This is a genomic window from Pannonibacter anstelovis (assembly GCF_036881715.1).
Classification (GTDB): Bacteria; Pseudomonadota; Alphaproteobacteria; order Rhizobiales; family Stappiaceae; genus Pannonibacter; species Pannonibacter anstelovis.
The window spans coordinates 83,125-140,795 of the sequence record NZ_JBAKBF010000004.1 but is presented as its reverse complement, the minus strand read 5'-3'; the positions used below and the strand labels follow the sequence as shown (position 1 = coordinate 140,795).

43 protein-coding genes and 1 pseudogene (1 of these 44 running past the window's edge) are annotated in these 57,671 nt (G+C 63.3%); 28 read left to right on the top strand and 16 right to left on the bottom strand.

The annotated features are described in order from the left end of the window. The 7 genes from chvE to V6L75_RS08185 all read left to right on the top strand — a co-directional run. On the top strand, positions 1-843 hold the 3' portion of the coding sequence (gene chvE, locus V6L75_RS08215; protein ID WP_425498713.1) for a multiple monosaccharide ABC transporter substrate-binding protein. The gene continues 243 nt to the left of window position 1, outside the view; the window shows 843 of its 1,086 coding nt (coding positions 244-1,086); its start codon lies off the left edge, out of view; it ends in the stop codon at positions 841-843. Between the two features lie 94 nt (positions 844-937). Further along, positions 938-2,473: a multiple monosaccharide ABC transporter ATP-binding protein gene (gene mmsA / locus V6L75_RS08210; RefSeq protein ID WP_334251021.1), complete on the top strand. Its 1,536-nt coding sequence runs from the start codon at positions 938-940 to the stop codon at positions 2,471-2,473. Beyond that, positions 2,473-3,669: a multiple monosaccharide ABC transporter permease gene (gene mmsB, locus V6L75_RS08205; protein WP_334251020.1), complete on the top strand. Its 1,197-nt coding sequence runs from the start codon at positions 2,473-2,475 to the stop codon at positions 3,667-3,669. The genes mmsA and mmsB overlap by 1 nt, the downstream gene beginning before the upstream one ends. A 7-nt stretch (positions 3,670-3,676) precedes the next feature. Then, the gene (araD1, locus tag V6L75_RS08200) at positions 3,677-4,669 is read left to right on the top strand and encodes an AraD1 family protein (RefSeq protein WP_334251019.1); all 993 of its coding nucleotides are present in this window, start codon (positions 3,677-3,679) and stop codon (positions 4,667-4,669) included. A 7-nt stretch (positions 4,670-4,676) separates the two neighbouring features. Beyond that, positions 4,677-6,419, top strand: coding sequence for an L-arabinonate dehydratase (gene araD / locus V6L75_RS08195; protein WP_334251018.1), 1,743 nt, complete (start codon positions 4,677-4,679; stop codon positions 6,417-6,419). Continuing rightward, on the top strand, positions 6,419-7,336 hold the full coding sequence (locus tag V6L75_RS08190; RefSeq protein WP_334251017.1) for a Gfo/Idh/MocA family protein: 918 nt from the start codon (positions 6,419-6,421) through the stop codon (positions 7,334-7,336). Before araD ends, V6L75_RS08190 begins: the two co-directional genes overlap by 1 nt. Before the next feature lie 15 nt (positions 7,337-7,351). After that, complete coding sequence (locus V6L75_RS08185; protein ID WP_334251016.1) at positions 7,352-8,857, top strand: aldehyde dehydrogenase (NADP(+)); 1,506 nt, start codon at positions 7,352-7,354, stop codon at positions 8,855-8,857. A gap of 550 nt (positions 8,858-9,407) precedes the next feature. Here the strand turns inward: V6L75_RS08185 and V6L75_RS08180 are convergent. The 5 genes and pseudogenes from V6L75_RS08180 to V6L75_RS08155 form a co-directional block, all read right to left on the bottom strand. Continuing rightward, entirely contained in the window at positions 9,408-10,694 is a 1,287-nt protein-coding gene (locus tag V6L75_RS08180) for an amidohydrolase family protein (protein ID WP_334251243.1), read from the bottom strand. Further along, positions 10,691-11,638 carry an ABC transporter permease gene (locus tag V6L75_RS08175; RefSeq protein WP_334251015.1) on the bottom strand — a complete coding sequence of 316 codons (948 nt, stop codon included), beginning with the start codon at positions 11,636-11,638 and terminating at the stop codon, positions 10,691-10,693. Before V6L75_RS08175 ends, V6L75_RS08180 begins: the two co-directional genes overlap by 4 nt. Beyond that, the gene (locus V6L75_RS08170; RefSeq protein WP_334251014.1) at positions 11,635-12,684 is read right to left on the bottom strand and encodes an ABC transporter permease; all 1,050 of its coding nucleotides are present in this window, start codon (positions 12,682-12,684) and stop codon (positions 11,635-11,637) included. Before V6L75_RS08170 ends, V6L75_RS08175 begins: the two co-directional genes overlap by 4 nt. Further along, a pseudogene (locus tag V6L75_RS08160) lies at positions 12,674-14,214 on the bottom strand (ABC transporter ATP-binding protein). The gene V6L75_RS08170 and the pseudogene V6L75_RS08160 overlap by 11 nt, the downstream one beginning before the upstream one ends. Continuing rightward, on the bottom strand, positions 14,211-15,230 hold the full coding sequence (locus tag V6L75_RS08155; protein WP_334251011.1) for a BMP family protein: 1,020 nt from the start codon (positions 15,228-15,230) through the stop codon (positions 14,211-14,213). Before V6L75_RS08155 ends, V6L75_RS08160 begins: the two are co-directional and overlap by 4 nt. 284 nt (positions 15,231-15,514) lie before the next feature. Between V6L75_RS08155 and V6L75_RS08150 the strand changes: the two genes are divergently transcribed. Beyond that, a complete protein-coding gene (locus tag V6L75_RS08150; protein WP_425498714.1) occupies positions 15,515-17,791 on the top strand; it encodes a heavy metal translocating P-type ATPase in 2,277 nt (758 codons plus the stop codon). Between the two features lie 107 nt (positions 17,792-17,898). On the opposite strand, the gene V6L75_RS08145 is transcribed toward V6L75_RS08150, so the two are convergent. Next, a complete protein-coding gene (locus V6L75_RS08145) occupies positions 17,899-18,144 on the bottom strand; it encodes a hypothetical protein (RefSeq protein ID WP_334251009.1) in 246 nt (81 codons plus the stop codon). A 392-nt stretch (positions 18,145-18,536) separates the two neighbouring features. On the opposite strand from V6L75_RS08145, the gene V6L75_RS08140 reads away from it, so the two are divergent. Next, on the top strand, positions 18,537-19,067 hold the full coding sequence (locus tag V6L75_RS08140) for an invasion associated locus B family protein (protein WP_334251008.1): 531 nt from the start codon (positions 18,537-18,539) through the stop codon (positions 19,065-19,067). Between the two features lie 69 nt (positions 19,068-19,136). On the opposite strand, the gene V6L75_RS08135 is transcribed toward V6L75_RS08140, so the two are convergent. From V6L75_RS08135 to V6L75_RS08095, 9 genes are all read right to left on the bottom strand, one after another. Further along, on the bottom strand, positions 19,137-21,173 hold the full coding sequence (locus V6L75_RS08135; RefSeq protein ID WP_334251007.1) for a TRAP transporter permease: 2,037 nt from the start codon (positions 21,171-21,173) through the stop codon (positions 19,137-19,139). Between the two features lie 169 nt (positions 21,174-21,342). Continuing rightward, positions 21,343-22,347, bottom strand: a complete 1,005-nt coding sequence (locus V6L75_RS08130; protein WP_334251006.1) for a TAXI family TRAP transporter solute-binding subunit — start codon at positions 22,345-22,347, stop codon at positions 21,343-21,345. Between the two features lie 233 nt (positions 22,348-22,580). Beyond that, positions 22,581-23,501 carry a homocysteine S-methyltransferase family protein gene (locus V6L75_RS08125; RefSeq protein ID WP_334251005.1) on the bottom strand — a complete coding sequence of 307 codons (921 nt, stop codon included), beginning with the start codon at positions 23,499-23,501 and terminating at the stop codon, positions 22,581-22,583. A gap of 41 nt (positions 23,502-23,542) precedes the next feature. Further along, positions 23,543-24,232: an ABC transporter permease gene (locus tag V6L75_RS08120; RefSeq protein WP_334251004.1), complete on the bottom strand. Its 690-nt coding sequence runs from the start codon at positions 24,230-24,232 to the stop codon at positions 23,543-23,545. Positions 24,233-24,241: 9 nt separating this feature from the next. Beyond that, entirely contained in the window at positions 24,242-24,967 is a 726-nt protein-coding gene (locus V6L75_RS08115; RefSeq protein ID WP_334251003.1) for an ABC transporter permease, read from the bottom strand. Between the two features lie 330 nt (positions 24,968-25,297). Further along, positions 25,298-26,071, bottom strand: coding sequence for a transporter substrate-binding domain-containing protein (locus V6L75_RS08110; protein WP_334251002.1), 774 nt, complete (start codon positions 26,069-26,071; stop codon positions 25,298-25,300). 32 nt (positions 26,072-26,103) lie between these two features. Next, entirely contained in the window at positions 26,104-26,883 is a 780-nt protein-coding gene (locus tag V6L75_RS08105) for an ABC transporter ATP-binding protein (RefSeq protein ID WP_334251001.1), read from the bottom strand. A gap of 234 nt (positions 26,884-27,117) precedes the next feature. After that, entirely contained in the window at positions 27,118-28,407 is a 1,290-nt protein-coding gene (gene rhaI, locus V6L75_RS08100) for an L-rhamnose catabolism isomerase (protein ID WP_334251000.1), read from the bottom strand. 12 nt (positions 28,408-28,419) lie between these two features. Further along, entirely contained in the window at positions 28,420-30,522 is a 2,103-nt protein-coding gene (locus V6L75_RS08095) for a bifunctional rhamnulose-1-phosphate aldolase/short-chain dehydrogenase (protein WP_334250999.1), read from the bottom strand. Positions 30,523-30,710: 188 nt separating this feature from the next. Here V6L75_RS08095 and V6L75_RS08090 point away from each other — a divergent pair, with 188 nt between their 5' ends. The 7 genes from V6L75_RS08090 to V6L75_RS08060 all read left to right on the top strand — a co-directional run bounded on the left by V6L75_RS08090 (position 30,711) and on the right by V6L75_RS08060 (position 37,985). Beyond that, complete coding sequence (locus tag V6L75_RS08090; RefSeq protein WP_019965538.1) at positions 30,711-31,517, top strand: DeoR/GlpR family DNA-binding transcription regulator; 807 nt, start codon at positions 30,711-30,713, stop codon at positions 31,515-31,517. A gap of 60 nt (positions 31,518-31,577) precedes the next feature. Further along, on the top strand, positions 31,578-32,570 hold the full coding sequence (gene rhaS / locus V6L75_RS08085) for a rhamnose ABC transporter substrate-binding protein (RefSeq protein ID WP_334250998.1): 993 nt from the start codon (positions 31,578-31,580) through the stop codon (positions 32,568-32,570). A gap of 103 nt (positions 32,571-32,673) precedes the next feature. Continuing rightward, a complete protein-coding gene (locus V6L75_RS08080; RefSeq protein ID WP_334250997.1) occupies positions 32,674-34,257 on the top strand; it encodes a sugar ABC transporter ATP-binding protein in 1,584 nt (527 codons plus the stop codon). After that, positions 34,254-35,237: an ABC transporter permease gene (locus V6L75_RS08075; RefSeq protein ID WP_334250996.1), complete on the top strand. Its 984-nt coding sequence runs from the start codon at positions 34,254-34,256 to the stop codon at positions 35,235-35,237. The genes V6L75_RS08080 and V6L75_RS08075 overlap by 4 nt, the downstream gene beginning before the upstream one ends. After that, positions 35,234-36,274: an ABC transporter permease gene (locus V6L75_RS08070; RefSeq protein WP_334250995.1), complete on the top strand. Its 1,041-nt coding sequence runs from the start codon at positions 35,234-35,236 to the stop codon at positions 36,272-36,274. The genes V6L75_RS08075 and V6L75_RS08070 overlap by 4 nt, the downstream gene beginning before the upstream one ends. Position 36,275: 1 nt before the next feature. Then, positions 36,276-36,590: an L-rhamnose mutarotase gene (gene rhaM, locus V6L75_RS08065; protein WP_019965533.1), complete on the top strand. Its 315-nt coding sequence runs from the start codon at positions 36,276-36,278 to the stop codon at positions 36,588-36,590. A gap of 6 nt (positions 36,591-36,596) precedes the next feature. Further along, entirely contained in the window at positions 36,597-37,985 is a 1,389-nt protein-coding gene (locus tag V6L75_RS08060; RefSeq protein ID WP_334250994.1) for an FGGY-family carbohydrate kinase, read from the top strand. Positions 37,986-37,992: 7 nt separating this feature from the next. On the opposite strand, the gene kdgR is transcribed toward V6L75_RS08060, so the two are convergent. Next, on the bottom strand, positions 37,993-38,814 hold the full coding sequence (gene kdgR, locus V6L75_RS08055; protein ID WP_334250993.1) for a DNA-binding transcriptional regulator KdgR: 822 nt from the start codon (positions 38,812-38,814) through the stop codon (positions 37,993-37,995). 217 nt (positions 38,815-39,031) lie between these two features. Between kdgR and bglB the strand changes: the two genes are divergently transcribed. The 12 genes from bglB (at position 39,032) to V6L75_RS07995 (ending at position 57,424) form a co-directional block, all read left to right on the top strand. Then, a complete protein-coding gene (bglB, locus tag V6L75_RS08050) occupies positions 39,032-40,150 on the top strand; it encodes a beta-galactosidase BglB (protein ID WP_334250992.1) in 1,119 nt (372 codons plus the stop codon). Positions 40,151-40,244: 94 nt separating this feature from the next. Beyond that, on the top strand, positions 40,245-41,525 hold the full coding sequence (locus tag V6L75_RS08045) for an ABC transporter substrate-binding protein (RefSeq protein ID WP_334250991.1): 1,281 nt from the start codon (positions 40,245-40,247) through the stop codon (positions 41,523-41,525). Positions 41,526-41,596: 71 nt separating this feature from the next. Continuing rightward, entirely contained in the window at positions 41,597-42,490 is an 894-nt protein-coding gene (locus V6L75_RS08040; RefSeq protein ID WP_334250990.1) for a carbohydrate ABC transporter permease, read from the top strand. 109 nt (positions 42,491-42,599) lie between these two features. Further along, entirely contained in the window at positions 42,600-43,388 is a 789-nt protein-coding gene (locus V6L75_RS08035) for a carbohydrate ABC transporter permease (protein WP_334251242.1), read from the top strand. A 26-nt stretch (positions 43,389-43,414) separates the two neighbouring features. Then, complete coding sequence (locus tag V6L75_RS08030) at positions 43,415-44,503, top strand: ABC transporter ATP-binding protein (RefSeq protein WP_334250989.1); 1,089 nt, start codon at positions 43,415-43,417, stop codon at positions 44,501-44,503. A gap of 102 nt (positions 44,504-44,605) precedes the next feature. After that, on the top strand, positions 44,606-45,895 hold the full coding sequence (locus tag V6L75_RS08025) for a Gfo/Idh/MocA family protein (protein ID WP_334250988.1): 1,290 nt from the start codon (positions 44,606-44,608) through the stop codon (positions 45,893-45,895). A gap of 27 nt (positions 45,896-45,922) precedes the next feature. Next, the gene (locus tag V6L75_RS08020) at positions 45,923-46,948 is read left to right on the top strand and encodes a Gfo/Idh/MocA family protein (protein WP_334250987.1); all 1,026 of its coding nucleotides are present in this window, start codon (positions 45,923-45,925) and stop codon (positions 46,946-46,948) included. A gap of 4 nt (positions 46,949-46,952) precedes the next feature. Next, a complete protein-coding gene (locus tag V6L75_RS08015) occupies positions 46,953-48,020 on the top strand; it encodes a Gfo/Idh/MocA family protein (RefSeq protein ID WP_334250986.1) in 1,068 nt (355 codons plus the stop codon). Between the two features lie 277 nt (positions 48,021-48,297). Further along, positions 48,298-48,987 (top strand): invasion associated locus B family protein, encoded by a 690-nt coding sequence (locus tag V6L75_RS08010; RefSeq protein ID WP_334250985.1) that lies wholly within the window; start codon positions 48,298-48,300, stop codon positions 48,985-48,987. Continuing rightward, positions 48,984-50,747: a ShlB/FhaC/HecB family hemolysin secretion/activation protein gene (locus tag V6L75_RS08005; protein WP_334250984.1), complete on the top strand. Its 1,764-nt coding sequence runs from the start codon at positions 48,984-48,986 to the stop codon at positions 50,745-50,747. The genes V6L75_RS08010 and V6L75_RS08005 overlap by 4 nt, the downstream gene beginning before the upstream one ends. A 60-nt stretch (positions 50,748-50,807) precedes the next feature. After that, on the top strand, positions 50,808-57,017 hold the full coding sequence (locus V6L75_RS08000) for a two-partner secretion domain-containing protein (RefSeq protein WP_334250983.1): 6,210 nt from the start codon (positions 50,808-50,810) through the stop codon (positions 57,015-57,017). Beyond that, the gene (locus V6L75_RS07995) at positions 57,014-57,424 is read left to right on the top strand and encodes a hypothetical protein (RefSeq protein WP_334250982.1); all 411 of its coding nucleotides are present in this window, start codon (positions 57,014-57,016) and stop codon (positions 57,422-57,424) included. Before V6L75_RS08000 ends, V6L75_RS07995 begins: the two co-directional genes overlap by 4 nt. Positions 57,425-57,671 lie beyond the last annotated feature (247 nt).

The window sequence follows — 57,671 nt, the reverse complement described above, 5'->3', positions numbered from 1 at the left end:
ATCGAGAACATGATCACCAAAGGGGTGGATGTGCTCGTGATTGCTGCCATCGACGGCACCACCCTGTCGAACGCGCTGGAAAACGCCAATGCAGCCGGCATCAAGGTCATCGCTTATGACCGCCTGATCCGCGACAGCGGCAATGTCGACTATTATGCCACCTTCGACAACTTCAAGGTTGGTGTGCAGCAGGCCGAAAGCCTGGTGAAGGGCCTGAAGGAGCGGTTCCCGGATACCAAGCCCTGGAATGTTGAGCTGTTCGGCGGCTCGCCCGACGATAACAACGCCTACTTCTTCTACAACGGCGCCATGTCCGTTCTGCAGCCGCTGATCGATTCCGGTGAGGTTGCCATTCCGTCCGGCCAGATGGGCATGGATGTTGTCGGCACCCTGCGCTGGGACGGCGCTGTGGCTCAGGCCCGCATGGACAACCTGCTCTCGGCCAACTACGGCGGCAAGCAGGTCAATGGCGTTCTGTCTCCCTATGATGGCCTGTCCATTGGCATCCTGTCCTCGCTCAAGGGCGTGGGATACGGTTCCGGCGACATGAAGATGCCGGTCGTCACCGGTCAGGACGCTGAGGTTCCGTCCGTCAAGTCGATGATCGCCGGTGAGCAGTATTCGACGGTGTTCAAGGACACCCGCGAGCTGGCCCGCGTCACCGTTGGCATGGCCGAAGCCCTGCTGGGCGGCAAGGAGCCGGAAATCAACGACACCAAGACCTATGACAATGGCGTCAAGGTGGTGCCGTCCTACCTGCTCGAGCCCGTCTCGGTCGATGCGACCAACTATGAAGAGATCCTCGTGGGCTCCGGTTACTACACCGCTGACCAGCTGAAGTGATCTGACATCCGCATGCAAGGCCCGCTCTGGCTCAGACCGGGGCGGGCCTCCTGCATCCTGCAAGGTTCCCCGAGAGGTTACCCTGAGAGGTTCAATGGCAACCCTTCTGGAAATGCGCGGCATCTCCAAGGTTTTCCCCGGCGTCAAGGCGCTCGACAGGGTGAACCTGACCGTGGAAGAGGGCGAGATTCACGCCATCTGCGGCGAAAACGGCGCGGGCAAGAGCACTCTGATGAAGGTGCTGTCCGGCGTCTATGGTTACGGCTCCTATGAGGGCGACATCATCTATGCCGGCGAAACGCTGCAGATGCGCTCCATCAAGGACAGCGAGGCCAAGGGCATCATCATCATTCACCAGGAGCTGGCGCTGGTGCCGCTTCTGTCCATCGCCGAGAACCTGTTCCTTGGCAACGAGGTTGCCACCAACGGCGTGATCAACTGGCCGCAGACCTTTGCGCGCACCGCCGAATATCTGAAGAAGGTGGGCCTCAACGAAGCCCCGGCCACCAAGGTGGAGAAGCTGGGTGTCGGCAAGCAGCAGCTCGTCGAGATTGCCAAGGCTTTGGCAAAGGATGTCCGGCTGCTCATTCTTGATGAGCCGACGGCGGCACTGCAGGAAAACGACAGCCAGAAGCTGCTGGACCTGATGCTGGAGCTGAAGGCGCAAGGGGTGACCTCCATCCTCATCTCGCACAAGCTCAACGAGATCTCCCGTGTTGCCGACCGCATCACCATCCTGCGCGACGGCACGACCGTGTCCACGATTGACCGGGCGGACATCACCGAAGAGCGGATCATCCGTGACATGGTGGGCCGCGACATGGCGCACCGGTATCCGGACCGGGAGCACAAGCCCGGTGAAGTGCTGATGGAAGTGTCGGGCTGGAACGTCTGGCACCCGGAAGTGCGCGAGCGCCAGGTCATCGCGGATGCCGCATTTACCGTCCGTCAGGGCGAGATCGTCGGCATTGCCGGTCTTATGGGCTCTGGCCGGACCGAATTGGCGATGAGCATCTTCGGCAAGGCCTATGGCCGCAACATCTCCGGCTCCGTCCGTATGGGCGGCAAAGAGGTGGATACCTCCACCGTATCGAAAGCCGTCGATGCCGGGCTTGCCTATGTGACGGAAGACCGCAAGGAACTCGGCCTCATTCTGGACGAGCCGATCGTGCGCAACATCAGCCTTGCCAATCTGGCCGGCATTGCCACCAAGGGCGTTCTGGACAAGCACCGGGAGAAGAAGATCGCTGAAGACTACCGCCGTGCCATGTCCATCCGCACGCCGGGTGTGCATCAGAAAGCGGTGAACCTGTCGGGCGGAAACCAGCAGAAGGTGGTGCTGTCAAAGTGGCTCTTCACCGATCCGCAGGTGCTCATTCTGGATGAGCCGACGCGCGGCATCGACGTGGGCGCCAAGTTCGAAATCTACACGATCATGAACGAGCTGGTCGCGCAAGGACGTGGCGTCGTCATGATCTCGTCGGAGATGCCGGAACTTCTGGGCATGTGCGACCGCATTTATGTGATGAACGAGGGACGGATCGTCGGCGAGCTCGGCAAGGCGGAAGCCAGCCAGGAGCGGATCATGGCCATGATCCTCAAGACAGTGAACAAGGAAAAGGTGGCGTGATGGCGGGGCAAACGGCATCTGAACGCAAGGATCTGAGCACGCTTCTGGGCGGGCATCTCCGGGAAAACGGCATGCTGATGGCGCTGGTCGCCATCGTTGCCTTCTTCACCATCGTGCTGCAGCTCCGGGAGCAGCCGGTCAACTTCCTGCAGCCGCAGATCATCACCAACGTGTTCCTGCAGAACGGGCACATCATCGTTCTGGCGCTGGGCATGCTGCTGGTCATCGTCGCCGGCCACATCGACCTGTCGGTCGGCTCGGTTGCAGCCTTCACAGGCGCCATTGCGGCCTGGCTGACGGTGCAGCAGGGATTGCCCTATTATGTCGTCATTCCCCTGACGCTGATCGTCGGCGGCATCATCGGCGCCATGCAGGGCTACTGGATCGCCTTCTGGCGCATCCCTTCCTTCATCGTGACGCTGGCCGGCATGATGGTGTTCCGCGGTGCCACAATGTGGATGCTGGGCGGGCAGAACATCGGCCCATTCCCGAGGGAATTCCAGGCCATGTCCAACGGTTTCATCCCGGATCTGCTGGGGATTGGCCGCCCGCACGGTCTGACGCTGCTGGTCATCGCCGTTGCCATCATTGCCGTGTTCCTTTTTGGCCTGCGCGGCCGGGCGCGTGAACAGCAGTTCAGCGTGGTGCAGGAGCCGATGGCCTTCTTCATCGGCCGCAATGTGCTGATTGCGCTGGCGCTGGCCTTCGTCGGCTATCAGCTGGCTTCCTTCCGTGGCCTGCCGAACGTGCTGGTGGTGGTGACGCTGCTGACCGTGCTTTACGCCTTCCTGACGGAAAACACCTCGATTGGCCGGCGCATCTATGCGGTGGGTGGCAACGAGAAGGCCGCCAAGCTCTCCGGCATCAAGACCGACCGGCTTGTGTTCTTCTGCTTCGTCAACATGGGTGTGCTCTCGGCCCTCGCCGGCATGATGGTGACGGCCCGTCTCAACTCGGCAACGCCGAAGGCCGGCACCGGCTTCGAACTGGTGGCCATTGCCTCGGTCTTCATCGGCGGGGCGTCCATGACGGGCGGGTCCGGCAAGATCATGGGCGTGGTCATTGGCGCGCTCTTCATGGGCGTAATGAACATGGGCATGTCGATCATGAGTATCGGCATCGACTATCAGCAGATGATCATCGGCCTCGTCCTCCTCGCCGCCGTCATCTTCGACGTCTACAGCAAGAACAAGTGAGGCTTACATGCTGATTTCCCAGCTCCGCAATCCGGATGGCTCCATCTCTGTCGTGGTTCGTGATGGCGGCAAGGCTGCGATCCTGCGCGGTACGGCCAGCACCTATGAACTGGCCATGGCGGCCGCTTCCAGCGGGCGCAGCCTGAAGGCCGTCATTGAAGGACGCGGCCTCGGCGAGACCGTCGATCTGGTGCAGGCCGCCGAAGAGGGCCGCCTGATGCTTCCGATCACCCATCCGGACCCGGCGCATCTGCACCTGACCGGCACGGGCCTTACCCATCTGGGCTCGGCTTCTGCCCGCGATGCCATGCATGCCAAGCTCGAAGGCGCCGAGACGCTGACCGATTCCATGAAGATGTTCCGCATGGGCCTTGAGGGCGGACGCCCGGAAAGCGGTGCCGTGGGTGCGCAGCCGGAATGGTTCTACAAGGGCAATGGCTTTGCCGCCGTTGCCAGCGGCGAGCCGCTTGAAGCGCCCGGTTTTGCCGAGGATGGCGGCGAGGAGCCGGAACTTGCCGGCATCTATGTGATTGCCCCTGATGGCACGCCCTGCCGCGTGGGCTGGGCGGTGGCCAATGAGTTCTCCGACCATGTGACCGAGCGTGTGAACTATCTGTGGCTTGCCCATTCCAAGCTGCGCCATGCTTCCTTCGGTCCCGAGATCCTCGTGGGTGACATGCCCGCCGATGTGCGCGGCACGTCGCGCATCCGCCGCGATGGCAAGGTGCTGTGGGAAAAGCCGTTCCTGTCGGGCGAAGCCAACATGTCGCATACGCTCGCCAATCTGGAGCACCACCACTTCAAGTATGGTCTGTTCCGCCAGCCGGGTGATGTGCATGTCCATATGTTCGGCACGGCGACCCTGTCCTTCGCCGATGGTGTGCGCACGCAGGCAGGTGATGTTTTCGAGATCGAGGCAGAAGGCTTCGGTCTGCCGCTCGTCAATCCCCTGGTCTTCGCGCCCAAAGAAACCGGCGCCCTGACTGTCAAAGCACTGTGAGACCGAGATGACCTTCAAACCCGCTCCCTGGCCCCGCAAGCTCCGTTCGCAGGAATGGTTCGGCGGAACGTCGCGCGATGCCATCTATCATCGCGGCTGGATGAAGAACCAGGGCTTCCCGCATGACCTGTTCGATGGCCGCCCGGTCATCGGCATCCTCAACACCTGGTCCGAACTGACCCCCTGCAACGCCCATCTCAATGATCTGGCGCAGCGGGTGAAGAACGGCATCTACGAGGCAGGCGGCTTCCCGGTGGAAGTGCCGGTGTTCTCTGCCAGCGAGAGCGCCTTCCGCCCGACCGCGATGATGTTCCGCAACCTTGCGGCCATGGCGGTGGAAGAGGCTATGCGCGGCCAGCCGATGGATGGCTGCGTGCTGATGGTGGGCTGCGACAAGACCACGCCCAGCTTGCTGATGGCCGCTGCCTCCACCAACCTGCCGTCCATCGTTGTCACCGGTGGTCCGATGCTCAACGGCTACTACCGCAATGAGCGCGTCGGTTCCGGCACGCATCTGTGGAAGTTCTCCGAAGCGGTGAAGGCGGGCGAAATGACCGCTGCCGAATTCGCCGAAGCCGAAGCCTCCATGTCGCGCAGCCCCGGCTCGTGCAACACCATGGGCACGGCTTCCACCATGGCCAGCATGGCCGAAGCGCTCGGCATGGCCCTGTCCGGCAACGCCGCCATTCCGGCAGTGGACAGCCGCCGCCGCGTTATGGCGCAGATGACCGGCCGCCGCATCGTGCAGATGGTGAAGGACGACCTGAAGCCTTCCGACGTGATGACCAAGCAGGCCTTCGAGAACGCCATCCGCACCAATGCGGCCATCGGCGGCTCGACCAATGCGGTGATCCATCTGCTGGCGATAGCCGGCCGCGTCGGCATCGACCTGTCGCTGGACGATTGGGACCGCTGCGGCCGCGACGTGCCTACAATCGTCAACCTGATGCCCTCCGGCAAGTACCTGATGGAAGAGTTCTTCTATGCAGGCGGCCTGCCGGTGGTGATCAAGCGCCTTGGCGAGGCGGGCCTGTTGCACAAGGATGCGCTGACCGTTTCGGGCGAGAGCATGTGGGATCAGGTCAAGGACGTTGTGAACCACAACGAGGACGTGATCCTGCCCGCAGAGAAGGCGCTGACCCAGTCGGGCGGCATCGTCGTTCTGCGCGGCAATCTGGCGCCAAAGGGTGCGGTGCTGAAGCCGTCCGCCGCCACCCCGTCGCTGATGAAGCACCGTGGCCGGGCTGTGGTCTTCGAGGACATCGACGACTACAAGGCCAAGATCAACGACGAGGCGCTCGACATTGACGAGACCTGCGTGATGGTGCTGAAGAACTGCGGCCCGCGCGGCTATCCCGGCATGGCCGAGGTGGGCAACATGGGCCTGCCTCCGAAGGTGCTGCGCAAGGGCATCACCGATATGGTGCGTATCTCCGACGCCCGCATGTCCGGCACCGCTTTTGGCACCGTGCTGCTGCACACCTCTCCGGAAGCTGCCGTCGGCGGCCCTCTGGCGGTGGTGCAGGATGGTGACTACATCGAGCTGGATGTGGAAGCCCGCCGTATTCACCTCGACATTCCGCAGGAAGAGCTGGACCGGCGCCTCGCCGCCTGGACACCGCGCATCACGCCGCCGGACAGCGGCTATGCCATGCTGCACCACAAGCATGTGACGGGTGCTGATACGGGCGCGGACCTTGACTTCCTCAAGGGCTGCCGTGGCGCCCCGGTGGGCAGGGACTCGCACTGATGTCCGCAAGCCTTCCCGTTGCGCTGGTGGGCATCGGCAAGATCGCCGTTGACCAGCATGTGCCCGCTCTGGCCGCCAGTTCCGACTGGCGGCTTGAGGCAACCGTTTCCCGTCAGGGGCAGGTGGACGGCGTGCCGTCCTACCGCGATTTCGTGCAGATGCTGGCAGAGCGGCCGGACATTTCCGTGATTTCCCTGTGCCTGCCGCCGGTGCCGCGCTTCACCTATGCGGAAGCGGCGCTGAAGGCCGGCCGCCACGTGATGCTGGAAAAGCCGCCGGGAGCAACGCTTGCCGAGGTGCATGCGCTGGAAGCGCTGGCCGCTGAACGCGGACTGACGCTGTTTGCCACCTGGCACAGCCGCATGGCCAATGCGGTGGAGCCGGCGCGCCAGTGGCTCTCCACCCGTAAGGTCACGCGCGCCCACATCACCTGGCGCGAGGATGTGCGCAAGTGGCATCCAGGTCAGGACTGGGTGTTTGAGCCGGGCGGCATGGGCGTGTTTGATCCGGGCATCAATGCCCTGTCGATCCTGACCGCCATCCTGCCCATGCCGGTTCATCTTGTCAGCGCAGAGTTGACCTTCCCGGAAAACCGCCAGACGCCGATCGCGGCGGATCTGACGTTCTCGGGCAATGTCTCGGCGGACTTTGACTGGCGGCAGGAAGGCCCGCAGACCTGGGATATCGAGGTCGAGACGGACGCCGGATCGCTGGTGCTGCGCAAGGGCGGTGCGGAGATGGAAACCTCGGACGGTGAACGGATTGAAGGTCCTGACCGTGAATATCCGCGCCTCTATGCCCATATGGCAGAGTTGGTGCGTGGCGGAAAACGGGATGTGGACTTGACGCCTATGGTCCATGTGTCCGATGCCATGACCCTTGGACGGCGGCTTGTGACCGAGCCGTTCCACTTCTAATCAAAGAGAGAGATCATGCTGACCGGAAAGCACCTGATCGCCGGAACCTGGGTTGCAGGTTCTGAAGTCTTTTCCTCTTCGCCCGTCACGGGCGAGCCCCGCCAGTTCGCCGCTGGCGGCCCGGCAGAGGTGGACGCGGCGGTGAAGGCCGCTGAAGCAGCTTTTGCCGCTTATGCCGCCACCTCCCGTGAGGAGCGCGCCGTCTTCCTGGAGCGCATCGCCACGGAAATCGAGGCACGCGGCGCGGAAATCACCGAAGTGGCTGCCGCTGAAAGCGCGCTGCCCACCGCCCGTCTTGAAGGCGAGCGCGGCCGCACCACAGGCCAGCTGCGCCTGTTCGCTGCCGAGATCCGCAAGGGCGCCTATCTGGATGTGCGCAAGGACGCGGCCCTGCCGGACCGCGCTCCACTGCCGCGCCCGGAAATCCGCCTGATCCAGCGCCCCATCGGACCGGTGGCCGTGTTCGGTGCATCCAACTTCCCGCTGGCCTTCTCCACGGCTGGTGGCGACACCGCCAGCGCGCTGGCTGCCGGCTGCCCGGTGGTGGTCAAGGGCCATCCGGCCCATCCCGGCACGGGCGAGCTGGTGGCGCAGGCGATTGATGCGGCCATCAAGGCTTGTGGCATGCCGGCAGGCGTGTTCTCGCTGATCCAGGGTCCCTCGCGGGAGCTGGGCGAGGCGCTGGTGCGCCATCCGCTGATCAAGGCTGTCGGCTTCACCGGTTCGCTGGGTGGCGGGCGTGCGCTGTTCGACCTGTGCGCCTCGCGCCCCGAGCCGATCCCCTTCTTCGGCGAGCTGGGCAGCGTCAACCCGGTCTTCATTCTGCCCGCAGCCCATGCAGCACGCGGCGAGGCGATTGCCAAGGGCTGGGCCGGAAGCCTGACCATGGGCGTCGGCCAGTTCTGCACCAACCCCGGCCTCGTGCTGGTCATGGACGGGGCAGGGGCAGATGCCTTCATCGCCACGGCGGAAGCAGCCCTGAAGGAAGTCGCGCCGCAGACCATGCTGACGGACGGCATCGCGTCGGCCTTTGCCGCAGGTGCTGAAAAGATCGCCGCCACGGGCGCTGCCAAGGCTCGCCTCACCGGCACCTGCCCGGCCCGTCAGGCCGCGCCGCACCTGTTCGAGACGACAGGCGCGCAGCTTCTCGCCAATCCGGCGCTGACGCATGAAGTCTTTGGCCCGCTCGGCATCGTCGTGCGCGTCAAGGACAAGGAAGAGCTGACCCGCATCGCCGAAAGCTTCGAGGGCCAGCTGACCGTGACGCTGCAGATGGATGATGGCGATGTGGAACTCGCCGCCAGCCTGATGCCGGTGCTGGAGCGCAAGGCAGGCCGCATCCTGGCCAACGGCTTCCCGACCGGCGTGGAAGTCTGCGACGCCATGGTCCATGGCGGCCCTTATCCGGCCTCGACCAACTTCGGCGCCACCTCGGTCGGCACCATGGCCATCCGCCGCTGGCTCCGCCCCGTCAGCTACCAGAACCTCCCCGAAGCCCTGCTGCCCGCCGACCTGCGTTGATCCGGCAAGAGGCTTTCTGAAACACCAAGCCCCCGGCGAGCGATCGCCGGGGGCTTTTGTTTAAGCGGTGGCTTCCCGCCTTCCATTGTTTTTCGTCATGCCACTGCTTGACCGTGGCATCCATTCCCTGACCTGTCGGGTTGAGGAAAGTCTAATTTAATTCAGTGAGTTAGATTGGTGTTGTGCCGCTGGGATAGGTCACGGCATGGATGCCATGGTCAAGCCATGGCATGACGAAGGAGGAGGGGGAGCGCTTTTCTCGGGCCGGGTTCTCATCATTCATGCCGGGGGGGGCTTTGGGGCCTTTTAGCAGCGAGTGATGTCGGGAAAGATCGCATTTTTGTCCCGCAGCCTTTCGATTTCCGTCATGCCATGGCTTGACCATGGCATCCATTTCCTGACCTGCCGGATCGGGGAAAGTGCAAATGAATTTAGTTATTTAGAGTAATGCTGTACCGCTCGGATAGGGCTCGGCGTGGATGCCATGGTCGAGCCATGGCATGACGAAGGAGGGGGCAGCTCACGGCTCTCTCCTTACGCTTCCCCTTCCTCACCCCTCATGGCGGCGGCGGATGGTGGCCGGGCGGCCGGGGAGGGTGAGGCGGGCGTTGTTGCGGGGGCGCTCGGCCACAACCTTGCCTTTGGAGACAACAGCCAGCCGGTCAGGCCTCAGGCGCAGGGCTTCCACCGGGTTGCCTGCATCCAGCACCACCAGCGAGGCCTTGCAGCCGGGCGCAAGGCCATAGCCTTCCAGATTGAGGATCTTTGCGTTGTCTTCCGTCACCATGCGGAAGCAGCGGGCCATCTCTGCGGGATGGGTCATCTGAGCCACGTGCAGGCCCATGAAGGCCACGTCCAGCATGTCGGCGGTGCCAAGCGAGTACCACGGATCAAGCACGCAATCCTGACCCCAGCCTACGGTGATCCCGTGGGCCTGCATCTCCTTCACCCGCGTCAGGCCGCGCCGCTTGGGGTAGGTGTCGTGGCGGCCCTGCAGGGTGATGTTGATCAGCGGATTGGGAATGGCCGCCATGCCGCTTTCCGCGATCAGCGGCAGCAGCTTGGAGACGTAGTAATTGTCCATGGAATGCATGGAGGTGAGGTGGCTGCCGGCCGCCCGCCCGCCAAGGCCATGGCGCGTCACTTCGGCGGCCAGCGTTTCCACGTGGCGGCTCATCGGATCGTCGGTTTCGTCGCAGTGCAGGTCCAGCATCAGCCCGCGTTCGGCGGCGATGCGGGCGAGATCCTTCACGGATGCCATCCCGTCTTCCATGGTGCGCTCGAAATGCGGGATGCCGCCAACCACATCGACGCCCATGTCCAGCGCCCGTAGCACATTTTCGCGGCCCGTCTTCGTGCGGTAGAGCCCGTCCTGCGGGAAGGCAACGAGTTGCAGGTCGAGATAAGGCGCGACGATGCGCTTCACCTCCAGCATCGCCTCCACGCCGCGCAGGTGGTCCGGCGTCGTGTCCACATGGGTGCGGATGGCGAGAAGGCCCATGGAAACGGCCCAGTCGCAATAGGTGAGGGCGCGGGAGACCATGTCCTCGACGCTGGCAATCTCGCGCAGTTCGCCCCACAGCGAGATGCCCTCGAGCAGCGTGCCGGAAGCATTCACCCGTGGCAGGCCATAGGACAGCGTTGCATCCATGTGGAAATGCGGATCGACGAAGGGCGGGGAGACGAGATCGCCCGTGGCATCGATCACGCGGGCCGCATTGGCAAAGGCTCCGTCATCGAGATGGCCCACTTCGGCGATGCGCTCGCCCGTGATGGCGATGTCGGCAATGGTGCCATCGGGCAGGGTGCCGCCCTTGATGATGAGGTCGAACATCAGCGTTCCCCCTTGTTGAAGGGCTGCATCAGCGCGGCTGGCACTTCGGCCCGCCGGGACATGAGGATGAGCGCAAGAATGGACAGGATGAAGGGCAGCATCAGGAACACCTGATAGGGCACGATGGCGCCAAAGCCCGTTTGTTGCAGGCGCACCTGCAGCGCATCGAAGGCGGCAAAGAGGATGGCGCCCAGCACCGCCTTGCCCGGCTTCCAGGCGCCGAAGACGACGAGGGCGATGCAGATCCAGCCGCGCCCGTTGATCATCTCGAAGAAGAAGGACGAGAAGGCCGAGAGCGTCAGGAACGAGCCGCCGACTGCCATCAGGCCCGAGCCGAAGACGACCGCGCCCATGCGCAGGGCCGTGACCGAAAGCCCCTGTGCCTCCACCGCTGCCGGGTTCTCTCCCGCAGCGCGCACCGCAAGGCCAAGCGGCGTGCGGTAGAGCACCAGCGCGATGACCAGCGCCGTCAGGAAGGCGGCATAGGTGAGGGCGGTCTGGCTGAACAGTGCCTCGCCCACCAGCGGCAGGCTGGAAAGGCCGGGGATTGGCAGTGGCTGGAAGGGGTCAATCTTTGGCGGGCTTGTGACTTCCGGCAGCAGCAGGCGGTAGGCGAAATAGCTGGAGGACGTGGCCAGCATGGTGACGCCAAGGCCCACCACATGCTGCGACAGTCCGAAGGGCACGGTCAGCACCGCATGGATGAGGCCGAAGGCCATGCCCGCCAGCATGGCCGCCGCAACGCCCCACCACAGCGGAGCGCCCATGTAGACGGCCACCCAGCCGGTGAAGGCGCCGATGACCATGATGCCCTCGATGCCGAGGTTGAGGACGCCCGCGCGCTCGCAGATGAGCTCGCCCATGGTGGCGAAGATCAGGGGCGAGGCGATGCGGATGGCCGCAGCCCAGAGGCTGGCGGAGAGCAGGATGTCCAGAAGCTCGTTCATCCGCGCCTCACCCGGTAGCGTGTCAGAAGGATGGCCAGCACCATGAAGAGCAGCGCGATGGCCAGCAGCATGTCGGCAATGTAGGACGGCACGGCGGCGGCTCGGCTCATGCTGTTGGCGCCAACGAAGATGCCCGCCACGAAGATGGCAGAAGGCACGACGGCAAGCGGGTGCAGCAGGGCCAGCATGGCGACGACGATGCCCGTGTAGCCAAAGTTGGCCGACAGATCGAGGCTGAGGTGGCCCTTGAGGCCGGAGACCTCGCTGAAACCGGCCATGGCGGCAAGCCCGCCGGAGAGCAGCGCGGTCTTCACCAGCACCATGTTGACCGGAATGCCGGCAAAGCGTGCGGCCTTCTGGTTGAGGCCGGTGGCGCGGATCTCGTAGCCAAGGGTGGTGCGTGTCTGGATGACCCAGACGGCAACGGCGGACATCAGCGCCAGTGCAAAGCCCCAGTGCAGGCGCAGGCCCTCCATGATGCGCGGCAGGCGGGCATCCTTGGCCAGGGCGGCTGACTTCGGCCAGCCCATGCCCGCCGGATCCTTCATCGGGCCTTCCAGCAGGTAGGAGACGAAAAGCAGCATGATGAAGTTGACGAGCAGGGTCGTCACCACTTCATCCACGCCAAAGCGGGTTTTCAGCAGCACCGGCGGCAGCAGCATGGCAGCGCCCGCCAGCATGGCGGCAAAGGCCATGAGCGCCAGCAACGGCAGTTGCGGCAGGCCGGTGACATGAGCGCCAATCAGCGCCGCAACAATGGCACCTGCATAAAGCTGGGCTTCCGCGCCGATGTTCCACAGCCGCGCCCGGAAGGCGACGGCAACGGCAAGGCCGGTGAAGATGAGCGGGGTTGCCCGGTTGAGGGTTTCCAGCAGGGCAAACTTGCTGCCCGCAGCGCCCTTGACGATGAGCCCCAGCGTCTGGAGCGGATCAGCCCCGGCAATGAGCGCCAGCAGCGATCCCGCCACGACGGTGAGCGCCAGCGCCAGGGCCGGAAGGCCCGCACGGCGCAGGAGGCTGGGGTTGGCGACCGGCTCAAGCCGCATGATCAAATCCTTGTCCGGTCATCCAGAGACCAAGCTGTTCCGTGGTGAGGCTGCCGCGGGCAAAGCCAGGTGAAAGGCGGCCTTCGTAGACCACGTGAATGACGTCCGACAGCCGCTGCACCTCGTCCAGATCCTCCGAGATCAGCAGCACGGCTGCCCCTGCATCGCGCGCTGCAATCAGGCGGGAATGCACGAAGGTGATGGCGCCGATATCGAGCCCGCGCACCGGCTGGTTGGCGAGGATCACATGCGGCCCCGGCTCCAGCACACGGCCGAGGATAAGCTTCTGCATGTTGCCGCCCGACAGCAGGCGGATGCGGGTGTCCGGCCCCGGGCAGCGCACATCGTAGGTGTCGATGATGTGCTGTGTGAAATACTCCGCCGCCGCCCGGTTCATCCATCCGGCGCGGGAGAACGGGCGCTGGTGGTAGGTTTCCAGAATGGCGTTCTCGGTCAGGCTGAAGTCGGCAATGGTGCCGGTCTTGGCCGGTCTTCGGGAATGCGGGCGATACCGGCGCTGACCGCAGCTTCCGGCGTCCAGCGCAGCGGCACGGTGCCTTCCACGTGAAGGCTGCCCTGATCCGGACTGGCGAGCCCGGCCACCAGATCGGAGAGCGCGGCCTGGCCATTGCCGGAAACTCCGGCAAGTCCGGTGATCTGGCCTGCCTTCAGCTCCAGCGTCACACGCTTGAGGCCCGGAGCGCCCTCCCGGTCCGGCGTTGACACATTGCGCAGGGCAAAGATGGTCCGGCCCGGCTTTGCGGTGGAGGGGGCGAGCTCGGGTACATCGCCGCCAACCATCAGCGAGGCAAGTTCGCGGGCGGAGGTTGCGGAGGTCTTGCGTTCGGCAACCACCTTGCCATGGCGCAGCACGACGCAGCGGTCCGCCACGGCCATCACCTCATGCAGCTTGTGGCTGATGAAGACGATGGAAAGGCCGATCGCCACGGCGCGCTTTAGCGTCGCAAACAGGGCATCGGTTTCCTGCGGCGTCAGGACGGCCGTGGGCTCGTCCAGAATGAGAATGCGGGCATTGCGGTAGAGCGCCTTCAGGATCTCCACGCGCTGCTTTTCACCAACGGACAGGGTGGAGACACGGGCATCCGGATCGACCTTGAGGCCGAAGTCCTCCGAAAGGGTGCGGATGCGCTGGCGGGCAGCGCCAAGGCCGAGTGACAGGCGGAACAGCGGTGCCGTGCCCAGCACGATGTTTTCCGCAACGCTCAGGTGTTCGGCCAGCGTGAAATGCTGATGCACCATGCCGACGCCGGCGGCGAGCGCAGCGCGCGGGCGGCCCGGCGGCAGCTCCTTGCCGAAGACCTCGACGGTGCCCTCATCGGCGGTGTAATGGCCGAAGAGGATGTTCATCAAGGTCGTCTTGCCAGCACCATTTTCCCCGAGCAGGGCGACGATCTCGCCCCGGTTCAGGGTCAGGCTGATGCTGTCATTGGCGGTGAGGGCACCAAAGCGCTTGGTGATGCCGTCGAGGCGCAGGACGGTCTCCTGCGCCTCCTTGTCAGAGATACTCACGAGGACTTGGGCTCGTCATCATTGATGGTCACGGTGAAGCTGCCATCCTTGATCGCGGCTTCCCGGACCTTGACCAGATCCATGGCGGCGGCAGGAACCTTGCCCTCGAAAGTGCCGAGCGGGGCGAGCGAGCAGCCGCCTTCCTTCATGAAGGAATAGACGCCGTAGTCCTCTGCCTTGAAGCTGCCTGCGGCAACGGCCTCGATGGCCTTGTTCAGAGTCGGCTCGAAGTGCCACAGGGCCGAGGCCACCACGGTTTCCGGATAATCGGACTGGGTGTCGATGACGTTGCCGATGGCGAGCACACCGCGCTCCTTGGCCGCATCCGACACGCCGAAACGCTCCGCATAGAGAAGGTCCGCGCCGCCGTCGATCATGGCGAAGGCGGTTTCCTTGGCCTTCGGCGGATCAAACCAGGAGCCGATGAAGCTGACCTGGAAACTCGCGTCCGGGTGGGTTTCCTTGACGCCGGCCATGAAGGCATTCATCAGCCGGTTCACTTCCGGAATGGGGAAGCCGCCGACCATGCCGATCTTGCCGGACTTGGTCATGGCACCGGCGATGATGCCGGAGAGGTAGGATGCGTCCTGGATGTAGTTGTCGAAGACGGACAGGTTGGCAAGGCTCTCTTCCGGCTTGAAGGAAGAGCCCATCAGGAACGCGGTTTCCGGATAGTCGGCCGCCACTTCACGGGCTTCCTGCTCCACGCCGAAGATTTCGCCGACGACGAGCTGTGCGCCGCCCTCGGCATATTCGCGCATCACACGCGGGTAGTCGGTGTTGCTGGTGTTTTCCGAGAATGTGTACTCGATGAGCCCGGCCTTCTTCGCCGCTTCCGCAGCGATATGGATGCGGCTGACCCACTGCTGCTCGACGGGAACCGTGTAGATGCCTGCAACCTTGAGAGGTGTTTGCGCAAATGCAATCCGGGGGAGCAATGCACTGCCTGCAAAGGCTGCGCCTGCGCCAAGAAGAAGGCCGCGGCGGCTGACGTCAAAACTGGATCTGCTCTTCATCTGGAGTTCCTTCTGTCGCTGTCCCTGCTTTTTGACCGGATGGTAAGGCGTTCAAAACTGTGCCTGCAAGATGAATATCGAGGCATGCCGTTCTGCGCGTCACTTTGCTGTCTCAATCCCGTCATGTTTCACGAGTCGGCTTGTGAGTCCATCACCGGCAAGGCCTTTTCCGCCTCGAAAAATGGATCTCTTCTTGCGTCAAAAAATCTCTTGAACCTCTAGCCGCTAGAGGTGCTAGCCCTTGGGTCATGACCTGAAGTGCCCGTTCATTGGGCAAGGAGATGATGATGAGCAAGCATGAAACGGCGCCAGTCCTTGAGTGGACCGTGACGGGCATGGACTGCGGGTCCTGCGCGGGCAAGATCAAGGGCGCGGTGGAGCGCCTGCCGGGGGTAAGCGCTGTCGAGGTGGCGCTGATGAGCGAGCGGTTGCGCCTGCAACTGGATGAAAGCCAGACGGGGCGGCAGACCGTGGAGAAAGCCGTCAGTGCCCTTGGCTTCGGCATCAGTCCCCGCGCCGGACAGGAGCAAGGCCAATCCGGCAAGGCCGCTGCCTGCTGCGGGCAAGGGCATCACGGCCATGACCATGACCATGATGATTGCCATGGGCACGATCATGCCCATGGAGATGCACACAGCCACAGCCACAGTCACGAAGATGAAAAGCCGCTGGCCGATGGCAGCCGCCGGGCGTGGCATCAGACGGGCAAGGGGCGGCTGGTCATTCTTACAGGCGGGCTGCTGGTGCTTGCCTGGGCCGCGCATTTCATGTTGCCGCCGGAGGTCGGGGCCTGGGTCTTCACCGCTGCCTGCGTCATCGGCGTTGCGCCGGTTGCCCGGCGTGCCTTTGCTGCGCTGGCTGCCGGAATGCCTTTCACCATCGAGATGCTGATGACGATCGCCGCTGCCGGTGCGCTGGCGATCGGCGCGGCGGAAGAGGCGGCGCTGGTGGTGTTCCTCTTTGCCGTGGGGGAGGTGCTGGAAGGCGTTGCCGCCAACCGGGCGCGCGAAGGCATCCGCGCATTGGCGCGGCTGGTGCCGAAAACCGCGCTGCTGGAAACGCGGGATGGCACCCGCGAAGTGCCGGCAGAGAGCCTTGCGCCGGGGCAGATGGTGCTGGTGCGGCCCGGTGACCGGATCCCCGCTGACGGGGCGATCCGTTCCGGTATTTCCGGCATCGATGAAAGCCCTGTGACGGGGGAAAGCGTGCCGGTGACCAAGAGTGAAGGGGATGATGTCTTCGCGGGCTCGATCAACACGGAAGCGGTGTTGCGCATCGAGGTCACGCGTGCGGCGGCAGACAACACCATCGCCCGGATCATCCGGCTGGTGGAAGAGGCAGAATCCGCCCGCGCCCCGACCGAGCGTTTCATCGACCGGTTCAGCCGTTACTACATGCCTTTCATCGTGCTGCTGGCCGCCACTGTCGCCGTTGTGCCGCCGCTCGGGTTTGGCGGGGAGTGGAACACCTGGATCTACCGGTCGCTGTCGCTGCTGCTGATCGGCTGCCCCTGTGCGCTGGTCATCTCGGTGCCTGCCTCCATTGCTTCGTCCCTGTCGGCGGGCGCCCGCCGTGGCCTCCTGATGAAAGGCGGTGCCGTGATCGAAGCCATCGCGCAGGTGAAGACGGTCACCTTCGACAAGACCGGTACGCTGACGGCGGGACGCCCGCAGGTGGTGGATGTGTTCCCCTTCGTCGGCTTTGACGGGCTGGACGTGATTTCTGCTGCAGCCTCCGTCGAGGCCGGGTCTTCCCATCCGCTGGCGAAAGCCATTCTCACCCGTGCGCAGGAGACCGGCGCGAGCGTTCTCCCCTCATCCGGGGCGCGGGCCATGGCCGGGCGCGGCGTCGAGGCCAGCGTGGCAGGAGAACTGGTGCAGGTCATCTCACCGCGCCATGCGAGGGAAACAGGCCTGCTGCCGGAAAGTGCCGCCGCAGTGGCGGAACGGCTGGAGAGTGAGGGCAAGACGGTGGTCTGCGTCATCCGGGCCGGAAACCTCGCCGGACTTGTGGCCCTGCGCGATGAACCGCGGGATGACGCCCGCGAGGCGATCGGCCAGCTGGAACGGCTGGGGGTCGGTGCCGTCATGCTGACGGGCGACAATGCCCGCACGGCGGCAGCGATTGCCTCAGGGCTTGGACTTCAGCAGCGGGCGGAGCTGATGCCAGAAGACAAGGTGAGGGAGGTGCGTACGCTGGCTGCTTCCGGCGGGGTGATGATGGTGGGCGATGGCATCAATGACGCGCCTGCGCTGGCTCAGGCTTCGGTTGGTGTCGCCATGGGCTCTGGCACGGATGTGGCGCTGGAGACAGCCCATGCCGCCGTGTTGCGCGACAGGGTGAGCGATGTTGCGGCGCTGATCCGGCTTGCCCGCAAGGCGATGGGCAACATCCGCCAGAACATTGCCATCGCTCTGGGGCTCAAGGCGGTGTTCCTCGTTACCAGCATTCTCGGCATCACCGGCCTGTGGCTGGCGATCATGGCGGATACGGGAGCAACGGTGCTGGTGACGGTCAATGCGTTGAGGCTCTTGGCCTATGACCCGGCGAAGGAGGCTTGATCAAGGTTGCTGAAGCACAACCGGCAGGCCTGCCTGCCGGTTGTAAGACAGAAAATCCGGTCATCATGCAAGGCGCCATTCCGGTGCAGCATGCCTTGCAAATGGTATCACTTCCACTGCTGGGCAGTGGATGCCTGGCAACCGTATGGCGGCAGCTGGTTGCCGAAATTCGCCTTCAGCTGCTCGCAGCCCCACTGGTTGACCGGAGCCGGCATGTAGCTGTTCAGCGTTATTCCGATTTCGTCATAGGGGCTGTCCGTATTGGTGACATACTGATGCCAGCGGAAGCCAAGGTATCCGCCGATGACGGCAAGGCCAATGATTAGAGTGAGAAAGAATCTGAAAAGTTTCACGAATTAATTTCCTCAAGATTTATCCTAATTTGCTGCGGACCCTAAATTTATGCGCTTGATTCTTCAAGTGCATGGATAAGCTTCCTGAGCTAAGGAATGAACTGAGGATAGATTGCACCAAATCCTTATGGCCTGACACGCTAGGCTCGGGTCAAGCCAGCGCAGCGTTTGAGTATTTTCAAGGCGTGTTGCGTCAGCATCACAAGGCTTGGTGACTTGGGCCAGGTGCTGCCGGTCCCTAAAGTCTGGCCTTCAGGACATACGGAAAGGGAGAAGGCTGCCCGCCAGAAGTTGCAGGCATTACTTGCAAGCCAGGGGCAAGCCCGGTTAGGTAGGCGGGTGTTGTGTAAAGGTGGCGGCTGCGCCGCTTTCCGGTCATCGGGATGAGATTCATGAATTTAAAACTGGCATCCACCCTCGCTGGTGCTGCGATGATTTTTTCTGCCGGTCTGGCTGCGGCCCAGACAGCAGGCGGCCTGCCGTCGGGTGCGTCCTCCATCAAGGAAACCTTCGACGACTGGACTGTGACCTGTCTTTCGGGTGAGGGCGGTAAGCGCTGTGCGATCTCGCAGCAGCAGCAGGATCAGCAGACCCGCCAGATGGTGCTTTTGGCCGAATTTGCCCCGGCTGCCGATGGTTCCGTCAATGGCACGCTCGTGCTGCCTTTCGGCCTCAACCTGGACGGTGGCGTCAAGCTGACTGTCGATGATCAGGAAAAGGGCACGGATGCCCGTTTCCAGACTTGCATGCCAGTTGGCTGCGTGGTGCCGCTGACGCTCAGCAAGGATACGGTCGCCGCGATCCGCAAGGGCAACGTGCTGAAGCTTGGCGTTCAGGCTGTTGCCGGCAATGCCCTGAACCTGCAGGTCTCGCTCAAGGGCTTCTCCGCCGCTCTGGACCGTTCGGCCGCGCTGCTGAAGTAAGATTCCTCTCAATAAAAAGCCGGGCTGCGGTGCTTGCAGTCCGGCTTTTCTGTGTCTTGTGCGTTGCAATCAGGCTGTGGCCAGCCTCTGCCTGGCCCGGATCTGCAGGTACACGACGGGGAGCAGCAGAATGACGCCTGCGGCCATGGTGTCGAGGCCCGGGGCGATGAACAGCAGCGAGACGATGCCCGTCCACCAGCGCTCCAGCTTTCGCATCGGTGCGATGAAATAGCCGGAGAAGGCAACGCCGAGGCAGGCGATGCCGAGGGCTGCGCCCGTGAGCGTTATGGCGAAGGCGGACCAGGAGAAGTCTGCATTGACCAGCAGCAGCGATGGCGAATAGACGAAGACAAACGGCACCAGTGCCTTGGCAATACCGAGGCGGAAGGCCGTGTTGCCCGTCTGGAACGGGTTGGACCCCGCGATGCCCGCCGCCGCATAGGCCGCAAGCGCAACCGGCGGCGTGATGTCGGCCAGAACCCCGTAGTAGAACACGAAGAAATGGGCGACCAGCGGTTCCACCTGCTGCACGGCAAGGGCAGGGGCGGCCACGGCGACCAGAATGATGTAGGTGGCCGTGGTCGGGATGCCGGCGCCCATGATGATGCAGGCGCCTGCGATCAGGATCAGTGATACGAAGAGCGTCCACTGTCCTCCGGTGAACACCGACAGAGGCCACAGGGAGCCAAAGGTGGCCCCGATGTCTCCAGCGGTCTGGACGATCATGTAGCCAAGCCGGAAGCCAACGCCAGTCAGCGTCACCACGCCCACCACGATGCCGACGGTTGCCGCCGCGGCGCCCACCGCGAGCGTGTTGCGGGCACCGGCCGCCAGTGCGTTGTAGAGATCCTTCAGGTTCAGCCGGTCGGTTGGATTGAGTACGCCGACGACAACGCAGGCAATGATGCCATAGACGGCGGCATAGTCCGGCGTGCGGCCGGAGAGGATCAGATAGACGAGAATGATCAGCGGGATGATCGACAGCCAGTGCTGCTTCAGGACGATGCCGAGCTTCGGCAGCTCTTCCTTGCTGAGGCCGCGCAGACCAAGGCGCTTGGCCTCCAGATGCACCATGACGAGAATGCCGAAATAGTGCAGCAGCGCCGGGAACAGGGCTGCAGCCAGCACATCGCGCAAGGGGATCTGCAGATATTCCACCATGATGAAGGCGGCAGCGCCCAGAATGGGCGGCGTGATCTGCCCGCCGGTGGAGGCAGTGGCTTCGACGGCTGCGGCGAAGCGGGCCGGATAACCGACGCGCTTCATTGCCGGGATCGTCAGGGCACCGGTCGTCACCGTGTTGGCGATGGAGGAGCCGGAAATGGTACCCATGAAGGCTGATGAGAAGATGGCGACCTTTGCCGGGCCGCCGGAGTAACGCCCAGCGAGCACCATGGCCACGTCGATGAAGAGCTGGCCAAGGCCGATCCGGGTGGCCAGCACGCCGAAGACGATGAACAGGAACACGTATTTCGCCATCACACCGATGGCGATGCCGTAAATGCCCTGATTGGTCATGTAGAGGTGGTTGATAAGACCCAGCCAGGAGGTGCCGCCATGTTTCAGCGCGCCGGGCATCCACGGACCGAACAGGGCAAAACCCATGAAGATCAGAGCGATGATGGGCAGTGTCGGGCCAACGGAGCGGCGGCAGGCTTCCAGGGTCAGCACGACCAGTGCCGAGCCGAAGAAGATGTCCTGCGTGGACGGGTTGCCCACGCGCATGGCCAGCGTTGCCGCTGATTGCAGCGGCAGATACATGGCTGCCGCGACGCCCAGGATCGCAAGGGCGATGTCAAGGATTGCGACGCCTTCAACCCGGTACCACGCCTTTGACGGCAGCTCGTTGTTCATGCTGCGCCGCCAGGCGAACATCAGGAAGACAAGCGACAGGACGAAGGACAGATGGATGGCCCGGTGCATCAGCTCCGGGATGAGGGCAAAGCCTGCCGCATAGAAATGATAGACGGACATAGCCACAAGCATGGCGGTGATCAGATGTCCGATGCGCGGGCCCGTAGGACGGAAGGCCGTCTCGGGGTCGTATTTGCGCTCGATTTCGGCCAGTTGCTCGGCCGTCAGCGCGGGAGCCGGGGACGTTGTCATCTTGGGTCCTGTGGTACAAACACGCGGTGGGCGAACCTCGGTGGCTTTAGGTCAAGCCCTTGCGATTATTGGCTTTTGCAAGGCGTGTTGCGTAAGGCGCAGCATGCCCTGCCACAAAAGCAAGCGGCCCGGAAGCTGGTGTTCCGGGCCGCGCCGTCTCAAGGTGGACTTACTTCAGGAGGCCGGCTTCGCGGTAGAACTTCTCGGCGCCCGGATGAAGCGGGATGCCGATACCGTCAAGAGCGGTTTCCTTGGTGATGGACTTGCCCTTGGCGTGGCCGGTGTCCAGCAGCTTGCGGGTGTTGTCGTTCCAAAGGGCCTTGGTGATCTCGTAGACCAGCTCTTCGCTTTCGTCAGAGCTGGTGATCCACTGGGCGCCAACGGCAACGGTTGTGGTAGCCGGGACACCTTCATAGACGCCTTCCGGCACGTCGGAGCTGGCGAAGAAGGCGTGCTTGCCGGTCAGGCTGGCAGCGGTGTCGCCATCGATCGGGACGAGCTTGATCTTGGCAGCAGACGCCAGCTCCACGATGGCGCCGGTCGGGTAGCCGCCAACGAAGAAGAAGGCGTCGATCTGGCCATTGCGCAGGGCATCGCTGGCCGCATCCGGCTTCAGGGCTTCGGCGGTGACATCCGCAACGCCAAGACCTGCGGCCTCAAGGATCAGGTTGGCATCCACATAAGTGCCGGAGCCCGGCTCATCGAGGGACACGCGCTTGCCCTTGAGGTCGGCAACCGAATTGATGCCGCTGTCAGCCAGAGCCACCAGATGGATATGCTCGGGGAAGAGGGCTGCGATTGCGCGCAGCTTTTCAGCCGGAGCCTGGCCCTGCATCGTGCCGGTGCCGGTGTAGGCCCAGTAGGCAACGTCCGACTGGGCAAAGCCGGAATTGCGCAGGCCCGAGGAAATGGCATTGAGGTTGTCAACCGAACCGCGCGAGGACACAGCCGAAGCAATCAGGCCCGGTACGCCGCAGCTGCCGCCTTCGGCGCAGGGGCGCGAGCCCGGAGGATTGGAGATGGCATTGGCGATGACGCCGCCCACCGGATAATAGGTGGCGGCCGTGCCGCCTGTGCCGATGGTAAAGAACTTGAGGTCCTGCGCAGCGGCAGGCGCCATGAGGCTGGCCGTCAGGGCCGCTGCGGTGAGGGCGCTTTTGAAATAGGCGAACATGTAGTCCCGTTCCTCTCTGCTGTTCTCAGCTTGTTTTCTTTCCGGTCCCTGCTTCCTGACTGCTCATGTCAGCGTTCCTTGGGGAGGAAACAGGGCACGATAGCGGGCTGACGCGGGAGAGCCAGACGGCTGCCCGGAATCGCATCATGAAAAAAACTCTATCAGGTTTGAGCAGATCTGCACCGGCAAATGTGCCGGTGCCCCATTATCCTGCAGGAGCTTGCGCGCCTGCTTCAGGCGGATGTTCCCTTGAGGCGTGCCGCAAGGCTGTGGATGTGGCTGGCGCCGATGCCGCAGCAGCCGCCGACGAGAGTTGCGCCAGCCTCTACCCAGTCGCAGGCAAAGCCGGTATAGCGGTCGCCGGTGAGGTCGGCGCGGGTGCCGTGCAGGGCCTCGTTCGCCGCGCCGTCATCTGTGTTGCTTTCAAAGGCATTGGCATAGACGCCAAGGTCCAGTTTCACGCCCTTTGCGGCGAAGACGGCGGAGGCCGTCTTGATGGCGCTGGCCATGATTTCCGGCTTGGCACAGTTGAACAGGAGCGCTGCCGCGCCCGAGCCTGCGGCCCATTCGGCAGCTTCCGCCACAGTCTCCCCGCCGCGCAGCTTCGGGTTCGCGATGGCCGCTTGCGTGTCTGCATCTTCCAGCGTGAAGGACACCCAGAAGGGGCGGTTGGTGCCCTCGGTGGCGGCGCGCACGGCTTCACCTTCGGCAATGAGGCTCAGGGTCTCGCCCAGCCAGACATCTGCATAGGGCTCCAGTTTCTCAACGAGGACGGACAGATAGTCCTGCACGCGGGCGGGATCAAAGTTCTGCGGCTCATAGGAGCCGAAAATGGGCGGCAGACCGCCGGCGACCAGCACGCTGCGCGTGGTTTCCGCGTCCGCCGCTTCCCGGGCAAGGCGGCCGGAGAGGGCGATCAGGGCGCGGCCTTCCTTGGCAAACCGCTCTTCGCCGATGTGGTAGGGCACCAGCGCGTAGCTGTTGGTGGTGATGACATCTGCCCCGGCGGCGATGAATTCCTCATGCACCTGCCGCACGATGTTGGGTGTGTCGATGAGGGCAAGCGCCGACCATTCCGGCTGCTTCAGCTCGGCGCCGAGCCGCACCAGTTCACGGCTCATGCCGCCGTCGAGAATACGGATTTTGCTGGCCATGAGATACTCCTTCGCGGGTTTGGGGCAACAGGGCAGCGCCTTCAGCGGCGCACCGGCACCTGCGCCTCCACATGCTTGAAAATGCGGGTGAGGATGATGGTCAGACCCACATAGAAGAGCGTGACCACGATCAGCGGTTCATAGACGAGCAGCGTATCCTGCCGCACCTTGTAGGCAACCGCGTAAAGATCCATCACCGTGACGGTGAAGGCGAGCGGCGTTGACTTCAGTTGCAGCACGATTTCGCCGGTGATGCTGGGCAGAGCAGTGCGGATGGCACGCGGCAGCCAGATGCGCCGCAGCAGCAGGAAGTGCGTCATGCCGAAGGCGCGCCCGGCTTCCAGCTCTCCCTTGGGCACGCTCAGCAGTGCGCCGCGCAGGATTTCGGCCTGATAGGCGGCGTGGTTGAGCGTGAAGCTGACGGCGGCGAAGAAGAAGCCCTCGCGCAGGATGGGCCAGAGGAAGCTGCCGCGCAGGCCTGGCACCATCGGCAGCAGCGAGCCGACGCCATAATAAAGCAGCCAGAGCTGGATCAGCAGCGGTGTGCCCCGGAAGAAGCCGCAATAGCCGCGCGCCAGCAGCTTCAGCCAGCGCGGCCCGGATACCTGCGCCAGCGCGAGGCCGATGGCGAGGACAAAGCCGATGCTGACGGAAATGCCGAGCAGGGCAACCGTCTGCCAGGCACCGGACAGAAGCAGGGGGGCGTACTTGCCAAGCCAGGAGAAATCCATCTGCGTCTCCTATGCCTGACCGGGTGCCGGCTGGCCCCGGCGTGCACGCCGCTCCAGCAGGTTGAACACACGGGTGGAGACAAGGCTGATGATCAGATAGAGCACCGCCGCTGCCGCGAAGAACAGGAAATACTGCTTGGTGTTGCCCGCCGCGATGCGTGTGGCCAGCGCCAGCTCCTGATAGCCGACAACGGCAATGAGCGCGCTGTCCTTGGTGACGGACATCCAGAGGTTGGCAAGACCCGGCATGGCATTGGGGATCATCGCCGGCAGGATGATACGGCGGAAGCGCAGGGAAGGCCGCATGCCGAAGGCCGCTGCCGCCTCGATCTGGCCGGTGGGCACCGCCTGAATGGCGCCGCGGAACACTTCCGTCATGTAGGCACCCTGCACGATGCCGAGCACGGCGACGGCTGCCACAAAGCCGTTCACCTCGACTGTGGGCAGGCCGATGGCAGTGAGCAGCCGGTTCAGGCCGTCGGTGCCCGCATAATAAAGACCGATGATCAGGATGAGTTCGGGAATGGCGCGGATGGCGGTGGTGTAGCCGTCGAGCAGGGCAGATGTTGCGCGCCCGCCCTTGAGCTTGCCCCATGCCCCCAGGAGGCCCAGCACCATGCCGGTGAGGTAGGCGCCGAGCGAAATGGCGATTGTTGACGCAGCCCCGGCCAGCAGCACACCGCCCCAGCCGGGAGGCGAGGGTGCCAGAAGCTCAAGATAGGTCAGGTTCGCCATGCTGCCTCTGGGACAATCCAATAAAGTCTTTGGCCTGCGGCCTTTGCCCCAATGGGGGATGTTCATTTCGGACCGTCAGCCAGACACCAACTCCTCTACCCCCTTGAGGGGGAGATGCCCCCGAAGGGGGCAGAGGGGGGTAACGGACTGCCCGTCTGTTCAAGAGTGGCCGTGCCGTGCTGAGGCGCTGGCACCCCCCTCTGTCTGCTGTCGCAGACATCTCCCCCTCAAGGGGGCAGGGGGGCTGCAGCCTGTTTGCACAAACTCAGAGCCTCAGAAGAGGCCGGAAGAGGCGCTGACACCAATCCCGGCAACTTCATTTTCTGCAGATCACTCGCCGTAAGGATCGAACGAGAAGTACTTGTCCGAGATTTCCTTGTACTTGCCGCTGGCGCGGACAGCGGCGATGGCGGCGTTCAGCTTGGCCTGAAGCTCTGTATCGTCCTGACGCAGGCCGCCGCCAATGCCGGAGCCGAGGATGGCCGGGTCGCCGGCCACGTTGCCCTTGTCCTCGCAGCAGTCCGCGCCATAGCTGGACTTCAGGAACTCTTCCAGCGGCATGGCATCGCCGAACACGTAGTCGATGCGTCCGGCAGCAAGATCCTGGAAAGCCTCGTCGAGGGTGGCATAGGTCTTTTCTTCGGCCTTGTCCTTGAAGTACTTGGCATAATAATCAGACTGGACGGTCGATACCTGAATGCCGATCACCTTGCCAGCCACATCATCCGCCGTGGTGCCGGTGGTGCCGTCCTTGGCGCCGATCAGCTTGCTGGGCGTGTTGTAGTACTTGTCCGTGAAGGCAATGGTTTTTTTGCGCTCTTCGGTGATGGACATAGAGGACCAGATCACGTCGATCTTCTTGGCCTCAAGGCCGGGGATCAGGCCGTCCCATGCGATATCAACGATGGAGCACTGCTCCTTCATCTCGGCGCATACGGCATCCATCAGGTCGATTTCCCAGCCCACCCACTTGCCGGAGGCATCCTTGGTGAAGAACGGCGGATAGGGCTCGTTCATCACGCCGAAGCGCAGCTCGGCGGAGGCGGAGACGGAGCTTGCCGCAAGCGCGGCGCCGGTGAGGAGAATGGACAGAAGCTTCTTCATGGTGTTTCCCCGTTCATGCTTGTGATTGTTGTTCAGTGCCTCAGGGAGGCGGTAAAATCGCGGCAGCGGGCGCTTTCCGGTGCGCCGAACACCTTCTCCGGCGTGCCTTCCTCTTCCACGCGGCCCTGATGCAGGAACATGACGTAGCTGGAGACATCCCGGGCGAAACTCATCTCGTGGGTGACGAGCACCATGGTGCGCCCTTCGGCGGCCAGATCGCGGATGACCTTCAGCACCTCGCCGACAAGCTCCGGATCAAGCGCGGAGGTCGGCTCGTCGAAGAGCATCACCGAAGGTTCCATGCACAGGGCGCGTGCAATGGCGGCGCGCTGCTGCTGGCCGCCTGAAAGAAACGCCGGATAGGCATCGCGCTTGTCATGAAGGCCGACCTTGGCCAGCAGCGCTTCTGCCCGCTCCGTCGCCTCGCGCCGGTTCTGGCCCAGCACATGGACAGGGGCTTCGATGACGTTTTCCAGCACGGTCATGTGCGCCCAAAGATTGAAGCTCTGGAACACCATGGAAAGCCCGGTGCGCAGGCGCTCGATCTGGCGCCAGTTGGCCGGATGCAGGCGGCCGTTCCGGTCCGGCTTCAGGGCCACTTCCTCGCCATTGATGACAAAGCGGCCCCGGTCGGGCTGTTCCAGAAAATTGAGGCAGCGCAGGAAGGTGCTCTTGCCCGCTCCCGATGAGCCGATCAGCGAGATCACGTCACCCTTGCGGGCGGTCATCGAAATGCCTTTCAGCACCTCGTTCGGGCCATAGCTCTTGTGGACGTCCTCCACCTCAAGGGCAAAGGCGGGCTCATGCGTCATGGGCAGCCGTTCCGCGTTGTTTCAATCGCCTGTTAGCCCGGTTTTGCCAGCTTGCCAATTGGCATCAGGACGTTTGGGAAAGATATTTCCTTTGGAAGGCGGGAGGCAGAACTGCAGTTTTGTGGGGGGGCGTGCCGGGAGGGAGAGGCTCCCGAAAGCAAAAAAGTCTCACCCCGGATCACGCAAGCGCGTCCGGGGTGATGGAGTGGCTTCAGGTCAGTTTGGTGCCCGCTCTCACACAATCCCCCCGCCAGCGCCGGAAACTGCTGGCCGGACCTCTGCGGCGCGGGCGCGGTAGCCGGAGGCGCGGTATGTGGAAACGGGGTCGATGGCGCCGCCGGACTCCAGACGGGCCATGGCGAGGATTGGTTCCACATCGGTGCGGAAGGCGGCCTTCAGCGTGGTGGTGGCCATCAGCGCGTCGTTGCTGTCCTGGAAGCCGTCGAGGGCCTTGCGGTCCACCAGCAGGGCCTGCGCATAGGCGCGCTGCACCTCCATGGCGCTGGCCATCAGGCTTTCGATCGGATCGGTGACATTGTGCGACTGGTCTAGCATGTGCGAGGGGGCAAAGCCCGGCGCCTTGCGGGTTTCTGCGTCCACGAGCTCGTTGAAGACGAGGAACAGCCGGTAGGGATCAATCGATCCCGTGTCGAGATCGTCATCGCCATACTTGCTGTCATTGAAATGGAAGCCGCCCAGCTTGCCGAACTGGATGAGGCGGGCGACGATCATCTCGATGTTCACGTTGGGCGCATGGTGGCCGAGGTCCACCAGACAGAAGGCCTTGGGGCCCAGCTCCTGCGCGATGAGATAGTTCGTGCCCCAGTCCTGCACTACGGTGGAATAGAAGGCGGGCTCGTACATCTTGTGCTCGGTGAAGAGCCGCCAGTCCTCCGGCAGGGCGGTGTAGATCTGCCGGGCCGCCTCCAGATAGCGCTCGAACTGGCGGGTGAAATGCGCCTGTCCGGGGAAGTTGGAGCCGTCGCCGATCCACACGGTGAGAGCCTTGGAGCCGATGGCGCGGCCAAGCTCGATACATTCGATGTTGTGCTCGACCGCCTGCGCACGGGTGGCGGCATCCGTGTGGGAGAGGGAGCCGAACTTGTAGGAATGGGCCTGTCCGGCCTGATCCTGGAAGGTGTTGGAGTTCATGGCGTCAAAGCCGAGGCCGAGGCTGTCCGCTTTGGCCTTCAGGTCCGCCGGATCGGCCTTGTCCCAGGGAATATGCAGGGAGACGGAGGGCGTTGCCCGGGTCAGCTGCTGGATGACGCCGCAGTCTTCCAGCTTGTCGAAGATGTGGCGCGGCTCGCCTGCGCCGGGGAAACGGGCAAAGCGGGTGCCGCCAGTGCCTACGCCCCAGGACGGCACGGCAACGCCATAGGCGGCAACCTTCGCCTTCACCGCGTTGATGTCGATGCCCCGGCGGGCGAGCCGCTCGCCAAGGCTGTCATAGTCGCGCGCGAGGTCTGCTTTGCGGGCGGCATTGTCCTTCTCAAGGACATCGGAACCGATCATCAGGGTCATGAATGGCCTCCGTCAGCGGGTGAAGGACTGGACGTTGCCTGCGTCCACGTTGATGATGTTGCCGGTGGACTTGGCCGAGGCTTCGCTGGCGAAGAAATAGGTGGCCTCTGCAATGTCTTCCGGCAGCACGGAGCGCTTCAGCAGCGAGCGCTGGCGGTAATGCTCTTCCAGATCCGCCGTGTCCTTGCCATAGGCCTGTGCCCGTTCCTTCAGCCAGTCGCCCGACCAGATCTTGGAGCCGCGCAGCACCGCATCCGGGTTGACCACGTTGACGCGGATGCCATCCGGCGCCCCTTCCAGTGCAAGGCAGCGCGCGAGGTGGATTTCCGAGGCCTTGGCCGTGCAATAGGCGCTGGCGCCGGGAGAGGCGGCAAGGCCGTTCTTGGAGGCGATGAAGACGATCGAGCCGCCAATCCCTTGCGCCTTCATCACCTTGAAGGCGCTGCGGGAAACAAGGAAATAGCCGGTCGAAAGGATCGACATGTTCCTGTTCCACAGCTCGAGGCTGGTTTCCTCGATGGGCGCCGAGGAGGCGATACCGGCGTTCGACACCAGAATGTCGATGCCGCCGAATTCCGTGCAGGCTTCCGCATAGGCCCGCTCCACCGCATCCTCGCTGGTCACATCCATGACAACCGTGCGCACCACGTCGCGGGAGTGGCGGGCGGCCAGGCGCTCTGCCGTCTGGGCGAGGGAATTGGCGTCGATATCGGCCAGCACCACGCAGGCGCCTTCGCTCATCAGCCGCTCCGCCGTTGCCGAGCCGATGCCGCCAGCCCCGCCGGTGACAAAGGCGACACGGCCGGCAAGGCTCTTCGGCCTGGGCATGCGCTGGAGCTTGGCTTCCTCAAGCAGCCAGTATTCGATGTCGAAGGCTTCCTGCTCCGGCAGGCCGCAATAGGTGGAAACGCCGGACGCACCACGCATCACGTTGATGGCGTTCACATAGAACTCGCCCGAGATGCGGGCTGTTGCCTTGTCCTTGGCAAAGGTGATCATGCCAACACCCGGCACCAGATAGACAACGGCATTGGGATCACGCAGGGCGGGGCTGTCCGCATGCTTGCAGCGCTCGTAATAGGCCGTGTAGTCCTGCCGGTAGGCAGCAACCGCATCGGGCAGACCCTTGAGCACGGCGTCCACATCCGGCTTCGCCGGATCAAGCTGCACCACCAGCGGGCGGATCTTGGTGCGCAGGAAGTGATCCGGGCAGCTCGTGCCCAGCGCCGCGAGGGCTTCCATGTCCTGCGCGCAGACGAATTCCAGCACCGCATCGCTGTCGTCGAAGTGCCCGGCCATGTGCTGCTGGCCGCTGACCATGCCGCGAATGGCGGGCATCAGGCGGGCGGCAATGGCGCGGCGCTGCTCACGCGGCAGGATGGCGTGTTTCTGCCCGCCGAAAGCGGCCTTGCCAGCCAGCTTGCCCTCGAACCAGGCCATCGCCTTGTTGATGATTTCGATGGTCGTCTCGTAGCAGGTGCGCGCATCATCGGCCCAGGTGAAGAGGCCGTGGCTTTCCAGCACGACGCCGCGTGCTTCCGGATTTTCGAGGCAGAACTTTTCAAGCCACAGGCCCAGTTCGTAGCCGGGGCGCTTCCACTGCAGCCAGCCGATGTCCTTGCCGAAAATCTCTTCCGTCAGCGCCTTGCTGTCCTTCGAGGCGGCAATGGCGATGATGGCGTCCGGGTGCATGTGGTCCACGTGCTTCTTCGGCACATAGGCATGCAGCGGCGTGTCGATGGAGGCAGCTCGCGGGTTGAGGTTGAAGGTGCAGTGGGGCAGCAGGCCCACCATCTCGTCCTCGAAGGCTACTCCCCGGTAAATGCCCTTCAGCGCCCGCAGCTTGTCCATGTAGAGCGTGGCGAAACCGTCGAGCTTGATGGTGCCCACATCGCCGCCGGAGCCCTTGACCCACAGCACTTCCGCCATTTCGCCGGTCAGTGGATCCTTTTCCATGACCTTGGCGGATGTGTTGCCGCCACCGTAGTTGGTGATGCGCTTGTCGGACCCGAGCAGGTTCGAGCGGTAGAGCAGCCGGCCAGATTCGGTCATGGCCGAAGCCTTTGCCTCATCCCACAGGTTTGCGAGCCGGGAACCGGCGGCGGAATCAGTCATGTAGTCCTCCCGAGAGTGAGCCGGAGCAAGGCCAGCTTTTGACCGGAGACTTGCCGTGATATCTCTTGTTGTCAATCAGTTTCAATCATGATCGATCAAAATTGACGCTGCATTGCAGCAATATGACGAATCGTGATTGACACTGCTCGAATTTGATGGAAGCCTGAGCGGGACATCGGGAGGAATGCATGCACGAGAAAGAGCGTCACAGGATCATCTTGTCCGCCGTTCAGGACCGTCCGGTCGTGACCGTTGCGGAACTGGTGGCGCTGACGGATTCCTCGGAAGCGACCATCCGCCGAGATATCGCGGCGCTGCATGTGCAGAAGAAGCTGCGCCGGGTCCGTGGCGGGGCGGAATCGATCACGCCGCCGCAGTTCGTCGGGCTGGCGGGCCGCCCCTTCAGCGTCAACGAGGCGATCAACGCGCAGCAGAAGCGGGCGATTGCCCGTGCGGCGGTGGAGCTTTGCACGGATGGTGACGCGATCATCATCAACGGCGGCACGACCACTTTCCAGATGGTGCATCCGCTGGCGAGCAAGCGCATGCAGATCTTCACCAATTCGTTCCCGATTGCCGAGCACCTGCTCAAGCATTCGAAGAACACGATCATCCTGTCCGGCGGGGTGATCTACCGGGAGCAGAACATCATCCTGAGCCCCTTCGACAATGACGTGACGCGTAATTTTTATGCGCGGCGCATGTTCATGGGGGCGCAAGGGCTGGGGCCGCTGGGGTTGATGGAGGCGGATCCGCTTCTCATCCAGGCGGAGCAGAAGCTGATCGGGCAGGCGGATGAACTGGTGGTGCTGGCGGACTCGTCCAAATTCCGCAGCCGCTCCAGCCTGATCCTGTGCCCGCTGGACCGCATCACCACGGTGATCACCGATGAGGGCATTCCGGACAGCGCCGCCCAGATGCTGGAGCAGGCAGGGGTGCAGGTGATTGCAGCGCCCGTCGAGGCAGCGCAGGCAAGCGCTGCCGGCGGGGGCTGACGGAATAGAGATTTCTGACCGGCGGGAGGAACGGCCGGTGGAATGACTGGGAGGAAGACAATGACATTCATGAAGACGCTTCTGGCGGCGACTGCTGTTGCCGCGCTCGCATTCTCCGCGCCCGCCCATGCCGAGACCAAGCGCATTGCGCTGGTGGTGAAGGCGCTGGGCATCGGCTTCTTTGAGGCTGCCAACAAGGGCGCGCAGGAAGCTGCCAAGGAGCTGGGCGATGTCGAGATCATCTACACCGGCCCCACCGATACGACGGCGGAAGGCCAGATCGAGGTGATCAATGCGCTGATCGCCCAGAAAGTGGATGCGATCGCCATCTCCGCGAATGATCAGGATGCGCTTGTGCCGGCCCTGAAAAAGGCGATGGACCGCGGCATCACCGTGATTTCGTGGGACTCGGGCGTGGCGCCGGAAGGCCGCCAGCTGCATCTCAATCCCTCGTCCAGCCCGCTGATCGGCAACATGATCATCAAGCTGGCGGCAGATCACCTGCCGGAGGGTGGTGATGTGGCGGTGCTGTCGGCTTCTGCCACGGCGACCAACCAGAACATCTGGATCGAGGAGATGAACAAGGTCAAGGGCAACTACAAGGGCATCAATGTGGTGGCCACCGTCTATGGCGATGACCTTGCCGACAAGTCCTACCGTGAGGCGCAGGGCCTGATGCAGACCTATCCGGACCTGAAGGCGATCATTGCCCCGACCTCCGTCGGCATTGTTGCGGCGGCGCAGGCAGTCACCGATGCGGGCAAGGTTGGCAAGGTCAATGTGACGGGCCTTGGCCTGCCGTCAGAGATGGCCGGGCACATCAAGTCGGGCGCGTCCAAGTCCTTCGCCATCTGGAACCCGATCGACCTCGGCTATGCCGCCACGGTGCTGTCCTACAACCTTGCCACGGGCAAGGCCGAAGCCAAGCCCGGCGCGGAAATTCCGATGGGCCGCATGGGCACGCTGAAGCTGGATGACAGCAACACGGGCGCGATGGCAGATCCGTTTGTCTATGACAGCTCCAACATCGATGCCTTCAAGGACATTTTCTGAGACCTCCCAGGCCTCAACATGTGCCCGGCCTGTGACACGCTGTGTGATTGGCCGGGCACCGTCCGCGACCCTGATACAACATCACACATGACGCCGGGACTGCATGTTCCGGCATAACCGGGGCATTGCCATGCTTGCCAACTTCCCGGATCAGCCGGGTGCTGCCTTGAATCCAGCCAGCGCGAAGGACCTTCCGGTTCTTTCGCTGACCGGCATTTCCAAGTCCTTTCCGGGCGTCAAGGCGCTTTCGGGCGTCTCGCTGGACCTCTATCCGGGGCAGGTGACGGCGCTGATCGGGGAAAATGGTGCGGGCAAGTCCACCATCGTCAAGGTTCTGACCGGCATCTACCAGCCGGATGCGGGCGAGATCCGCGTTGACGGCCAGCCGGTGGCCTTTCCCGCAGCTGAGGCGGCCGCAAAGGCCGGAGTGACGGCAATCCATCAGGAAACCGTACTCTTTGACGAGCTGACGGTGGCAGAGAATATCTTTATCGGCCATGCCCCGCGCAGCCGCTTCGGCCTCATCGACTGGCGCAAGATGCGCCAGGAGGCGCGGCGCCTGCTGGAGCGGATCGGCGCGCAGATTGATCCGGACGTGCAACTGAAGGATCTCGGCATCGCCAGCCGCCATCTGGTGGCCATTGCCCGGGCGCTGTCAATTGACGCCCGCGTCGTCATCATGGATGAGCCGACGGCGGCACTGTCGCACAAGGAAATCGAAGAAACCTATGAGCTGGTGGACCGGCTGAAGGCCGAAGGAAAGGCCATCCTCTTCATCAGCCACAAGTTCGATGAAATCTTCCGCGTGGCTGACCGTTATACCGTATTCCGCGACGGGGAGCTGGTGGGCGCAGGGCATATCCGCGATGTGCGCGAGGGCGATCTTGTGCGCATGATGGTCGGCCGCCCGGTGGATCAGGTGTTTCCCAAGCGCACCCCGAAGCTGGGTGATGAACTGCTGAAGGTGGTGGGTTATGCTCATCCGACAGAGTTCGAGGACATCAATTTCACCCTGCGCGCCGGTGAAATCCTTGGCTTCTATGGCCTTGTCGGTGCCGGGCGCAGCGAATTCATGCAGGCGCTGTTCGGCATCACGAAACCTTCCAAGGGCGCGATCCGCATTGACGGCGAGGTGGCGGTGATCCGCTCCCCGAATGCAGCCATCCGGCAGGGCATCGTTTATGTGCCGGAGGACCGGGGCAAGCAGGGCGCGGTGAAGGGTCTGCCGATCTATCAGAACGTGACCTTGCCCTCTTTGCAGGCCGTTTCCCGCAAGGGGTTTCTGAAGATGGCGGAAGAGTTTGCGCTGGCGCGGGACTATACCCGCCGGCTGGACCTGAGGGCTGCCGCGCTCGATCAGGATATCGGCCTTCTCTCGGGCGGCAACCAGCAGAAAGTGATCATTGCCAAATGGCTGGCGACCCGGCCCCGCGTGATCATTCTGGACGAGCCGACCAAGGGCATCGACATTGGCTCCAAGGCGGCGGTGCATGAGTTCATGGCGGAACTGGCGGGGGAGGGGCTCGCGGTCATTCTCGTCTCGTCTGAAATCCCCGAGGTGCTGGGCATGTCCGACCGCGTGATCGTGATGCGCGAGGGGCGGATTGCCGCCGAATTCGAGGGAGAGGCGATGACGCCGGAAAATCTGGTCCGGGCGGCTGCCGGGATCGAGGAGGGGCACGCATGAGCATCCGTCTTTCCCATGGCCGCGAGCTGGTGCTGGCAGGCGCCATGGTGGCGCTGACGGGGCTGATCGCCTCGCGTTTTCCCGGTTTCGTAGCGCCCGGCAATCTTGCCAGCGTGTTCAATGACACCGCACCGCTGATCATTCTGGCGCTGGGGCAGATGGCGGTGATCCTGACCCGTTGCATCGACCTGTCGGTGGCGGCCAACCTGGCGCTCACGGGCATGGTGGCGGCGCTGGTCAACACCATGATGCCGGATCTGCCGGTGCCTCTGATCATCCTCCTGTCCATCGCGCTGGGTGCGGGGCTCGGACTGATCAACGGGCTGCTGGTCTGGCGCCTGTCGATCCCGCCAATCGTGGTGACGCTGGGCACGATGACCATCTACCGGGGCATCATCTTTCTCATCTCCGAAGGGCGCTGGATCAACGCGCACCAGATGAGCGATGCCTTCAAGGCTTTTCCGCGCACGGTGGTTCTGGGTCTGCCGGTGCTGTCCTGGATCGCGATTGCGGTTGTCACCGGCTTTGCCGTTCTCGTCACCCGCACGGCGCTGGGCCGGGCCTTCCATGCGGTGGGAGGAAACCCGCATGCAGCGCAATATGCGGGTATTGATACGGGGCGCACCCAATGCGCTGCCTTCGTGCTCTCCGGTGCGCTGGCGGGGCTTACCGGTTATCTCTGGGTGGCGCGCTATGCGGTCGCTTATGTGGATATTGCGGCTGGCTTTGAGCTGGACGTTGTGGCGGCCTGCGTCATTGGCGGCATTTCCATTGCAGGTGGAGCGGGCAGCGTGGCGGGCGCGGTGCTGGGGGCGCTGTTCCTCGGCATCATCAAGAACGCACTGCCGGTGGTCAATGTCTCGCCCTTCTGGCAGCTCGCCATCTCCGGCTCGGCCATCCTGATCGCTGTGGCAGTCAATGTTACCCAGAACCGGCCAAAGGGCCGGGTCATCCTGAAGCAGGCGGAGCATACGGCATGACATCCGTTTCCCTTCAAACGCCCGGCTCTGGTTCCGGGGCGCCCGGCGGCGGGCGGCAGATTCCCGACCGGCTGCGCAGTCCTGTGCAGCGGATTGCTACAAGCTGGGAACTGATGCTCTTTGGCGTGGCGGTGGCCATCTTCATTCTGAATGCGCTGGCCTCTCCCTATTTCCTTGATCCGTGGAACCTGTCGGACGCCACGTTCAACTTCACCGAAAAGGCGATGATCGCCTTTGCCATGGCGCTGCTGATCATCTCCGGCGAGATTGACCTGTCGGTCGCTGCCATCATCGCACTCGCCTCCACCGCCATGGGCTATGCGGTGCAGATGGGGGCCGATACGCCAGTGCTGGTGGCCATCGGCCTTGGGGCCGGGCTGCTGTGCGGTGCCGTCAATGGCGCGCTGATCACGGGGCTGGGCCTGCCGTCGATTGTCGTGACCATCGGGACCATGAGCCTCTTCCGTGGCATCTCCTACATCGTGCTCGGCGACAAGGCCTACACCGGCTATCCGGCCTCCTTTGCCTGGTTCGGCCAGGGCTATGTCTTCTGGGTGATTTCCTTCGAACTTGTACTCTTTGCCATTCTGGCTGTCCTTTTCGGCCTGCTGCTGCATGCCACCACCTTTGGCCGGGCGGTCTATGCCATCGGCAACAATCCGGTGGCGGCGCTCTTCTCCGGCATCCGGGTGGCGCGGGTGAAGTTTGCCCTGTTCCTGCTCACCGGGCTCATGTCCGGCGTGGCCGCCATCTGTCTTACCTCGCGGCTTGGCGCGACGCGCCCGTCCATCGCATCGGGCATGGAACTGGAAGTGGTGACCATGGTGGTGCTGGGCGGAGTCAGCATTCTGGGCGGGGCGGGCAGCATTGCCGGTGTCGTCATCGCCGCGCTGGTGATGGGGCTGGTGACCTTTGGCCTTGGTCTTCTCAACGTGCCGGGCATCGTCATGTCGATCTTCACCGGCCTGCTGCTGATCGGCGTCATCGCCCTGCCGCGCATTGCCCGCCAGATCCTGCAGCGCCGCAAGGGAGCGTGAGATGGAGAAATATGCCTTCAAGATGAAGCTCAATCCCGGCATGGAGGCCGAATACCGCCGCCGCCATGACGAGATCTGGCCGGAGCTTTCCGCCCTGCTGAAGGAAGCTGGCATCCGCGACTATTCCATCCATCTCGACCGGGAGACGAATATCCTCTTCGCCGTGATGTGGCGCGAGAGCGCGGAGAAGGTGGCAAGCCTTCCGGCGTCGCCGGTGATGCAGCGCTGGTGGGCGCATATGGCCGATATCATGGAAACGAAGCCGGACAACGAGCCGGTGGCCATTGCCCTTGAAACCGTCTTCCACATGGATTGACCCGGCATGGCCAGCTTGCGCAACATCGCGGTGATCGACATCGGCAAGACCAACGCCAAGGTGGCGGTGGTGGACATCGCGCGCCGTCAGGAACTGGGCGTCCGGCGGCAGCCGAACCTTGTGCGGACGGATGGACCCTATCCGCATTTCGATGTGGAAGGGCTCTGGAGCTTTTTTCTGGAAAGCCTGAAGGAGCTGGCGGCGGAGCACCGGATCGGCGCCATCAGCGTCACCACCCATGGCGCTTCTGCCGTGCTTCTGGATGCCTCCGGCAAGCTGGCCACACCTGTGCTCGACTATGAGTTTACCGGCCCGGATGATCTTGCCAGCCAGTACGATGCCCTGCGGCCCGGCTTTGCACAGACCGGCTCGCCCCGCCTGTCCATGGGGCTCAATCTCGGGGCGCAGCTTCACTGGCTGCTGGAAACGCAAGAGGGCCTGCGGGAGCGCACCGCGCAGGTTCTCACCTATCCGCAATACTGGACCTATCGCCTGACGGGCGTTGCCGCCTGTGAGGTCACGTCACTGGGTTGCCATACGGATCTTTGGAACCCGTTCGAGGGTGTGTTTTCGCCGCTGGTGTCACGGCTTGGCCTTGAGGGCCGCATGGCGCCGGTGCGCAAGGCTGGTGACGTGCTGGGCCCGCTGCTGCCGGATGTGGCGGAACGGGCGGGGCTGCCGAAGGGCATTCCGGTTGCCTGCGGCATCCATGACAGCAATGCCTCGCTCTATCCGCATCTTCTGGCCCGGCAGGGAGCTTTTTCTGTTGTTTCGACCGGCACCTGGGTGATTTCGCTGAGTGTCGGCGCGGCTGCGAAAATGCTCGATCCGGCCCGCGACACGCTGGTCAATGTCAATGCGCGTGGCGGGGCCGTGCCTTCGGCCCGCTTCATGGGCGGGCGCGAGTTTGATCTGATGATGGAGGGGTATGACAGAGCCAGCACGGATGCTGATGTGCAGCAGGTTCTGGACCGTTCCATCCTTCTGTTACCCGCTGTCGAACCGCGCTCCGGCCCGTTTCAGGGCCGGACGCACCGCTGGAGCGTGGACGAGGCCGGTCTGTCTGATGGCCAGCGCTACGCGGCGGTGTCCTTCTATCTGGCGCTCGTGACGGCGGAATGCCTTGCCATGACCGGCGGGCAGGGGCCGGTGATTGTGGAAGGGCCTTTTGCAGCCAACCGGCTCTATCTATCCATGCTGGAAGCGGCCTCAGCCCGGAAGGTGCATGTGGGTGATGGCTCGGTCACCGGCACCAGCATAGGCGCGGCGCTGCTGCTGGCGGGAGATGACGGGCGGGGCGGGGAGGGCGCGGCGCAGGATGACGCGTCTGTCATTCCGGACGCAGCCTTTGCCGCCTATGCCGCTGCGTGGCGGCAGGTGGTGGCTGAGGGGTGAGCTCCCCTCACACCAGTTTGTCCGGCGGGCAGCCCAGCGCGGCGGAGGCCTCGCGGGAGGCGGATTTGAGGAGGCCTGCGTATTCGGCCTTGCGGGTTTCATCGAAGCGGAACAGCGGGAAGGAAATGCTGATGGCAGCGATGGAGCGGCCCAGATGATCCAGGACCGGAATGGCCATGCAGCGCACGCCAGCCTCGCTTTCCTCGATCTCTTCGGCAAAGCCTTGGGCGCGGACCTGCTGGATGGCGGCAAACAGGCTTTGCGCATCCGTGATCGTACGCGGGGCAAGCTTTGGCATGTCCAGTCCCGCGAGGCGCTCGTGGATTTCCTCGTCGCTGCGCCATGCCAGCAAGGCCTTGCCCAGTGAGGTGCTGTGCAGCGGATTGCGGCGGCCGAGGGTGGACTGGGTGGAGAGATTGTAGAAGGAATCGTATTTGTGGATGTAGGCGACGCGCTGCTCCCGGTCATCCATGACGCCGAGATTGATGCATTCGCCGGTAGCCCGTGACAGCCGGCCCATCACCTTGTCGGCGATGCGGATCAGATCCGATTCCTCGTTGAGGGAGCGGGCGCCAAGGCTGAAGAGCTTTAGGGTGAGGCGGTATTTCTCCGTGTCGCCGTCCTGCTCGGCATAGCCAAGGTCAACCATGGTCTGCAAAAGCCGGTGTGCCGTCGTCTTGGAGGTCATGGCCCGCTGGGCGATGGCAGCAAGGCTGGCCTGCCGCTCCTCTACCAATGCCTCCAGCACGGCGAAAACCTTGAGGACCGCAGCGGCGTTTTCGGTTTTGGGCTCGGCTCTGGAAGAAGCCTTGGACTTGCTGTCGGGCATTTTTCTCGTTCAGTATTTTTTGAAATGCCATTCTGAAATTTGAATTCCTGCCTGTCAAGCTGGCGTTGGCCTGATGTGACGAAAGTTTATGCAGGCCTGTAAAAATCGTGTTTCAATCGGTTTAGATGATTGCCAAGGTTGTAGGATTGTGGTTGCCTGATAAATACGGAATTGCGTTCCGAAAAAATTTCAAGCGGTATCTGGGAGGAGATCGCGCATGCATCCGCTGTTGCGGCAGAAGGAGAGGTTTGTCACCCGGGACGAGGTCTGCGGCCTCATCGACCGGCTGACCGGAAACCTCATCAGCATCGAGGACAAGACGGGTGAATTCCTGCTCCGCCTCGAAGATGGCCGCGTCATTGATACCAAGGGTTGGGCCGGTTGGGAATGGACGCACGGCATCGGGCTCTATGGCCTGTTCCGCTACTGGCAGCTGACCGGCAGCACGGAGGCCATGCGCATCATCCGGGACTGGTTCTCGGCACGGCTGACGGAAGGCACGCCAACCAAGAACATCAATACTGTTGCCCCGTTTCTCACCCTTGCCTGGCTGCATGAGCTGGAGCCCAATCCGCAGTGGGTGCCCTATCTGGAAACCTGGGCCGAATGGGTGATGCACGAGATGCCGCGCACCCGAGAGGGCGGGTTGCAGCACATCGTCTACAACAGCGTCAACGACCAGCAGATGTGGGACGACACGCTGATGATGAGCGTGCTGCCGCTGGCCAAGATCGGGCTTGTGCTGGGGCGCCCCGAGTATGTGGAGGAGGCGAAGTACCAGTTCCTGCTGCATATCCAGTACCTGATGGACACGCAAAGCGGCCTGTGGTTCCACGGCTGGAGCTTTGATGGCAACCACAATTTTGCCCGTGCCCTCTGGGCACGCGGCAACAGCTGGATCACCATTGCGATCCCTGAGTTCATCGAGCTTCTGGACCTGAAGGAAGGCGATGCGCTGCGCCGCCATCTCCTGTCTGTGCTGGGCCGTCAGGCGGCGGCGCTGAAGCAGTACCAGCACGAAAGCGGCCTCTGGCACACGCTGCTGGATGATCCATCAAGCTATGTGGAAGCTTCGGCTACGGCTGGCTTTGCCTATGGTCTGATGAAGGGCGTGCGCAAGCGCTATCTGCCGGGCGAATACCTTGAGGTGGCCGAGCGTGCCATGCGCGGCGTTGTCGCCAATATCAGCGAGGATGGCGAGCTGCAGCAGGTGTCCTTCGGCACCGCCATGGGAAGCGACCTCGATTTCTACCGTGAGATCAAGCTGACCTCGATGCCCTATGGGCAGGCGATGGCCATGCTGTGCCTGACGGAGCTTTTGCGCAGCTACATCTGACAGAGCTGCGGGGGAATGCGGCAGGGAGAGGAGCCCTGCCGGAGCACAAAGGCCGCGGAATGGAGGTTCCGGGCCGAACAGGGAGGAGACCAGAATGACTGTCACACGCAGAACCGTCCTTGGGGGAATGGGTCTTGCCGCGCTTGCTGCTGCCATGCCGGGGGGCGCAGCCTTCGCCCAGAACCGCACCATCCGCCACTACTGGTGGGGCAATCCGGAGCGTGACAAGCGCACCTTCGCCGTGATCGAGGCCTTCCAGAAGAAGCATCCGGGTATCACCGTGTCGGGTGAAACCATCGGCTGGGGCGACTACTGGACCAAGATGGCGACCCAGACAGCCGGCCGCAACATGGCCGATCTGGTGCAGATGGATCACCGCTTCCTGTTTGAATATGTCGGACGCGGCGCACTTCAGCCGCTGGATGACCACATCGGCAAGACGCTGATGCTGGATGGCTTCGATCAGGGGCCGCTGGAAGGCGGCAAGGTGGACGGCAAGCTCTATGCGCTGAACATCGGCTCCAACTCGCAGATGGTGGTCTACAACGCGCAGGTCTTCAATGATGCGCGCATCGAGTTCGATCCGCTGAGCTGGACCCACGAGGACTTCGCCAAGATTGCGGCCGCCATCACCAAGGCATCCGGTGGCAGGGTCAAGGGGACGGACGACTTCTCGACCTATATCGAATATCTGGAAGCCTGGGTGCGCCAGCGCGGGCGCGAGTTCTATGACGATGAAGGCAACGTCGCTGCGACTGCGGAAGACGCAGCCACCTTCTTCCAGTTCTGGGAGGACCTGCGCAAGGCTGATGCGGTTGCTTCCAAGGACCGGGCACTGATGCTGGACCCGGCGCTGGCTGAGCGCGGTGTCGTCAAGGGTGACACGGCCATGTCGCTGATCTGGTCGAACCAGATTGTTGGCGTGCAGGACCTGATGCAGGACGAGGCTGGCCCTGCCATGCTGCCGCACCTGCCAGGTGGCAAGCCGGGCCAGTTCATCAAACCGTCCATGTTCCTGTCCCTGTCGCGCGATGCCAAGGATGTGGATGCGGCCATGACCTACATGAATGACTGGGTGAATGATCCGGAGATCACCGGCATTCTCGGCCTTGAGCGCGGCATTCCCTGCTCGCCGAAGGTGCGTGAGGCGCTGGCGCCGTCCTTCAGCTCCATCGAAAAGCGCACGGTGGATTACTTCACGGCCATCCAGGACAAGGTCGGACCGCTGCCCAAGCCCCAGCCCAAGGGGGCAGGAGAAGTGCGTGACGCCTTCATGCGTACGGCGTCCGAAGTCATCCTCGGCAATCAGACGCCGCAGGATGCCGGTCAGATCTTCGTTGAGGATGCCGTGGCCATCATCGAACGCGCGCGCTGATCCCAGCATTGCCTGAAACCACCCGTCCTGCCATCAGCAGGGCGGGTGCTGCAAGACAAGGCCCTCCCTTCATGAAACGGTTCCTTGCCCGCAATGCGCCCGGATATCTGTTCCTGTCTCCGTGGCTGCTCGGCTTCTTTCTTCTGGCTCTCGGACCGATCCTGGTCTCGCTCTACCTGTCCTTCACCAAATACGACATGGTGAGCGATCCGCGCTGGGTCGGCCTTGCCAATTATGATTACATGTTCAGCCGCGACCGCCGGTTCTGGAAGGCACTGGAAGTCACGTTTACCTACGTGGTTCTGGCCGTTCCGGCCCGTCTGGCCTTTGCTCTGGCAGTCGCGATGCTGCTGGACAAGGGGCTGAGGACCATCGGGCTTTACCGGGCGATCTTCTATTTGCCCTCCCTGCTGGGGGCTTCCGTTGCTATCGCCATTCTCTGGCGCGAGCTTTTCGCGGCCTCTGGTGTGGTCAACGAGTTTCTGGGTTTCTTCGGCATTTCCGGGACGGACTGGATCACAAACCCGAAAACCTCGCTCTACACGCTGGTGGCACTGGCCGTCTGGCAGTTCGGGTCGCCGATGCTGATCTTCCTGGCTGGCTTGCGCGGCATTCCAAGGGATCTCTACGAGGCGGCGGAAATTGACGGAACGCCGAAATGGCGCCAGTTCACCCGCATCACCTTGCCGCTGCTGGCGCCGGTGATCTTCTTCAATCTGGTGCTTCAGACAATCGACGCCTTCAAGACCTTCTCCAGCGCTTTCATCATTTCGAACGGTGTTGGAGCGCCCGCAGACAGCCTGCTGTTCTTCACGGTCTATCTGTTCAACGAGGCCTTCAAGTTCTTCCGCATGGGCTATGCCTCGGCACTGGCCTGGGTGCTGCTGCTGATCATCGCGGCCTTCACGGCGCTTGCCTTCTTCACCTCGAAATACTGGGTGCACTATGACAACGACCGCGACTGACCTGGACCGGGCCATCGAGGCCGATGAAGCCGCACGCATTGCTCACGAACTGCGCCTGAAGCGCGACCGGCGGGCGCGCAATGGCCGTTACCTGAAGCATCTGTTCCTGATGCTGTTTTCGGTGGTGATGCTCTATCCGCTGTTCTGGCTGATGGCATCTTCGCTGAAGCCGGAAAATGAGATTTTCGGCAATCTTTCGCTGTGGCCATCGAACTTCCAGTTCGACAATTACACCAAGGGCTGGTTTGCCCTGCCGGTGCCTTTCACCACCTTCTATATCAACTCCACCATCGTTACGGTGCTGTCGGTCATCGGCAATCTGATCTCCTGCTCCTTTGCGGCCTATGCCTTTGCCCGGCTGCAATTCACCGGGCGCAGCTTCTTCTTTGCGCTGATGATGATGACGCTGATGATCCCCTATCACGTGGTGCTGATCCCGCAGTATGTGATGTTCCTCAACCTTGGCTGGGTGGATACCTACCTGCCGCTGGTGGTGCCGCGCTTCCTGGCGGCAGATGGCTTCTTCATCTTCCTGATGGTGCAGTTCTTCCGCCAGTTGCCGCGTGAGCTGGACGAGGCGGCGATGATCGACGGCTGTTCGCCCTTCAAGATCTACTGGGCCATCATCCTGCCCCTGTCCCTGCCTGCCATGGCCACGGCAGCGATCTTTTCGCTGATCTGGGTGTGGGAGGACTTCCTCGCCCCGCTCATCTACCTCAACGATATCAAGAGCTACACTGTGCCGCTGGCGCTTCGCCTGTTCCTCGATCAGGAGGGCCAGTCCCTCTACGGACAGATGTTTGCCATGTCGGTGCTTTCGCTCGTACCGGTCCTGATCTTCTTCGTGGCTTTCCAGAAGCTGATCGTGCGCGGCATCGCGACATCCGGAATGAAGTGAAATCAGAGATCCAAGGAAAAAGAACTATGGCTGGATTGACACTTCGCAATGTCGGCAAGAGCTACGGCAAGCTCAGCATCATCAAGGACCTGAACCTCGACGTGGTGGATGGGGAATTTCTGGTTCTCGTTGGCCCCTCGGGCTGCGGCAAATCCACATTGCTGCGCATGATCGCCGGGCTTGAGGATATCACCGAGGGCACGATTTCCATCGGCAGCACCATCGTCAATGATCTGCCCGCCTCAAAGCGCGAGCTTTCGATGGTGTTCCAGAGCTACGCGCTCTATCCGCATATGAGCGTGGCCAAGAACCTCGCCTTCGGCCTTCAGAACTTCAATGTGCCGAAAGCCGAAGTCACCCGGCGCGTGGCGGAGGCGGCGCGCATCCTGCAGATCGAGGCGCTGATGGACCGCAAGCCGCGCCAGCTTTCCGGCGGTCAGAAGCAGCGTGTGGCCATCGGGCGCGCCATCGTGCGTGAGCCAAAGCTCTTCCTCTTCGATGAGCCGCTGTCGAACCTCGACGCTGAGCTGCGCGTGCAGATGCGCGCGGAGCTTGCCGCACTCTACAACCGTCTCGGCACCACAATGATCTACGTGACCCACGATCAGGTGGAAGCCATGACGATGGCCAGCCGGATCGTTGTCCTGCGCGGCGGCAAGATCGAGCAGGTGGGCACGCCGCAGGAGCTTTACACGAAGCCCCGCAATCTTTTCGTCGCGGGGTTCATCGGTTCGCCCAAGATCAACCTGATGACGGCGAGCCATGCGGCCGTTGATGGTGCGTCTTCTGCAGATATCGAGGGCTTTGGCCGCTTCACCATCCCGCAGCTGGCGACCAGCGACACCAAGCTGACGCTTGGTATCCGCCCGGAGGCCATGCGCATCGGCGAAGGCAGAGTGCAGGGGCAGGGCAGCATCCGCCTTGTCGAATATCTTGGCAGCGAGACGCTGCTGCATGTGGCACTGGCGGATGGCCAGGTGCTGCTGGTCAGCGATTCCAGCCGCCGCCTCTTCCGCGCCGGAGATACGGTGCCGGTCGGCTTCGATCCGTCAGACCTTCATTATTTCGATGCCTCGGGCCAGCGCACCGGGGCTGCCAATGCCGGCACTCAATGAGCCTCGCTCATTGAGTGCCGGTCAAGCCCTTGCGGCGCATGAGCAATTTCAAGGCGTGATGCGTCAGCATCGGAAGTCTTGGTAGAACGAGAGCCAGAACCAGTGAAGATAGCCATCGTTGGATGCGGATCACGGCACAAGATGTTCCGCGATTCCGTTGTCGAGGATTACTCGGACAAGCATGAGATCGTTGCCCTGTGCGACAGCAACGGCCACCGGCTGCGGCTGGCGGCGGAAGCGGCCTCACAGCCCGGCACCAACGGCGTTGCGACCTATCTGGCGGGGGATTTCGACCGGCTGATCACAGAGCAGAAGCCTGACACGGTGGTCGTGGCAACGCCGGATTTCCTGCACAGCGACTACATCATCCGCGCCTTCGAGGCTGGCTGCGATGTGATTTGTGAGAAGCCGCTGACCATCGATCTGACGCGGCTGAAGATGATCCTCGACGCGCAGGCGCGCACAGGCCGCAAGGTGATGGTCACCTTCAACTACCGCTATTCCCCGGCCCGCACGCAGATCAAGGAGCTGATCATGTCGGGCGCCATCGGCACGGTGACGGCGGTCGATTTCCGCTGGCATCTCGACCGGGTGCACGGGGCTGACTATTTCCGCCGCTGGCACCGGCAGAAGGAAAACTCAGGCGGGCTGCTGGTGCACAAGTCCACCCATCATTTCGACCTGCTGAACTGGTGGCTCGGCTCCGTGCCGGTAGATGTGTTCGCCTCTGGCCGCCGGGCCTTTTACCGGCCGGAGATGGCGGTGGAGCTGGGCCTGGGCGGGCGCGGTGCCCGCTGTGCGGACTGCGCTGTTGCCTCTTCCTGCGACTTCGAGCTGAACATGGACGGAGACGAGAACCTGCGCAGCCTCTACCGGGAGGCGGAGGACGAGGACGGCTACTTCCGCGACCGCTGCGTCTTTGATGCGGATATCGGCATCGAGGACACGATGCAGGCCCACATCCGCTATGCCTCCGGCGTGACAGCTAATTACACCCTGACCGCCTATTCCCCCTGGGAGGGGCTGGAGATCAAGTTCCAGGGCACGAAGGGCGACATCACCCACCGGCATGTGGAGGTGCATGGCGTGTTTGGCGGCGAGCGTGCCCATGCGGGCGGGGATGCGGTGACGACCGAGCTGCATCTGGCTGGCGAGCACCCGCGCATGCTCGACGTGCCGCACGGCGAAGGCCACCATGGCGGTGCTGATCCGGTGATGCTGGGCTATATCTTCGACCCCGCAGGCATGGAGCCCGACCGCTTTGGCCGTGCTTCGGATCATGTGGCGGGCGGCTGGTCGATCCTGACCGGCATTGCCGCAAACATGTCCATCGAGACCGGCTCCGCCGTGAACATTCCCACCATGCTGCGGGCCCGCGGCATCAAGCTTTGAGACCGCAAGAGAAACAGGGAGGCCGTCATGGAACGGGCGATCCGGGTTGGCGTCATCGGCGTTGACCATGGCCATATTCTTGGCATGGCCGCATCCATGCGCGCTGCGGGTGCGCAGATCGTGGCCTGGAGCACGGGAGTGGATACAGGCGACGCAGAGCGCGCCGCCTTCCGCAGCTTGTTTCCTGACGTGCCGCAGCGCGAGGAGGCTGCCGTTCTGGAGGATGGCAGCCTTGATATCATTCTGAGCGCGGCGGTGAATGCGGACCGGGCGCGGATCGCCATCGCAGCCATGCGCCACGGCAAGGATGTGATGGTGGACAAGCCGGGGTGCACCTCGCTGGAGCAGCTTGCGCAGATCCGCGCAGTTCAGGCGGAAACCGGGCGTATCTGGTCCGTCTGCTTTTCCGAGCGGCTGCAGGTAGAGAGCGCCACGCTGGCCGGGCAATTGATCGCCGAAGGGCGGATCGGCAAGGTGGTGCAGACCGTTGGCCTTGGGCCCCACCGGCTGAATGCGCCAACGCGCCCGGACTGGTTCTGGGCCCGGGAGCGCTCCGGCGGCATCCTCACGGACATCTGCGCGCATCAGTTCGACCAGTTCCTGTTCTTCACCGGCTCCACCACCGCAAGGGTGGTCAGCGCCCACGCGGGCAATGTGGCCAATGCGGAGCGGCCCGGTTTTCAGGACTTCGGCGAAGTGCTGCTGGAAGGCAACGGCGGGCGCGGCTATGCGCGGGTGGACTGGCTGACGCCGGATGGCCTGCCGGTCTGGGGTGATGGACGCATGACCATTCTGGGCACCGAAGGCTTTATCGAGCTGCGCAAATACATCGATATCGCGGGCCGGCCGGGCAAGGATCACGTGTTCCTGTCAGACCGCAGCGGCACGCAATATCTCAACGCCGAAGGGGCCGGGAAACCCTATTTCGCGGCGCTTTGCGCGGACATCCTGGCGCGGGGCGAAAGCGCGATGCCGCAGGCGCATGCCTTTCTGGCAACGGAACTGGCCCTGTCCGCACAGCAGATGGCGGAAGCGGCAGGGCAGGGGGAATAGCGGGATGAGCCGTTCCATAGGTATTGCCGTTCTGGGAGCAGGCATCGGCAAGGCGCATGCGCTGGCCATCGCCGCTCTGCCGGATCACTACCGCCTGCTTTACGTCTGCGATCTGGACAGGGCACGGGCAGAAGAGGCAGCCAGTGCCGTGCCGGGCTGCAAGGCAGTGACGGACATGGCCGAAGTGCTGGCTGATCCGGAGGTGGAGATTGCCGATATCTGTCTCCCGCCGCGCCTGCATCATGCGGTGACACTCAAGGTGCTGGCTGCGGGCAAACATGCCATCTGCGAAAAGCCGCTGGCTGGTTCCCTGCGCGAGGTGGACGAGATCATCGCTGCCGCAAAAGAATCTGGCCGTCAGGTGTTTCCGGTGTTCCAGTACCGCTATGGCGCCGGGTTCCGGGGCGTCCATGCGCTGAAGCAGGCCGGGTTGCTGGGCAAGGCCTATACGCTGTCCATCGAGACCCACTGGCAGCGCGGGGCGGTCTATTACGCGCCAGTTTGGCGCGGCACCTGGGCGGGCGAAATGGGCGGTGTCATCGTCAGCCACGCCTGCCATGCCCACAACCTTGCCACCTTCCTGATGGGTGATGTGCAGGAGGTGGCGGCCTTCCTTGATACGCGGGTGAACCCGGTCGAGACGGAAGACTGCGCCGCCATCATCCTGCGGCTTGCAAGTGGCGCTCTTGCGACATCCTCGGTGACGGTGGGGGCGGCGGGAAATTCGTCCCGCTTCCGCGCCTGTTTCGAGCATGTGACCGCGACATCCGGTACGCATCCCTATCAGATCGGCGCCGGTCCCTGGACGTTCGAGGCCACGGACCCGGCCCTTCAGGGCGAAATCGATGCCGTTGTGGCTGCCGCCGCCGAACCACCGCTGCGCTATGCCGGCCAGCTCATCGACATTCACGCAAGGCTTGGCGGTCAGCCGGATCTTTACCTGCCCAGCCTGGCCGAGGCGCGCCATTCGGTGGAGCTGATGACGGCGCTTTATGCTTCTGCGCGTGGCGAAGGCTTCGTCAAGCTGCCGCTCTCCGCAGACCATCCGCTTTATGGCGGCTGGAAGCCCTGAACCGGCTGTGGGGCAGGCTGGAGTTGCGGTGCTTCCACTGGAGAGGAGCAGCCCGTGCAAGCGCCTGGTGCTGACTTTTTGCCACATTTTTGCTGCAATTTGTCATCTCTAGGCATTGCAAAGAGTTAGGTGAACGCCGCTATGGCTGCATATGCTGCTGAAGTTTAAACATTTTTGCCATTGTAATTTGTAGCGAAAAGAATGTGACCAAGGTCACACTTAGACCCAAGTGTGCTTCGTATAAGTCCTGATATGTCAGGTTGTATGGAGCGGCGATTTGGCGGGCATTGTTTATACCAATAGTGGAAGGCGGGTTGCAGATCCTGACTTCAGTGTTTCACGATGCCGGAATTCCGGATATTCACGCGTATTCCAGCCGTTCCCATTTTCAGGGCTTCTGAAATATGTTCCGCTGGTTTTTTTTACTGCCTTTTTTCTTCATGCTTCTGGCGGGTATTTCGAATCTCGCGCCCAGGAAGGGGCTGACGCGGCCCCGCTTGCATCCGAGCAATTCGGTGATTGGCTGCTGAAATGCGTCAAGGCCGGGAACGGCAGCGCTTGCGAATTGGTGCAGCCATTGATGGTAGAGCACGAAGGCCAGCCCGTGGAGCTGTTGACCCTCGCTGTTTCCAGGGCGGCCGACAAATCCGGCAAGGCTGACTGGGCTCTTGTGGTGCTGACGCCGCTGGATGTGGATCTGCCCTCTGATTTCGGCCTGCAGGCCGGGCAGGGCAAGCCGGCACTATTCCGCTACCGCAACTGCAATCATCTGGGCTGCTTCGCCGTGGTGCCGCTGGACAAGGGCTGGATCAGCCAGTTGCAGAAGGCAGCTGACGGTACGGCCTATTTCCGCCTGCTGAATGGCCGGACGGTCAAGGTGTCCTTCTCGCTTGCCGGCTTTACCAAGGGTTTCGAGGCTCTCGCTTCGGGCAAGGTGCCGGACGGCAAGGCTGGAGAGGGCGGATGACAGCTTTCACCCGAAACCTCCTGCGTCCGCTGCTGCTGGCTTCCGTTGCCGGTCTCGGCCTGACTGGTGCTGCCCTTGCGCAGACTGCAGCAGATCAGGCCGCGCGTCAGGCCGAGGAAATCCAGCGCCGCTTCTCCGAACAGCAGCGGCTTTTCGAGGCTGAAAGCCTTGAAAACCAGCGCCGCGCGCCGTCGGGCGCAGTTCTCGATACTCCGCGTGACGCCGGTCCTCCACCGGGCGGCACCTGTGTGGATGTGAAGACCATCAGCGTGACCGGCGCCACCCTGGTGCCGCAGGCCCGCATCAATGCGGCGGCGGGCAAATGGCAGGGCCGCTGTCTTGGCCTTGCCGGGCTGAACGGCGTGCTGGAAGACCTGACGCAGCTTTATCTCACGCGCGGCTACATTGCCTCGCGCGCCTATCTGCCGGAGCAGGATCTTTCAGCCGGCGACCTCCGGGTCGAGATTGTGGAAGGCCAGCTTGAGGACGTGGTGCTCAAGGGCGAGCATGTTGGCACCGGCCGTCTCGTCACCGCCTTTCCCGGCATGGCCGGAAAGCCGCTGAACCTGCGCGATGTGGAGCAGGGGCTGGACCAGATCAACCGGGTGAATTCCAGCACGGCCACGATCACGCTGGAACCGGGCGCCGAGCTGGGCGACAGCGTGCTGGCGGTCGCCATCGAGCGTGGGAAGTTCTGGGCGCTGAGCTATGGGGCGGACAATCTGGGCTCAGAGGCCACCGGCATCTATCAGAGCCGGGTGGACCTCGGCCTCGACAATGTGTTCGGCATCAACGACCAGTGGAGCTTCGGCTACCAACGCTCCATGGACAGGCACCCGCTGTTCATCTCGCCCAAGCGCCCGGACAGCAACACGCTGAACGGCGCCGTCTCCGTGCCCTTCGGCTATTGGACGGCTGGCCTCAATGGCAGCTGGAACAATTACCGCTCCAACATCGAGGGGCAGTTCTCGCAGATCGACACGTCCGGCGGATCGCGCTCCCTGTCGCCGTATGTTTCGCGGGTGCTGCACCGGGACCAGACGTCCAAGACCTGGGCCACAAGCCGCCTGACCTGGAAGGAAACCGAAAATTTCATTCTCGGCAACCGCATCGACGTGTCCAGCCGCGTGCTGGCCATCGGCACCTTCGAGCTGGGCCATTCGCGCCAGCTTCTGGGCGGACAGGCCAGTGCGTCCGTTGCCTACCACCGGGGCCTTGATGCGCTGGGTGCCGTCCGTGACAAATGGGCAGCGCCGGGCACACCGCGCGCCCAGTTCAATAAATTCACTGCCTCACTCGGCTATTTTCGCGCGTTTCCGGTGGGGGATGCGAACCTGCTGGTCAGCTCGAACGTGACCGGGCAATGGTCGAACGACCGTCTGTTCGGGTCCGAGCAAATTGCCTCCGGCGGCTATTACACGGTCCGCGGTGTGCGTGACAGCGTGCTTTACGGCGACCGGGGCTACACCTGGCGCACTGAAGTGTCCTTGGTTCTGCCTGCCCCTGAAAATGCGCAGCTCGCCAAGGCTCTCGGACGGGTTGAACCCTATGTGGCGGCCGACTTCGGCCGCACCCTGACCGCAGGGCGGGGCAATGGCGTTTCCGGCAGCATGCTGGGTGGTGCCGTTGGCCTGCGCAACCGCAGCGGCCGGCTCAGTTTCGATATTTCCTACAGCGATTTGCTGATCGAGCCGGATTTGCCGGCAGCCCAGAAACCCTCCTCGGGCCTTTTCCAGGGGCGGGTGGCGATTTCCTTCTGAGGACTGGATCTCCCATGGCCCTGCGGGGGCCGTGGCTGAACATTTGAACGGATGACAAAGATGGCCCACCGCGCAAGCCGTTTCCGCCGGACCGTAACGGGTCTGGGCACGAAGACCGTCTCAGCCCTCCCGGGTCTCGGCCGCAGGCTGCTGGCCAGCACGCTGAGTGCGCTGATTGTCATCCAGCCCATTGCCTTGCGGGCACAGGAGGCAGGCGCTGCCCCAAATGGGGTGCCGATGGTCAACATCGTCACGCCCAATGACGCGGGCCTGTCGCATAACAAATACGATAGCTTCAACGTCGGCACGCCGGGCCTGATCCTCAACAACAACAATCAGGACGTGGGCCTGTCGCAGCTGGGCGGCGTGGTGCCCGGCAATCCGAACCTTGCCACCTCCGGCCCGGCCAGCGTCATCCTTAACGAGGTCACCGGCACAAACCGCTCCCTGCTGGAAGGCATGGTGGAGGTCCATGGCGCCCAGGCCGATGTGATCATCGCCAATCCCAATGGCGTCACCTGCAACGGCTGCTGCTTCCTCAATACGCCCCGCACGACGCTGACCACCGGCCTGCCGGAGATTGGTGCCGATGGGCGGCTGACGGGCTTCCGCGTTGAGGGCGGTGACGTTCTGATCGGCGAAAAGGGCGCCAATCTTGGCGGCGTTTCGGTGTTTGACATCGTGTCGCGCCGCATCTCTGTCGAGGGGCCCGTGCTGGCGGGCGGTGAACTGAACCTCACCGCTGGCCGCAACGCCTATGACTACGCCTCCGGTCTGGTGACGCCGCTGGGCAGCGATGGCGAAGAGCCGGGCATAGCCATCGACTCCTCCCTGCTGGGCGGCATGTATGCGGGCAAGATCAAGGTCATCTCCACTGACCGGGGCGCGGGCGTGCGCATGTCGGGGCAGATGGCGGCCAATGCCGGGGCCATGTCGCTGTCTGCCGATGGCAAGCTGACACTCGGCAAGGCACGGGCCACACAGACAGTCACCGCCCGCTCCACCCGTGATGTGGTGGAGGTGACGAACACGCTTTTCTCTGATGAAGCCATCGCCCTTGACGGGCTGAAGGGCGTTGCGCTGCGCGATGGCGCGCTTGTTGCCGCGACCGGCGATGTGTCGCTGAAGGGCAGCGCTGTCACGCTGGGCGAGGGCGCGCTTGCTGCCTCCGGCACCGCTGCCGATGGCACGCAGGGCACCACTGGCACGCTCAGTGTCGAGGCGGACACGGTGGATGCCCGTGCCGGTCAACTCGCCGGGGCAGGGCGCCTGTCTGTCACAGCCAACGAGCTTCTGATCAACCGCGCTTCGGATGATGGCGCCATCACCTTACGCTCGCGCGGGGACATGATCCTGTCGGCGGAGCGCATCGCCGCCCTCAACGCCAATGTGACCGCTGCCGGGGATCTCACGCTGCGCTCTGACGCTGCGCTGGCGCTGGAAAACGGCCGTTATGCTTCCGGCGGCACTCTGCTGGCGCAGGCGGCAAGCCTGACCTCCACAGCCAGCCTTGCCGCCCTCGGCGGTGCAACGCTGGCCAGCATGGGCGGCGCGCTGAATCAGAACGGTGAGGTCTCCACGAACGGCGGTGTCAGCCTAACCTCTGCGGCGGACATGGCCGTCAATGGCCGCACGGGTTCCTCCGGCGCGCTTACTCTCACGGCAGCAGGAACAATCACCACCGGTAGCGGCGCGGTTATTGCGGCTGATGGCAAGGTGACCGTTTCTGCGGCCAGCATCCGCAATGAGGGCGTTATAGGAGGGCAGTCGACGGGGGCTGGAAATGGCCTTGAGGTGACGAGCCTTGGGGCGCTGGAGAATTCCGGCACCCTTTCCAGTACCTCCGGCGCCCTGATCAAGGCGGGTGGTCCGCTGTCGAGCAGCGGCATCATGGCTGCGACCGGCGCGCTGACGCTGGATGCTTCCGGTGCCACGCTAACCTCAACCGGCACCATCAACGGCGGCACGGTGACGGTGGATGCAGGCAGCCTCCTCAGCCGGGGGAGCCTTGTCGCCTATGCCGGTGCGCTCAACGTCACAAGCGCTGGCGCACTGGAGCTTGGCACCGAAACCCTGGCGCAAGGGCCGGTGACGCTGGCCACCGATGGCGCAACGCTCTTTGGCGGGCGTCTGGTCTCTGCCGGAGTTCTCACGCTTGAGGGCATCAGCGGTGAGCTGGCAGGCACGGTAACAGCTGCCTCCGGCGCCTCGGTGAATGGCGGCGCGGGCGTCAGCTTCAAGGCGGCATCGCTTGTCAACGAAGGGGCCCTTGGGTCTTCCGGCGGGGCGCTGAGCCTCGCGCTTTCGGGCAATCTCGACAACACCGGCCTCCTCTATGGCGGCACGGATCTCGCCATCCTGCTCGACGGCACGCTGACCAATGTCAACGCCGACATTCTGGCCGAGCGCAACCTGACCATTGCGGGGCGCAGCGCCGCACGCGCGGCTGCTATCGACAACCGCTCTGCCACCATTGAAGCTGTTTCAGGCAACATGGCGCTGGCGGCAGGCACCATCACCAACCGCCGCGACGGGCTGGTGGTGACAACGGAGACCTCGAGCACCACCAGTACCTCCGGCAACACCACCACCACGGTGGAAACGACCCGCGAGAAGGCCACGGCCAATGGTCCGGCCGGCCAAGTCCTTGCGGGCGGCACGCTGACCGTAAGCGCAGGCACCCTGACCAACAGCTACAGCCAGATTGCCTCTGGCGGTGACATGACACTGGCGGCCGCAACCGTGGTCAACGAGGGGCGCGACCTGATCGAGACCGTGGTGACGACAGCCGTCACCCAGCATTCCGAGCGGTATTGCGACACCCGTATCCTTGGCATCTGTATCGATTACGACACCCGCTACTGGACGACCACGGACACGGACACCGCGTCCTCCACCTATGATCAGGTCTTCGGTACCATCGTGGCGGGCGGCGACCTGGATGCCGCGGTGACTGGCTTCCTGACAAACAGCGCCGTGCGCGAAGCTGCGGGCCAGATCGGCCTTGCCTCGGGCGGGCGGGCGCTGGATCCGGCGCTTGTCGATGCCAGCACCGCAGCGCGTGACTTTGCCGAGGCCGGTTCGCTCGACATCAGCATCGATGGCCTGATTGGCCGTGAGGCCACCTTCGAGCAGGCCCAGAGCCCGGATACGCCGTTCCTCATCGAAACGCGCTCCGAGTTCATCGATCTCAGCAAATATCTGAGTTCCGACTACTTCCTTTCCCGTGTTGGCGATTACGACCCCAACGGCATCGAGCGGCGCTTCGGTGATGCCTATGCCGAGTTCCGCCTGATCCGAGAGCAGATCTTCAACCTGACCGGCACGCTGGATCTGGGGTTGGGGCTCGATCCGATGGCGCTGATGCGCCAGCTCTATGACAATGCCCTTGCCGTGCAGGGAGACCTGCAGCTGACGCCGGGCGTGGCGCTGACGAAGGAGCAGGCGGCTGCGCTGACGCGCGATATCGTCTGGCTGGAGAAGCGGAGCGTCAACGGCCAGGACGTGCTCGTGCCCCGGCTGTACCTTGCTGCCTTGCGCAGCAGCACGCAGGTGGCCTCGGCCCAGATCCGCGCGGGTGGAGACACCACACTGGTGGCAGGAGGCGTGGCCAACTCGGGCCTCATCGCCACGGCGGGCGATCTGCGCATCGACACGGACTTCAGCACCGTCAACGAAGGCGGCAGCCTCTTCGCCGGGGCCGATATCATCATCGATGCCGGCAGCCTCTTCGCCAACCGCTCGGGCACCGTTTCCGGCGGCACGGTGGTCATCAACGCGGACATGGTGGCCAATGACACGCTGAAGCAGCGCGACACCTATTTCAACGGCTATGCCGACCGCATCCAGCAGGTGGGCCGCATCGAGGCGCGCAACGATCTGCTGATCAACGCCTCGGGCTCCATCCTGTCCGAAGGCGGGCGTTTTGCCGCCGGGGAGGATCTCGTCCTCACCGCCGGTGATGCGGTGGAAATCTCCGCCCTGCAGCTGGAGCGCAGCCGCGACGACACCATCAAGGGCGGCTATGACCGGGCGAGCAGCCTGACTCACACCCTGGCGGAGCTGAGTGCAGGCGGCGCCATGCTGGTGGATGCAGGCGGCAACCTGACCCTTGCGGGCGCAGAGCTGGAAGCCCGCCGCACGGTGACGCTGGATGCGGGCGGCAACCTTGCCATCATCTCCGTGCAGGACCAGTTCTCCCGCGACCTGAAGCTGGATATCGACAGCGGCGGAATCTTCGGCACGGAAACCAACATCCGCCGTCAGGCTTCCGGCACCGGAACACGGCGTACCACCCTTCTGGCTGGCGAAGACATCGCCATCATCAGCCGTGATGGCAACATTGCGCTGGGGGCGGCCCGGCTGCAGAGCGGCGGAGAAACCCGCATCGAGGCCGGGAAAGGCCAGGTGGCGCTGCTGACCACGACGGACCAGAGCTACCGGCACGACAGCAAGCGCGAAGAAGACCTGCTGTGGTGGAACTCGCGCGATCAGGGCCAGCTGAGCGAGACCATCGCCCATGTGGAGATTGAGGCCGGCGGCGGCGTGAAGATCGACGCGGGCAACGGCATCATCGTCGAATACCACAAGACCGGCAGCTTCGAAGCCTCCATTGAGCAGCTGGCCGCCCAGCCGGGGCTTTCCTGGGTGGGTGAGCTTCGCAACGATCCGGCGCTGGCCGGCAAGGTGGACTGGCAGGCGGTCGAGACCCGCTTCGAACAGTGGGACTACAAGGAACAGGGGCTGACGGAGGCAGGCGCGGCGCTGGTGATGCTGGTTGCCACCGCGCTCACCGCAGGCAGCGGCGGCCTCACCGCCTCGCTCTCCTCCTCACTGGCCACCAGTCTCGGCGTTGCGGGCAACGTTGCGCTGGAAGCGGCGCTTCAGGCGGGTGTTCAGGCCCTCATCAACAAGACCGCCGTCGCCCTCGTCAACAACCGCGGCAACCTCGGCGGCGCGCTGGAAGAACTCGGCTCCTCCGCCACCCTGCGCAGCCTCGTCACCTCCATGGTCACCGCAGGCCTCACCGCGCATCTGATGGATGTGTCGGGGATTGGGGCAAACCTTGATCCGCAGGCACCGCTGGCGGACCGTATCGTGCAGGACCTGCAGCGCGGCCTGATCCGCGCCTCGGTGACGGCCGGTGTGGAAGCAGCCGTCAATGGCCAGCCGCTGGGCGATGCCCTGATCTCGGCCTTGCGGCAGCAGGCAGCCCTTGTTCTGGGCGAAACCCTTGCCGAGGAGATTGGCGCTGCCGTGCATGAAGGCGGCATGGACCGGCTGCCGCAGCTCATCGCCCATGCGGCGGTGGGATGCCTGACCGGATCGGTTGCCACAGGCGACTGCAAGGGCGGGGCGGCGGGTGCTGTTGCCGGTGAACTGACGGCAGATGCCATCTCGGCCATGATCGAGGACGACCTGCGCGAGGCCTTTGCCAAGGGCACGCTGAGCGAGGCCGAGGCCGAGCACATGGTGCTGGAATGGCGGGAGAGCGGTGTGAACGTTGCCCGGCTGGCGGGCGGCCTTGCCGCAGCGCTTGCCGGCGGAGACGTGGATACGGGCGCTGACGCTGGCGGCAACGCGGCTGAGAACAACGCCTTCTGGATCCCCGTCATCGCGGTGATCGTGATTGCGCTGGAAGTTACGGACAAGGTTCTCGTTGCCAAGGACGCCGTGGACATCTCCATGGCGGTCTATGCCTGCAACGGCGGAGACGCAGCCTCCTGCAGCCAGGCCGAGGAAATGGCCAAGCAGGCAGCGCTTGATGCCGGCATCGAACTGAGCATCGGCTCCATCGTGCCCGGCTCCAAGGCCGGCGCCGACCTGATCCGCTGGGTCCGCAAGAACGCCGACGCCGACACACTGAGAACGATCGACCGGGCCGCGGATAATTTTGCAGATGGAGTGCCGATCAAGCAGTATCCTGACGGCAGCTTCAGAACTCCTGACGGCAAGTTTGCAAGTCAAGGGGGGCTACCGGCTCCTGGAACACGCTCGGCACAAGAATATACCCAACATCTGCGTGACAATGGATTTGACGTTGTTGGCGAGGAACTAACTGTCAAAGCTGCCGTCGGCAACAGGCGGTATGACGCGGTCGTTCGTACCAAAGATGGTGAGTTGTGGGGAATCGAATACAAAAGCGGTGGGGCGACAAAGACCCCTCAGCAGGACTTTAATGATATGTATATCAATCGATTTGGGGCTGATGGTGTTGGCCAGCTTGCAGGGGAGCGTGTTGTGGGAAACATCACGATATATCTGCCATGACAAAAGTGTCTCTTGAGGTTGAGAATCGTCTGCCCGTGCAGGTGTCTGAGTTCTCAAAGGTGGAGAAGGCTCTGCGTTCCCTGAAGAGTTATGGGCCTGCGTCCTTTGCAGTTCTGACGAAAGAGGATGGTTCCTACGTGCAGGTTGCCGGGGGGAGGCTGACATGCGTTGTCGAGCAGAGGTTTGCCGGAACCGGCAAGCAGATGCGGGCCCGCTATGAACGGGCAAAAGTTCCTTATGAAGGGAAACAGACCCTTGTGTTTGGTGGCGGGAAGCTTGAGGCTGAGCCTGAGGAGATTTTATTCATTGAGGATGTTATCTTGATCTTCAAGGCCTTTTGGGAAGGTTCTGCTGACCCTGGTATTATCGCTTGGCGTGACATTTCCGAACGTCTGAAGGATTTTTAGGCGAAGTAATGAATATTTGCATGTGCGCAAAGACGGTACTCCTCTGACAGTGTGTACAGAAACGGTATTCACCTGACAGTGCCGCGTTTTGAAGCGGGTTCAGCCGGCTCGGGTTTCTGGCTGCATTGAAGCCTGGTACGGACCGTCATGCTGCAGCCCCCCCCCCCCCCCCCCCCCCCCCCCCCCCCCCCCCCACCCCACCGCCGGCCGTCCCCTCCCCGGGAGCGGGACTCTCGTCCCTGCGCCG

What these genes read in the sequence shown, in the direction of transcription:
- V6L75_RS08175 (WP_334251015.1), bottom strand. Translation starts at nt 11,638, where the DNA reads ATGAACGAGCTTCTGGACATCCTGCTCTCCGCCAGCCTCTGGGCTGCG.
- V6L75_RS08170 (WP_334251014.1), bottom strand. Translation starts at nt 12,684, where the DNA reads ATGCGGCTTGAGCCGGTCGCCAACCCCAGCCTCCTGCGCCGTGCGGGC.
- V6L75_RS08095 (WP_334250999.1), bottom strand. Translation starts at nt 30,522, where the DNA reads ATGACTGATTCCGCCGCCGGTTCCCGGCTCGCAAACCTGTGGGATGAG.
- rhaS (WP_334250998.1), top strand. Translation starts at nt 31,578, where the DNA reads ATGACATTCATGAAGACGCTTCTGGCGGCGACTGCTGTTGCCGCGCTC.
- V6L75_RS08190 (WP_334251017.1), top strand. Translation starts at nt 6,419, where the DNA reads ATGTCCGCAAGCCTTCCCGTTGCGCTGGTGGGCATCGGCAAGATCGCC.
- araD (WP_334251018.1), top strand. Translation starts at nt 4,677, where the DNA reads ATGACCTTCAAACCCGCTCCCTGGCCCCGCAAGCTCCGTTCGCAGGAA.
- rhaM (WP_019965533.1), top strand. Translation starts at nt 36,276, where the DNA reads ATGGAGAAATATGCCTTCAAGATGAAGCTCAATCCCGGCATGGAGGCC.
- V6L75_RS08125 (WP_334251005.1), bottom strand. Translation starts at nt 23,501, where the DNA reads ATGGCCAGCAAAATCCGTATTCTCGACGGCGGCATGAGCCGTGAACTG.
- mmsB (WP_334251020.1), top strand. Translation starts at nt 2,473, where the DNA reads ATGGCGGGGCAAACGGCATCTGAACGCAAGGATCTGAGCACGCTTCTG.
- kdgR (WP_334250993.1), bottom strand. Translation starts at nt 38,814, where the DNA reads ATGCCCGACAGCAAGTCCAAGGCTTCTTCCAGAGCCGAGCCCAAAACC.
- V6L75_RS08000 (WP_334250983.1), top strand. Translation starts at nt 50,808, where the DNA reads ATGGCCCACCGCGCAAGCCGTTTCCGCCGGACCGTAACGGGTCTGGGC.
- V6L75_RS08150 (WP_425498714.1), top strand. Translation starts at nt 15,515, where the DNA reads ATGATGAGCAAGCATGAAACGGCGCCAGTCCTTGAGTGGACCGTGACG.
- mmsA (WP_334251021.1), top strand. Translation starts at nt 938, where the DNA reads ATGGCAACCCTTCTGGAAATGCGCGGCATCTCCAAGGTTTTCCCCGGC.
- V6L75_RS08005 (WP_334250984.1), top strand. Translation starts at nt 48,984, where the DNA reads ATGACAGCTTTCACCCGAAACCTCCTGCGTCCGCTGCTGCTGGCTTCC.
- rhaI (WP_334251000.1), bottom strand. Translation starts at nt 28,407, where the DNA reads ATGACCCTGATGATCGGTTCCGATGTCCTTGAGAAGGACAATGCCGCC.
- V6L75_RS08030 (WP_334250989.1), top strand. Translation starts at nt 43,415, where the DNA reads ATGGCTGGATTGACACTTCGCAATGTCGGCAAGAGCTACGGCAAGCTC.
- V6L75_RS08075 (WP_334250996.1), top strand. Translation starts at nt 34,254, where the DNA reads ATGAGCATCCGTCTTTCCCATGGCCGCGAGCTGGTGCTGGCAGGCGCC.
- V6L75_RS08060 (WP_334250994.1), top strand. Translation starts at nt 36,597, where the DNA reads ATGGCCAGCTTGCGCAACATCGCGGTGATCGACATCGGCAAGACCAAC.
- V6L75_RS08015 (WP_334250986.1), top strand. Translation starts at nt 46,953, where the DNA reads ATGAGCCGTTCCATAGGTATTGCCGTTCTGGGAGCAGGCATCGGCAAG.
- V6L75_RS08135 (WP_334251007.1), bottom strand. Translation starts at nt 21,173, where the DNA reads ATGACAACGTCCCCGGCTCCCGCGCTGACGGCCGAGCAACTGGCCGAA.
- V6L75_RS08110 (WP_334251002.1), bottom strand. Translation starts at nt 26,071, where the DNA reads ATGAAGAAGCTTCTGTCCATTCTCCTCACCGGCGCCGCGCTTGCGGCA.
- V6L75_RS08120 (WP_334251004.1), bottom strand. Translation starts at nt 24,232, where the DNA reads ATGGATTTCTCCTGGCTTGGCAAGTACGCCCCCCTGCTTCTGTCCGGT.
- V6L75_RS08140 (WP_334251008.1), top strand. Translation starts at nt 18,537, where the DNA reads ATGAATTTAAAACTGGCATCCACCCTCGCTGGTGCTGCGATGATTTTT.
- V6L75_RS08105 (WP_334251001.1), bottom strand. Translation starts at nt 26,883, where the DNA reads ATGACGCATGAGCCCGCCTTTGCCCTTGAGGTGGAGGACGTCCACAAG.
- V6L75_RS08035 (WP_334251242.1), top strand. Translation starts at nt 42,600, where the DNA reads ATGCTGTTTTCGGTGGTGATGCTCTATCCGCTGTTCTGGCTGATGGCA.
- V6L75_RS08070 (WP_334250995.1), top strand. Translation starts at nt 35,234, where the DNA reads ATGACATCCGTTTCCCTTCAAACGCCCGGCTCTGGTTCCGGGGCGCCC.
- V6L75_RS08080 (WP_334250997.1), top strand. Translation starts at nt 32,674, where the DNA reads ATGTTCCGGCATAACCGGGGCATTGCCATGCTTGCCAACTTCCCGGAT.
- V6L75_RS08155 (WP_334251011.1), bottom strand. Translation starts at nt 15,230, where the DNA reads ATGAAGAGCAGATCCAGTTTTGACGTCAGCCGCCGCGGCCTTCTTCTT.
- V6L75_RS08090 (WP_019965538.1), top strand. Translation starts at nt 30,711, where the DNA reads ATGCACGAGAAAGAGCGTCACAGGATCATCTTGTCCGCCGTTCAGGAC.
- V6L75_RS08040 (WP_334250990.1), top strand. Translation starts at nt 41,597, where the DNA reads ATGAAACGGTTCCTTGCCCGCAATGCGCCCGGATATCTGTTCCTGTCT.
- V6L75_RS08045 (WP_334250991.1), top strand. Translation starts at nt 40,245, where the DNA reads ATGACTGTCACACGCAGAACCGTCCTTGGGGGAATGGGTCTTGCCGCG.
- V6L75_RS07995 (WP_334250982.1), top strand. Translation starts at nt 57,014, where the DNA reads ATGACAAAAGTGTCTCTTGAGGTTGAGAATCGTCTGCCCGTGCAGGTG.
- V6L75_RS08185 (WP_334251016.1), top strand. Translation starts at nt 7,352, where the DNA reads ATGCTGACCGGAAAGCACCTGATCGCCGGAACCTGGGTTGCAGGTTCT.
- V6L75_RS08130 (WP_334251006.1), bottom strand. Translation starts at nt 22,347, where the DNA reads ATGTTCGCCTATTTCAAAAGCGCCCTCACCGCAGCGGCCCTGACGGCC.
- V6L75_RS08020 (WP_334250987.1), top strand. Translation starts at nt 45,923, where the DNA reads ATGGAACGGGCGATCCGGGTTGGCGTCATCGGCGTTGACCATGGCCAT.
- araD1 (WP_334251019.1), top strand. Translation starts at nt 3,677, where the DNA reads ATGCTGATTTCCCAGCTCCGCAATCCGGATGGCTCCATCTCTGTCGTG.
- V6L75_RS08115 (WP_334251003.1), bottom strand. Translation starts at nt 24,967, where the DNA reads ATGGCGAACCTGACCTATCTTGAGCTTCTGGCACCCTCGCCTCCCGGC.
- bglB (WP_334250992.1), top strand. Translation starts at nt 39,032, where the DNA reads ATGCATCCGCTGTTGCGGCAGAAGGAGAGGTTTGTCACCCGGGACGAG.